General features: G+C 72.5%; 48 protein-coding genes and 2 pseudogenes (1 of these 50 running past the window's edge). 32 read left to right on the top strand and 18 right to left on the bottom strand.

Features of this window, described 5'->3' with window-relative positions:
• Positions 1-29: 29 nt before the first annotated feature.
• Positions 30-3,377: a hypothetical protein gene (locus tag ACIP82_RS01775; RefSeq protein ID WP_400649752.1), complete on the bottom strand. Its 3,348-nt coding sequence runs from the start codon at positions 3,375-3,377 to the stop codon at positions 30-32.
• Positions 3,378-3,850: 473 nt separating this feature from the next.
• On the opposite strand from ACIP82_RS01775, the gene ACIP82_RS01770 reads away from it, so the two are divergent.
• The 4 genes from ACIP82_RS01770 (at position 3,851) to ACIP82_RS01755 (ending at position 8,870) form a co-directional block, all read left to right on the top strand.
• Positions 3,851-4,693: a nitrilase-related carbon-nitrogen hydrolase gene (locus ACIP82_RS01770; RefSeq protein WP_363608653.1), complete on the top strand. Its 843-nt coding sequence runs from the start codon at positions 3,851-3,853 to the stop codon at positions 4,691-4,693.
• Between the two features lie 14 nt (positions 4,694-4,707).
• Entirely contained in the window at positions 4,708-6,123 is a 1,416-nt protein-coding gene (hydA, locus tag ACIP82_RS01765; protein WP_400649748.1) for a dihydropyrimidinase, read from the top strand.
• Positions 6,124-6,249: 126 nt separating this feature from the next.
• Entirely contained in the window at positions 6,250-7,326 is a 1,077-nt protein-coding gene (locus tag ACIP82_RS01760; RefSeq protein ID WP_400649745.1) for a TIGR03842 family LLM class F420-dependent oxidoreductase, read from the top strand.
• Complete coding sequence (locus tag ACIP82_RS01755; protein WP_400649742.1) at positions 7,323-8,870, top strand: NCS1 family nucleobase:cation symporter-1; 1,548 nt, start codon at positions 7,323-7,325, stop codon at positions 8,868-8,870. The genes ACIP82_RS01760 and ACIP82_RS01755 overlap by 4 nt, the downstream gene beginning before the upstream one ends.
• Before the next feature lie 40 nt (positions 8,871-8,910).
• Here ACIP82_RS01755 and cas2e read toward each other — a convergent pair whose 3' ends face one another.
• From cas2e to ACIP82_RS01740, 3 genes are all read right to left on the bottom strand, one after another.
• The gene (gene cas2e / locus ACIP82_RS01750) at positions 8,911-9,345 is read right to left on the bottom strand and encodes a type I-E CRISPR-associated endoribonuclease Cas2e (RefSeq protein WP_400649739.1); all 435 of its coding nucleotides are present in this window, start codon (positions 9,343-9,345) and stop codon (positions 8,911-8,913) included.
• Positions 9,303-10,115, bottom strand: coding sequence for an HD domain-containing protein (locus ACIP82_RS01745; protein ID WP_400650312.1), 813 nt, complete (start codon positions 10,113-10,115; stop codon positions 9,303-9,305). Before ACIP82_RS01745 ends, cas2e begins: the two co-directional genes overlap by 43 nt.
• A 190-nt stretch (positions 10,116-10,305) precedes the next feature.
• On the bottom strand, positions 10,306-10,446 hold the full coding sequence (locus tag ACIP82_RS01740; protein ID WP_400650310.1) for a nucleotide disphospho-sugar-binding domain-containing protein: 141 nt from the start codon (positions 10,444-10,446) through the stop codon (positions 10,306-10,308).
• A gap of 280 nt (positions 10,447-10,726) precedes the next feature.
• Here ACIP82_RS01740 and ACIP82_RS01735 point away from each other — a divergent pair, with 280 nt between their 5' ends.
• A complete protein-coding gene (locus ACIP82_RS01735) occupies positions 10,727-10,879 on the top strand; it encodes a hypothetical protein (protein WP_363608689.1) in 153 nt (50 codons plus the stop codon).
• Between the two features lie 318 nt (positions 10,880-11,197).
• On the opposite strand, the pseudogene ACIP82_RS01730 reads toward ACIP82_RS01735, so the two are convergent.
• Positions 11,198-11,332: pseudogene (locus ACIP82_RS01730) on the bottom strand (glycosyltransferase); the annotation flags it as partial.
• A 137-nt stretch (positions 11,333-11,469) separates the two neighbouring features.
• On the opposite strand from ACIP82_RS01730, the gene ACIP82_RS01725 reads away from it, so the two are divergent.
• On the top strand, positions 11,470-11,736 hold the full coding sequence (locus ACIP82_RS01725) for a GlsB/YeaQ/YmgE family stress response membrane protein (protein ID WP_363608645.1): 267 nt from the start codon (positions 11,470-11,472) through the stop codon (positions 11,734-11,736).
• Positions 11,737-11,798: 62 nt separating this feature from the next.
• Here ACIP82_RS01725 and ACIP82_RS01720 read toward each other — a convergent pair whose 3' ends face one another.
• The 4 genes from ACIP82_RS01720 to ACIP82_RS01705 all read right to left on the bottom strand — a co-directional run bounded on the left by ACIP82_RS01720 (position 11,799) and on the right by ACIP82_RS01705 (position 15,543).
• Positions 11,799-12,716: an ADP-ribosylglycohydrolase family protein gene (locus ACIP82_RS01720; RefSeq protein ID WP_400649736.1), complete on the bottom strand. Its 918-nt coding sequence runs from the start codon at positions 12,714-12,716 to the stop codon at positions 11,799-11,801.
• Between the two features lie 201 nt (positions 12,717-12,917).
• Positions 12,918-13,508 (bottom strand): TetR family transcriptional regulator, encoded by a 591-nt coding sequence (locus ACIP82_RS01715; protein WP_363608643.1) that lies wholly within the window; start codon positions 13,506-13,508, stop codon positions 12,918-12,920.
• 124 nt (positions 13,509-13,632) lie between these two features.
• Positions 13,633-14,646 (bottom strand): aldo/keto reductase, encoded by a 1,014-nt coding sequence (locus ACIP82_RS01710; protein WP_400649733.1) that lies wholly within the window; start codon positions 14,644-14,646, stop codon positions 13,633-13,635.
• A gap of 138 nt (positions 14,647-14,784) precedes the next feature.
• Positions 14,785-15,543: a methyltransferase domain-containing protein gene (locus ACIP82_RS01705; protein ID WP_363608639.1), complete on the bottom strand. Its 759-nt coding sequence runs from the start codon at positions 15,541-15,543 to the stop codon at positions 14,785-14,787.
• A 276-nt stretch (positions 15,544-15,819) separates the two neighbouring features.
• Here ACIP82_RS01705 and ACIP82_RS01700 point away from each other — a divergent pair, with 276 nt between their 5' ends.
• From ACIP82_RS01700 to ACIP82_RS01690, 3 genes are all read left to right on the top strand, one after another.
• A complete protein-coding gene (locus ACIP82_RS01700; RefSeq protein ID WP_400649730.1) occupies positions 15,820-17,304 on the top strand; it encodes a sensor histidine kinase in 1,485 nt (494 codons plus the stop codon).
• Entirely contained in the window at positions 17,301-17,960 is a 660-nt protein-coding gene (locus ACIP82_RS01695) for a response regulator transcription factor (protein ID WP_363608635.1), read from the top strand. Before ACIP82_RS01700 ends, ACIP82_RS01695 begins: the two co-directional genes overlap by 4 nt.
• Positions 17,961-18,704: 744 nt before the next feature.
• Positions 18,705-20,189 carry a M20 family metallopeptidase gene (locus ACIP82_RS01690; RefSeq protein ID WP_400649727.1) on the top strand — a complete coding sequence of 495 codons (1,485 nt, stop codon included), beginning with the start codon at positions 18,705-18,707 and terminating at the stop codon, positions 20,187-20,189.
• A 70-nt stretch (positions 20,190-20,259) separates the two neighbouring features.
• Here the strand turns inward: ACIP82_RS01690 and ACIP82_RS01685 are convergent, their stop codons facing one another.
• Entirely contained in the window at positions 20,260-20,601 is a 342-nt protein-coding gene (locus ACIP82_RS01685; RefSeq protein ID WP_400649724.1) for a hypothetical protein, read from the bottom strand.
• Positions 20,602-20,834: 233 nt separating this feature from the next.
• On the opposite strand from ACIP82_RS01685, the gene paaA reads away from it, so the two are divergent.
• Genes paaA through paaE form a run of 5 tightly spaced genes read left to right on the top strand, consistent with a single transcriptional unit; the run spans position 20,835 to position 24,840 of the window.
• The gene (paaA, locus tag ACIP82_RS01680) at positions 20,835-21,956 is read left to right on the top strand and encodes a 1,2-phenylacetyl-CoA epoxidase subunit PaaA (protein WP_400649723.1); all 1,122 of its coding nucleotides are present in this window, start codon (positions 20,835-20,837) and stop codon (positions 21,954-21,956) included.
• Positions 21,953-22,246: a 1,2-phenylacetyl-CoA epoxidase subunit PaaB gene (gene paaB / locus ACIP82_RS01675; protein WP_363608627.1), complete on the top strand. Its 294-nt coding sequence runs from the start codon at positions 21,953-21,955 to the stop codon at positions 22,244-22,246. The genes paaA and paaB overlap by 4 nt, the downstream gene beginning before the upstream one ends.
• 15 nt (positions 22,247-22,261) lie before the next feature.
• Positions 22,262-23,143, top strand: a complete 882-nt coding sequence (paaC, locus tag ACIP82_RS01670) for a 1,2-phenylacetyl-CoA epoxidase subunit PaaC (protein ID WP_363608625.1) — start codon at positions 22,262-22,264, stop codon at positions 23,141-23,143.
• Positions 23,137-23,760 carry a 1,2-phenylacetyl-CoA epoxidase subunit PaaD gene (paaD, locus tag ACIP82_RS01665; protein ID WP_400649718.1) on the top strand — a complete coding sequence of 208 codons (624 nt, stop codon included), beginning with the start codon at positions 23,137-23,139 and terminating at the stop codon, positions 23,758-23,760. The genes paaC and paaD overlap by 7 nt, the downstream gene beginning before the upstream one ends.
• The gene (gene paaE / locus ACIP82_RS01660) at positions 23,761-24,840 is read left to right on the top strand and encodes a 1,2-phenylacetyl-CoA epoxidase subunit PaaE (RefSeq protein WP_400649717.1); all 1,080 of its coding nucleotides are present in this window, start codon (positions 23,761-23,763) and stop codon (positions 24,838-24,840) included.
• Positions 24,841-24,981: 141 nt separating this feature from the next.
• Here paaE and ACIP82_RS01655 read toward each other — a convergent pair whose 3' ends face one another.
• Together ACIP82_RS01655 and ACIP82_RS01650 are read right to left on the bottom strand one after the other, a co-directional pair.
• Positions 24,982-26,073 (bottom strand): NAD(P)-binding domain-containing protein, encoded by a 1,092-nt coding sequence (locus ACIP82_RS01655; protein WP_400649714.1) that lies wholly within the window; start codon positions 26,071-26,073, stop codon positions 24,982-24,984.
• A 130-nt stretch (positions 26,074-26,203) separates the two neighbouring features.
• Entirely contained in the window at positions 26,204-26,575 is a 372-nt protein-coding gene (locus ACIP82_RS01650) for a YbjQ family protein (protein WP_363608619.1), read from the bottom strand.
• Between the two features lie 124 nt (positions 26,576-26,699).
• Here ACIP82_RS01650 and ACIP82_RS01645 point away from each other — a divergent pair, with 124 nt between their 5' ends.
• The 3 genes from ACIP82_RS01645 to ACIP82_RS01635 all read left to right on the top strand — a co-directional run bounded on the left by ACIP82_RS01645 (position 26,700) and on the right by ACIP82_RS01635 (position 30,158).
• Positions 26,700-27,632 carry a hypothetical protein gene (locus ACIP82_RS01645; protein WP_363608617.1) on the top strand — a complete coding sequence of 311 codons (933 nt, stop codon included), beginning with the start codon at positions 26,700-26,702 and terminating at the stop codon, positions 27,630-27,632.
• A 193-nt stretch (positions 27,633-27,825) separates the two neighbouring features.
• Positions 27,826-29,151: a peptide ligase PGM1-related protein gene (locus ACIP82_RS01640; protein WP_400649711.1), complete on the top strand. Its 1,326-nt coding sequence runs from the start codon at positions 27,826-27,828 to the stop codon at positions 29,149-29,151.
• The gene (locus tag ACIP82_RS01635) at positions 29,148-30,158 is read left to right on the top strand and encodes a zinc-binding alcohol dehydrogenase family protein (protein ID WP_400649709.1); all 1,011 of its coding nucleotides are present in this window, start codon (positions 29,148-29,150) and stop codon (positions 30,156-30,158) included. Before ACIP82_RS01640 ends, ACIP82_RS01635 begins: the two co-directional genes overlap by 4 nt.
• 94 nt (positions 30,159-30,252) lie before the next feature.
• Here ACIP82_RS01635 and ACIP82_RS01630 read toward each other — a convergent pair whose 3' ends face one another.
• From ACIP82_RS01630 to ACIP82_RS01620, 3 genes are all read right to left on the bottom strand, one after another.
• Complete coding sequence (locus ACIP82_RS01630; protein WP_363608611.1) at positions 30,253-30,813, bottom strand: MaoC family dehydratase; 561 nt, start codon at positions 30,811-30,813, stop codon at positions 30,253-30,255.
• Between the two features lie 97 nt (positions 30,814-30,910).
• A complete protein-coding gene (locus ACIP82_RS01625; protein WP_363608609.1) occupies positions 30,911-32,146 on the bottom strand; it encodes an aminotransferase class I/II-fold pyridoxal phosphate-dependent enzyme in 1,236 nt (411 codons plus the stop codon).
• A gap of 2 nt (positions 32,147-32,148) precedes the next feature.
• Positions 32,149-33,093 carry an HpcH/HpaI aldolase/citrate lyase family protein gene (locus ACIP82_RS01620; RefSeq protein WP_400649706.1) on the bottom strand — a complete coding sequence of 315 codons (945 nt, stop codon included), beginning with the start codon at positions 33,091-33,093 and terminating at the stop codon, positions 32,149-32,151.
• 363 nt (positions 33,094-33,456) lie between these two features.
• On the opposite strand from ACIP82_RS01620, the gene ACIP82_RS01615 reads away from it, so the two are divergent.
• From ACIP82_RS01615 to ACIP82_RS01575, 9 genes and pseudogenes are all read left to right on the top strand, one after another.
• Entirely contained in the window at positions 33,457-35,235 is a 1,779-nt protein-coding gene (locus tag ACIP82_RS01615; RefSeq protein WP_400649703.1) for a hypothetical protein, read from the top strand.
• A 321-nt stretch (positions 35,236-35,556) separates the two neighbouring features.
• Positions 35,557-36,696, top strand: a complete 1,140-nt coding sequence (locus ACIP82_RS01610; protein WP_400649701.1) for an inosamine-phosphate amidinotransferase 1 — start codon at positions 35,557-35,559, stop codon at positions 36,694-36,696.
• A 120-nt stretch (positions 36,697-36,816) separates the two neighbouring features.
• Positions 36,817-37,176, top strand: a pseudogene (locus ACIP82_RS01605) (peptidyl-tRNA hydrolase); the annotation flags it as partial.
• A gap of 17 nt (positions 37,177-37,193) precedes the next feature.
• Complete coding sequence (locus tag ACIP82_RS01600) at positions 37,194-38,957, top strand: recombinase family protein (RefSeq protein ID WP_400649698.1); 1,764 nt, start codon at positions 37,194-37,196, stop codon at positions 38,955-38,957.
• Positions 38,958-39,444: 487 nt separating this feature from the next.
• Positions 39,445-39,807, top strand: coding sequence for a helix-turn-helix domain-containing protein (locus ACIP82_RS01595; RefSeq protein WP_400649695.1), 363 nt, complete (start codon positions 39,445-39,447; stop codon positions 39,805-39,807).
• Complete coding sequence (locus tag ACIP82_RS01590; RefSeq protein WP_400649692.1) at positions 39,800-40,195, top strand: hypothetical protein; 396 nt, start codon at positions 39,800-39,802, stop codon at positions 40,193-40,195. The genes ACIP82_RS01595 and ACIP82_RS01590 overlap by 8 nt, the downstream gene beginning before the upstream one ends.
• Before the next feature lie 57 nt (positions 40,196-40,252).
• Positions 40,253-41,164, top strand: a complete 912-nt coding sequence (locus ACIP82_RS01585; RefSeq protein ID WP_400649690.1) for a P22 phage major capsid protein family protein — start codon at positions 40,253-40,255, stop codon at positions 41,162-41,164.
• A 261-nt stretch (positions 41,165-41,425) separates the two neighbouring features.
• The gene (locus ACIP82_RS01580) at positions 41,426-41,689 is read left to right on the top strand and encodes a hypothetical protein (protein WP_400649688.1); all 264 of its coding nucleotides are present in this window, start codon (positions 41,426-41,428) and stop codon (positions 41,687-41,689) included.
• A 204-nt stretch (positions 41,690-41,893) separates the two neighbouring features.
• The gene (locus ACIP82_RS01575) at positions 41,894-42,274 is read left to right on the top strand and encodes a P27 family phage terminase small subunit (protein ID WP_363608591.1); all 381 of its coding nucleotides are present in this window, start codon (positions 41,894-41,896) and stop codon (positions 42,272-42,274) included.
• Positions 42,275-42,564: 290 nt separating this feature from the next.
• On the opposite strand, the gene ACIP82_RS01570 is transcribed toward ACIP82_RS01575, so the two are convergent.
• The gene (locus ACIP82_RS01570; RefSeq protein ID WP_400649685.1) at positions 42,565-43,917 is read right to left on the bottom strand and encodes a transcriptional regulator; all 1,353 of its coding nucleotides are present in this window, start codon (positions 43,915-43,917) and stop codon (positions 42,565-42,567) included.
• A 376-nt stretch (positions 43,918-44,293) separates the two neighbouring features.
• On the opposite strand from ACIP82_RS01570, the gene ACIP82_RS01565 reads away from it, so the two are divergent.
• The 6 genes from ACIP82_RS01565 (at position 44,294) to ACIP82_RS01540 (ending at position 48,152) form a co-directional block, all read left to right on the top strand.
• Entirely contained in the window at positions 44,294-44,758 is a 465-nt protein-coding gene (locus tag ACIP82_RS01565) for a hypothetical protein (RefSeq protein WP_400649682.1), read from the top strand.
• Between the two features lie 289 nt (positions 44,759-45,047).
• Positions 45,048-45,458: a hypothetical protein gene (locus tag ACIP82_RS01560; protein WP_400649679.1), complete on the top strand. Its 411-nt coding sequence runs from the start codon at positions 45,048-45,050 to the stop codon at positions 45,456-45,458.
• Positions 45,455-45,718 carry a hypothetical protein gene (locus ACIP82_RS01555; protein ID WP_400649677.1) on the top strand — a complete coding sequence of 88 codons (264 nt, stop codon included), beginning with the start codon at positions 45,455-45,457 and terminating at the stop codon, positions 45,716-45,718. Before ACIP82_RS01560 ends, ACIP82_RS01555 begins: the two co-directional genes overlap by 4 nt.
• A 98-nt stretch (positions 45,719-45,816) precedes the next feature.
• Complete coding sequence (locus ACIP82_RS01550) at positions 45,817-46,596, top strand: peptidyl-tRNA hydrolase (protein WP_400649674.1); 780 nt, start codon at positions 45,817-45,819, stop codon at positions 46,594-46,596.
• A 249-nt stretch (positions 46,597-46,845) separates the two neighbouring features.
• On the top strand, positions 46,846-47,559 hold the full coding sequence (locus ACIP82_RS01545; protein ID WP_400649671.1) for a 2OG-Fe(II) oxygenase: 714 nt from the start codon (positions 46,846-46,848) through the stop codon (positions 47,557-47,559).
• An 11-nt stretch (positions 47,560-47,570) separates the two neighbouring features.
• A complete protein-coding gene (locus tag ACIP82_RS01540; RefSeq protein ID WP_400649669.1) occupies positions 47,571-48,152 on the top strand; it encodes a hypothetical protein in 582 nt (193 codons plus the stop codon).
• On the opposite strand, the gene ACIP82_RS01535 is transcribed toward ACIP82_RS01540, so the two are convergent.
• Entirely contained in the window at positions 48,140-48,901 is a 762-nt protein-coding gene (locus ACIP82_RS01535; RefSeq protein ID WP_400649666.1) for a hypothetical protein, read from the bottom strand. The two genes, ACIP82_RS01540 and ACIP82_RS01535, sit on opposite strands and share 13 nt — an antisense overlap.
• A gap of 134 nt (positions 48,902-49,035) precedes the next feature.
• Positions 49,036-49,139, bottom strand: partial view of an ABC transporter permease gene (locus ACIP82_RS01530; RefSeq protein ID WP_400649664.1) — the end only. Its footprint extends 706 nt past the window's final position; only the last 104 of its 810 coding nucleotides appear in the window; its start codon lies beyond the right edge, outside the window; it ends in the stop codon at positions 49,036-49,038.

Genomic DNA, 49,139 nt, shown 5'->3' with positions numbered 1-49,139 from the left:
CGGTCCCGGCGCGATTCTTGCGCGGACGTTCATGCGGGCGGGGCGCCCGGGGGGGGGGGGGGGCCGGGGGCCCCCGCGGGGGGGGCCCCGGCGGGCGGGCCCCCCGACGGGGCGGAGGGCGGGGGAGAAGGCCGGGCGGAGACCTGGCTGGAGGCGTGGGTGGAGGCCTGGGCGGACGACTGGGGGGACGGCTGGGCGGGCACCGGAGCCGGCTTGTGCCCGGCCAGCGCCGCCTTGACCGCAGGCACGGCCTGCTCACCCAGGTAGCGGCCGAGCGTCTGGTACGCGTCGAACTGCCGGTGGTCGAACCACTGGTCGCTGGTGCTGTCGTTCGGGAAGGCCGGGTTGGCCACCGCGTAGGAGTGCAGCTCGTACGGCATGCCTGGGGTGAGCACCGCCTGGGCGACGATCAGCGTGCCGTGGGATCCACCGCCGCCGTCCCCGAAGTCGAGCGGTGCCGGATAGCGGATGTCCCCGGTCACGACCGCCCGGGCGGAGAGCCGGTCGGCCAGCTGCGCCGCGAGGCCGCGCAACGGCGGCTGCCGGTCCGCGCCCTGTGTGCCGGACGGGTCGGCCGGGCGGTTCGGGTCGTCGGGGTCGGGGCTGCCGTCCGCCCGGTCCCCCCGGCGGGTGCCGGAGGGGGACGGGAGCCGGGCGGCGCTGCCGGGGATCAGCAGCTCCGGCTCGTGCAGGGTGATGACGATGCCCAGCTCCTCGCGGGCGAGGGTGATCGCCGCCGCCAGGGTGGCGGCGTAGGCGGTGTCCCCGCTGGCGTCGACGCAGACCGCGGTGCGGACGCCGTGTCGCAGCAGCTCGACCAGACCGAGGTTCTCGTAGTGGCCGCCGTCGGTGGTGAGCAGGAAGCGGTCGTCCATCGGGAAGCGTCCGGACAGCTCGCGCAGCTGGTACTGCAGCCGGCGGACGGCGGGCTGTGGCGCGCGGCGCCAGTCCGGGGCGGCCGTCCAGAGCGGACCGAGCGCGGCGGGGTTGGGCAGCCAGGTGCCGAGCCGGGCGTTGGTGACGGCGAACAGCCCCTGGTACACCCGGGACTGACGGCCCATCGCGGAGGAGAACGCGGCGCCGGAGACGGCCATCGCGGACTGCACGGTGAGGTCCCGGGCGATGTGCCGCCGGGTGCGCCGCTCCAGCAGGTCGGTCCGCGCGTAGCCGACGTCCGGGCCGCCCACGTAGTCGTGCGAGAAGGTGAACGAGACCGCCCGGCGCCCGGGCGGGGTGCGGGAGCTGCCGGACAGGTTGGCCGCCGCCGCGAAGATCACCTGGGGGAAGTCGGGGTGCCGGGCCCCGTAGTGGGTGAGCCGGGTCTGCTCCCGGAAGAAGTGGTACGGCCGGGCCAGCACCTCGCCGCCCTCGGTGGATCGGCGCACGGCGAAGGCGGAGGCGAGCCGGCGCCGGTAGAACGGGTGCAGGCTCATCCAGGTCTGGTCGAGGTTGAGCCCGACGGTGGCGAGGACGAGGGGCAGCAGCACCTGGGCGGCGGCGGGCCAGGCGTGGCCGGTGGCGACCGCCCAGCCGAGGGCGAGCAGCGCGCCCGTCGAGAGCGCGGCCAGGGCCGCCCAGACCACCAGGTACTGGGCGATTCCACCGGTGAGCCCGCCGCCGAGCCGGCGGGCCCCGTGCAGCAGGCCGCCGATCGCGGCCGCGCCGTGCTCGATCGCCCGGCGCCCGCGCCACAGTATGCCGAGCAGCAGCGCCAGATAGCTGAGCAGGACGGTGAGGCTGAGGCCCGCGCCGGTCTGCCGCGCGCCGATCGCCAGCTCGTCCTGCAGCCGGACCGCGCCCCAGGCGAGCCCCGGCACCGCCAGCACGCCGAGGACCAGCAGCGCGGCCAGGGCCAGCGCGGCGTAGGAAGTCCGGCGCAGCACGCGTGGCAGCAGGGTGTTCCAGCCGAGCAGCGAGAAGGCCAGCAGCCAGAGCAGCCAGCAGACGGCGGCGGCCACGAGCAGCCCGAGGAGCGCGTACAGGGCGGCCGGGCGGACGCCGAGGGCGCCGGGGTGGGCGCCGCCGGTCCGCAGGCCGACGGCGGCCAGGCCGTCCAGGTCGGTCAGCGGGACCAACTGGTAGAAGCGGCTGAGCCCGAGGCCGAGCACCAGGACGGCCGCCAGCAGCAGGGTGAGCGCCGCGACCAGGCCGCGCAGCAGCGTACCGAGGGCGACCAGCCACTGGCCGGCGCCGTCGGCGAGGTACCGGCCGTGGCGGCGGAGGTGGTCCTCCTCCGGGGAGCCGGGCTCCAGCACGTTGTCCGCCGTCAGACCGGAGACGGCGTGCACCGGGCAGCCGGGGGCGGAGTCGCTGAGCGCCAGTTGCAGCGCGCCGACGGTGTAGCCGCCGCCGGAGACGGAGACCAGGTAGCGGGCCTGCTTCAGCCAGGGCCGCAGGGCCTGGAGCGCGCCGAGGGTGACGCAGGCCGAGCGGATGCCGCCGCCGGAGACGCAGAAGCCGAGCCGGGCGTGCTCCCGCCCCGGCGGCACCTGGGTGCCGTTGCGCCAGCGGGCCTGGTGGTCCAGCGGTCCGTGCGCGCGGGGGCCGGACGGCCAGCGGCCGTCATGGGCGGTGGCGACCGGCCAGGGCGGGATCAGCTCGGGGCCGGCGGTGTCGCCGTGGGGTTCGGTGTCGCCGTCCGGCCGGCTGTCGCCGTCCGGTCGGGGGCCGGTGGCCCGGTCGGTGTCGTCGCCCCGTTCGGGTGGAACGCCGCCGCCCTTCGGGCGCGGGCGCCGCCGGAGGCCCGACAGGGTGGCGCGCAGGGCGCGGGAGAGGGTGACGGCGATGATGGTCAGGGCGATCGCCCCCGCGGGGAGCAGCAGCAGCCATTTGACGGTGGAGAGGGCCGTCGCGGCGGTGAACGGCGCGTCGGAGCCGGCCCGGCCGGGGCCCAGCCGCCCCAGCCCGGCGGCGAGCAGCACGTCCTCGGCGAGGTCGCAGGCGCCCGCGAGCAGCCCGGCGCCGCCGGCGGCGAGCGCGACCAGCCGCTGGCGCGGCCGGCCGAGGACGTACGCGCCGAGCAGGCCGACGGCGGCCAGGGTCAGGGAGTAGCCGCCGAGGAGCCAGTAGTCGGCCCGCAGTGCGGCGCGGTACTCCCCGATCCGCCCGGTGACCACGGCCTCGGCGGCCGCCCGGGAGCCGGCCAGCTGCAGGCGCACGTCCTGCACGGCGGGCGCCCAGCGGCCGAACAGCAGGCAGCCCAGCGCGAGTGGCAGCAGCGTGCCGAGACCGAGAAGCAGACCGGCCCAGGCCGGGATCGGCGTCGGCCGGTCGGCCTCCTCGGCCCGGCCGATCCAGGACGGCAGCCGGCCGAGGGTGTGCTCCGGCCGAGCGGGCGCGGCCACCCGGGAACCGGGCGTGTCGGGTGCGGCCGTCATCTCCACCTCCCCCGTGAACAGAGTCGGGACCGAGCCGTCAGGCCGGTCGGACGGACGGCCGAAGTCACTGTCCGCCGCCGCTCGGTGACGGATCGGAGCAGCATCATGGCGCGTCTTACCCCGACGCGCGAGACCCCGCACACCGCGCGCCTGGATTCACCCGAATGAGTAAGGAAGTTGGCTGCGGGGTAGATGAGCGTTTCATCCCATCCAGGGGTGCCCGCGTGTCCGCGCAACAGGATCACCCCGGCCGCGTTCCGTCCGACGTATTGTCAGGCCACCGAGGCCGGGCCTACGGTCTACGCACCACGTTCTACGCACGTAGACACCGTGTGGGCCCCTGTGGTCGTCCATTGCTAGGACCGGGACGGCGGCGGGGGGAACGACCGTGGACCCACAGGCAGATCCGCCCCGTCAACCCTCAGACCGCAGGCCCAACCCCGCAGTCGGGCCGCGAAGTTGCGGAGGTACCCATGTCGCAGATCGTCCGCGCCGCCCTCGTCCAGACCCGGTGGACCGGTGATCAGGAGACGATGATCGCCCTCCACGAGCGGTACGCCCGCGAGGCCGCCGCCCAAGGCGCAAAGATCATCGGATTTCAGGAAGTCTTCAACGCCCCGTACTTCTGTCAGGTCCAGGAACCCGAGCACTACCGCTGGGCCGAGCCCGTCCCCGACGGTCCCACCGTCGTCCGGATGCAGGCCCTCGCCCGCGAACTCGGGCTGGTCGTCGTCGTCCCGGTCTACGAGGAGGAGCAGCCCGGCGTCTACTACAACACCGCCGCCGTGATCGACGCCGACGGCAGCTACCTCGGCAAGTACCGCAAGCACCACATCCCCCAGGTCAAGGGATTCTGGGAGAAGTACTACTTCAAGCCCGGCAACCTCGGCTGGCCCGTCTTCGACACCGCCGTCGGCAGGGTCGGCGTCTACATCTGCTACGACCGCCACTTCCCCGAGGGCTGGCGCGCCCTCGGCCTGGCCGGCGCCCAGATCGTCTACAACCCCTCCGCCACCAGCCGCGGCCTCTCCGCCTACCTCTGGCAGCTCGAACAGCCCGCCGCCGCCGTCGCCAACGAGTACTTCGTCGCCGCCATCAACCGCGTCGGCACCGAGGAGTACGGCGACAACGACTTCTACGGCACCTCCTACTTCGTCGACCCGCGCGGCCAGTTCGTCGGTGACGTCGCCTCCGACAAGGAGGAGGAACTCGTCGTCCGCGACCTCGACCTCGACCTGATCGGCGAGGTCCGCCGGCAGTGGGCGTTCTACCGCGACCGCCGACCCGAGGCCTACGGACCGCTCACCGAGGCGTGAGGAGGACACCGGCCATGACCACCCGCACCGTCATCCGCGGCGGCCTCGTCATCACCGCCACCGACGAACTCCACGCCGACGTCCTGATCGAGGGCGAACGCATCGCCGCCCTCGCCACCACCGGCAGCGACACCGCCCAGGCCTGGACCGCCGACACCGTCATCGACGCCACCGGCCACTACGTCATCCCCGGCGGTGTCGACGCCCACACCCACATGGAACTCCCCTTCGGCGGCACCGCCGCCTCCGACACCTTCGAGACCGGCACCCGCGCCGCCGCCTGGGGCGGCACCACCACCATCGTCGACTTCGCCGTCCAGCCCGTCGGCGGCTCCCTGCGCGAAGGCCTCGACACCTGGCACGCCAAGGCCGACGGCAACTGCGCCATCGACTACGCCTTCCACACCATCGTCTCCGACGTCAACGAGGGCGTCCTCAAGGAGATGGACGCCCTCGTCGGCTCCGGCGAGTCCACCTCCTTCAAACTCTTCATGGCCTACCCCGGCGTCTTCTACAGCGACGACGGCCGCATCCTGCGCGCCATGCAGCGCGGCGCCGCCAACGGCGGACTGATCATGATGCACGCCGAGAACGGCATCGCCATCGACGTCCTCGTCGAACAGGCCGTCGCCGCCGGGAGAACCGGCCCCCGCCACCACGGGGAGGTCCGCCACGAACTCCTCGAAGCCGAGGCCACCCACCGGGCCATCAAGCTCGCCCAGGTCGCCGGCAGCCCCCTCTACGTCGTCCACGTCTCCGCCGCCTCGGCACTCCACGAAATCGCCCAGGCCCGCGACACCGGCCTCAACGTCTTCGGCGAGACCTGCCCCCAGTACCTCTTCCTCTCCACCGACAACCTCGCCGAGACCGGCACCGACGGCTTCGAGGGCGCCAAGTACGTGTGCAGCACGCCGCTGCGCCCGCGCGAGCACCAGGAAGCGCTCTGGCGCGGCCTGCGCACCAACGACCTCCAGGTGGTCTCCACCGACCACTGCCCGTTCTGCTACGTGGGCCAGAAGGAGCTCGGCCGCGGCGACTTCTCCAGGATCCCCAACGGCCTGCCCGGCGTGGAGAACCGCATGGACCTCCTCCACCAGGCCGTCGTCGACGGGCACCTCACCCGCCGCCGCTGGGTCGAGATCGCCTGCACCACCCCCGCCCGGATGTTCGGCCTGCACCCGCGCAAGGGCACCATCGCCCCCGGCGCCGACGCCGACCTGGTCGTCTACGACCCCACCGCCGTCCAGACCGTCTCCGCCGCCACCCACCACATGAACGTCGACTACTCCGCCTACGAGGGCCGCCGCCTCACCGGCCGTGCCCGCACGGTGCTCTCCCGCGGCACCGTCGTCCTCGACGACGGCGACTGGCTCGGCCGCACCGGCCACGGCACCTTCCTGCGCCGCGACACCTGCCAGTACCTGACCTGAGCCGCCAGTACCTGAGCTGTATCCGACCTGATCCGACCGGACTCTTCGGATCCGTCCGTCTCCCCTCACCACCGCCCGGGGCCGTGGCCCGGCCCCGGGCGGCCACACCCGTTTTCAGGAGCACCCATGGACATCGGCCTCGTCCTGCAGACCGACCCGCCCGCCCGCCTGCTCATCGACCGCATGATCCGCGCCGAACAGGCCGGCTTCAGCCACGGCTGGACCTTCGACTCCTGCGTGCTCTGGCAGGAGCCCTTCGTCATCTACAGCCGGATCCTCGCCGAGACCCGGCGGCTGACCGTCGGACCGATGGTCACCAACCCCTCCACCCGCACCTGGGAGGTCACCGCCTCCCTCTTCGCCACCCTCAACGACATGTACGGCAACCGCACCGTCTGCGGCATCGGCCGCGGCGACTCCGCGATGCGCGTCGCCGGCCGCCACCCCGCCACCCTCGCCCGGCTCTCCGAGGCCATGCACGCCATCAAGGAACTCGCCGAAGGCCGCACCGTCGAGGTCGACGGCACCGAGATGAACCTGCCCTGGGTCCGCGAAGGCGCCGCCCTCCCGGTCTGGATGGGCGCCTACGGACCCAAGGCCCTCGCCCTGACCGGCCGCCAGGCCGACGGCTTCATCCTCCAGCTCGCCGACCCCTACCTCACCGAGTACATGGTCAAGGCCGTCCGCAACGCCGCCGCCGAGGCCGGCCGCGACCCCGACACCCTCACCATCTGCGTCGCCGCCCCCGCCTACGTCACCGCCGACGACTCCCCGGCCGCCCTCGCCCACGCCCGCGAACAGTGCCGCTGGTTCGGCGGGATGGTCGGCAACCACGTCGCCGACCTCGTCACCCACTACGGCGAACACTCCGCCCTCGTCCCCGACGCCCTCACCGACTACATCAAGGGCCGCCAGGGCTACGACTACAGCCACCACGGCCGGGCCGGAAACCCCGACACCGCCTTCGTCCCCGACGAGATCGTCGACCGCTTCTGCCTCATCGGCCCGCCGGACGCCCAACTGGCCCGCCTCGAACAGCTCCGGGCCCTCGGCGTCGACCAGTTCGCCGTCTACGCCATGCACGATGCCGTCGAGGCGACCATCGACGCCTACGGCACCGACGTCATCCCGCACCTCGCCGGCGGACGGCCGACCGGTGAGCGACCGTCCGGCGGGCGACCCGGGCAGGAGACGAGCGGATGACCGCCACCCCCGCGACCGGAGAACCCGGGGACGGCGGATCCGTCACCGCCATATCCCCGGGCCAGACCGAACACCCCGACGGCCGGGTCGAACCCGACCCGGCCGTCCCGCTCCCCGACAACGCCTTCACCAACGACGACCTGCGGCCGGTCCCCGTCGCCCGGCGGACCTGGACCACCTACAACTTCCTCGCCCTCTGGGTCGGCATGGCCCACAACATCCCCTCCTGGACCCTCGCCTCCGGCCTCATCGCCTTCGGCATGGACTGGAAACAGGCCGTCCTCACCATCTCCCTCGCCAACCTCGTCGTGCTCGTCCCGATGCTGCTCACCGGCCACGCCGGGACCAAGTACGGCATCCCCTTCCCGGTCTTCGCCCGGGCCTCCTTCGGACTGCGCGGCGCCAACCTGCCCGCCCTCGTCCGGGCCGCCGTCGCCTGCGCCTGGTTCGGCATCCAGACCTGGATCGGCGGCGAGGGCATCTTCCTGCTCGCCGGCAAAATCCTCGGCGAATCCTGGCGCACCGCAGGGGAGTTCGGCGGCTACCCGTGGACGCAGTGGCTCTCCTTCCTGATCTTCTGGGCGGTCGAGATGGCCGTCATCGCCCGCGGCATGGACACCCTGCGCCGCTTCGAGAACTGGGCCGCGCCCTTCGTCCTCGTCGGCGCGTTCGCCCTGCTGGCGTGGATCACCGTCAAGGCCGGCGGCCTCGGACCGCTGCTCGACCGGCCGTCCGAACTCGGCTGGGGCGGCGAATTCTGGAAGGTCTTCTTCCCCTCCCTCATGGGCATGATCGGGTTCTGGTCCACCCTCTCGCTCAACATCCCCGACTTCACCCGCTTCGGCGGCAGCCAGCGCGCCCAGATCTGCGGACAGGCCCTCGGTCTGCCCACCACCATGACCCTCTTCGCGCTGCTGTCCGTCCTGGTCACCTCCGGCTCCCAGGCCGTCTACGGCGCGCCCGTCTGGGACCCGATCGAACTCGCGGCCAAGATGGAGAACCCGGTCGGCATCCTGTTCGCCCTGCTCACCGTCCTGGTCGCCACGCTCTCCGTCAACATCGCCGCCAACGTCGTCTCACCCGCCTACGACCTCGCCAACCTGCTGCCCCGCCTGGTCAACTTCCGCACCGGCGCGCTGATCACGGGCGTCATCGGGATCGCCATATTCCCCTGGAAGCTGATCTCCGACCCGCACGTCTACATCTTCAGCTGGCTCGGCTTCGTCGGCGGCCTGCTCGGCACCGTCGCCGGCGTCCTCATCGCCGACTACTGGCTCCTGCGGCGCACCCGGCTCCGCCTCGCCGACCTCTACCGCCCGCACGGCGCGTACTGGTACACCGGCGGCTGGAACTGGCGGGCCGTCACCGCCTTCCTGGTCGGCGGACTGCTCGCCGTCGGCGGCGCCTACGGCGGCCCGTTCCCGGTGGACGGCCTGGTGCCGCAGCTGAAGCCGCTCGCCGACTACGGCTGGGCGATCGGCTTCGCGGCCTCGCTGCTGCTGTACAGCGGGCTCAGCCTCGGCGCCCGGCGCCGGCTTCGATGACCCTGTCGGAGGGCCTTGTGGGGGCCGGGCCGGCGGCCGGCTACCGCGAGCCGAAGCGGCGGCGCTTGGAGGCCTTGCTCCAGCCTCTCGCGGACTGCTCGTCGGGGGCCTGGCCAGGGGTTGTCCGGCTGGATGCTGCCTGACCAGGTGCCGCCTGGCCGGGTGCCGCCTGGTCGGGTGCTGTCCGGCCGGGCGTCCGGACCGGGGTGCGGTCGGCCGGGCGATGGATCAGCGTCAGGCCCTCGTGATCGGCGGGGTGCCACTTGTGGTCGTGCGTCGCGAAGGCGTACCCCTGCTCGTTGTCGGTGGTGTACGCCAGCAGCGTACGGCCCTTGCCGGTGTACTTCCTGACCTCGTCCCAGAGCACCTCGCGGATCCGGGCCGACGGATTGCCGATGAAGACGCCGGGAGAGATCTCCAGCAGCCACCTGGTCAGCAGACCGCGCAGGCCGACCGGGCAGTCGGCGGCAGCCACTGGTGGGCGATCAGCCCGGCGTTCCGGCTCTGCGGGTGTCGGCCTCCGCCCGGTCGCTGCCGGGCGCGGCCGTCCTTGTCGCCGTCCCCGTTGCCGTCCTCGTGGCTGCCCTCGCGGCTGTGGTGGGGTCCGTCGACGTCCACCGCCTCGATCTGTCGCCGTCCGGCCCGCATGAGCCTGGCGTACTCGTCGTGGAGCGAGGCCTTGGCGTGGGCCAGGAACACCGCCCGCTCGCCGTTCCCGGGGAGGTGGTCGAGCCAGGTGGTCAGCCTGGAGAACATCACGTTGCTGGTGGCCCGGGTCGGCAGCGCCACGAAACACCCGCCCGCCCCACATCGGGCGGCGAAGATCTCGGCGACGGCCAGGGCCGCCTCGGTCTTCCCCTCACCCATCGGGGCCTCGATCACCATCAGCCCTGGGGAAGGCAGTTCGCGGGTGAGCGCGACCGCCTGCTCCTGGACCGGCCGGGGCCTTGCGGTGGGTGGGAGGTCGAACCGGGACAGCAGCAACCCGGCGGCGGTGCCCTGCGGTTCGGAGGGTTCCCAAAGGGGTGGCAGCTGGAGCCCACGCCAGGCGGCGGTGACCCGCTCCGCCTCGGAACGTGGACGCTCCTCGGGGAAGTAGGGGAACAGCTCGGGATTGCTGGCGATCCAGTCGGCCATGATGACGAGGCCGGTCAGCAGTACCTGGGCCGGCTGCGGCAGCCTGACCGTACGGAGAACGGCCAGGGCGCCGTCCATTCCGCACTCCGCCGTCCATACGTCGAGCAGTTCGAACTGAACCGAGCGCCAGAGGGCTGGTGCCGTCCTCCTTGGCCAGGGTGGTGGCGATGACCTGGGCGTGCTGGTGGTACTGCGGGGTGTCGAGGGTCCGGCGGATGGCGGCGGCGAGGCGGGCGGGGGTGAGGGTCTTCAGGGGGACGGGGCCGGGGGTGACGCCGAGGCGGGTGAGGCGGTCGGATCAGAAGGGGGCGTCGAGTTGGGCGGGGATGGGGATGGTGGGGGTACCGGCGCGGAGGGCGGCGGCGGTGGTGCCGGCGCCGGCGTGGTGGATGACGGCGGCCGTGCGGGGGAAGAGCCAGTGGTGCGGGGTGTCGTCGATGGTGAGGACGTCGTCGCTGTCGGGTGCGGTGAGGCCGCTCCAGCCGGACTGGACGACGGCCCGGACCCGGGCGGCACGCAGGGCGGCCAGGACGGTGGCGGTGAGGCGGTCGGGATCGGGGACGACCAGGCTGCCGAAGCCGACGAAGACCGGCGGCGAGGAAGTCGGCCAGGCGGGGCGGGGGTTGCCACGTGGGGTCGGGGTGGGGCCACCAGTAGCCGGCGACGTCGAGGCCGGGGTGCCAGTCGGCGGGCCGGGGAATGACGGTGGATGAGAAGCCGTGCAGGACGGGCTGGGTGTGCTGGGTGCGCGCGGTGCCGTGGCGGGGCAGGCCGAGCCGGCGGCGCAGATGGCGGACGGCGGGAGCGAAGAGGCGGTCGGTGGCGGCCTGGACGGCGTGGCCGGCGAGCAGGTTCCCGGTGCGGCCGAGTGAGCGGGTACCGGTGACGGATGGTGCGAACTCCCGGGTGGGGGAGAGGGGCTGGAGGCGGAGGGCGATGCAGGGAATGCCGGCGGCCTCGGCGGCGACCTGGCCGAGGGCGGCCGTGGTGCCGGTGGTGAGCAGGAGATCGGCGCCCTGGGTGGTGGCCTCGGCGATTCCCTCCCCGAGGGCTGGCATGAACGAGCGGCTCGGGCGCAGGAGTTGGATGAGTGCGCGGGGGCCCGCGCCGGCCTGGAGGAGGCGTCGGCCCCCGGCGGAGGCGAGGACGGCGCGCGGGTCGATCGGGAGGGGGCGGAACTCCAGGCCGGCCGCCCGTACGGAGTCGGCGAAGGCCGTGTGGGTGGCGACGGCCACCTGATGGCCGGCCGCGTGGAGGCGGGCGCCGAGCCCGGTGAAGGGGGCCACGTCGCCCCGGGAACCGGCGGTGGCGATCAGGATGTGCATGGCGGCAGTATGGCGGGGAAGGGTGGGGCGGCCCGGAGTGCCACGCCTCCGGGGGTGGAACCGGAGGGGTGGTCGGGGGCGTCCTTCGAGGCAGGGCGGCCCGGTTGGGGCCGCCGTACTGGAGGATGGGAGGACACATGGGCATCGTCGCGTGGATCGTGCTGGGCCTGGTGGCCGGGGCTCTGGCCAAGTTGCTGTTGCCGGGGAAGGACCCGGGCGGCCTGGTGGTGACCACCTTGATCGGCATCGCCGGGTCCTTCGTCGGGGGCTGGATCTCCTCGCGGTTCCTGCACCGGTCGGTGACCGCGCAGTTCTTCGACCTGGCCACCTGGGTCTCGGCGATCGGCGGCGCGCTGGTACTGCTGATCGCCTACCGCCTCATCTTCGGCAACTCCCGCCGCTGACCGGGAACGGGGCCGGCCGCGGGGCCTGTTCCCGCTTCCGGCTCCGCCGCCCGGGTCGCCGCTCAGGCTGTCGGCGAGGCCTCGGTGACCCACGCGGGCAGGTCCTCGCGGGTGGCCAGCCACTCGGCGGGGACCTCGGCGAGTCCGGTGCGGGCGGCGACCACCCCGGCGGCGATGGCGGAGGTGGTGTCCATGTCGCCCCAGCCCTCCAGCGTCCGCCAGATGGCGTCGGGCAGTGAGTCCAACTGCCCTGCGGCGGACCAGAGGGCGAACGGCACGGTGTCCGGGGCGGAGATGCGGAAGCCCGAGCCGAGGACGTTCGCCGCGTGCCGGACGGAGCTGTGCTCGGGGAGGCGGGCGGCGATCCGCAGGCCGGAGCGGATGTCGCTGTCGGGCAGTCGGCCGGCGACCTCCACCAGCAATTCGGCCCGGCCGGGCGGGTCCTGGCCGCGGCTGCGGGTGGCGAACGCCGCCGCCAGCGCGACGGCGACCGCGCCGGTCACCGCCTCCGGGTGGAAGTGTGTGGTGAGCGCCTGGAGTTCGGCCTGGTGCGCGACGGCGTCGAGGTCGTCGGCGAACCAGGCGCCGAGCGGGGCGACCCGCATCGCCGCGCCGTTCCCGTAAGACCCCTGGCCATCGAACTGCCGGGAGGTCACGGCCCGCCAGTCGCCGCCGAGGTCGATCTCGCGCAGCACACGGTGCATCGACGGGCCGTACTTGCGGTTGTAAGCGGTGACGTACTCCTCGGCGAACTCCCCTGCCAGAGCGTCCTGCTGGATCTCGCCGTACGCGATCAGGTGGCGGAGCACGACGAGTGCCATCGCGGTGTCGTCCGTCCAGTGCCAGGGGCCCGGGCGGGTCAGCCGGGCGGCCAGTGCGGCGGGCGCCTCGCTGACGGGCACGGAGAACCAGCGGTCACCGAAGGCATCGCCGAGCGCGAGCCCCTGCAGACTGTCCAGGGCGGGGCCGGTGGCACGCATGTCATCCTCCAGGTGAGATCGACCGAGTGCCGCAGTCTGCCGGGCCGCGGCGCGGACGGGCGAGCGAATTTCCTGGCCGGGGCCGACGGGGACGCCTCGCGCGTGCCGTCGAGGAGGTCGAATCGCGTGCGGGAGTGACGGGAGGGCGGTTGTGCGCCCGCGGTCGGGTATGGGCCCCCGTCGTGACGGGGGCCCATACGGTCAGCGCTTGGCGAGGAGGCCGGCGAGGAGCAGGGCCCAGAGGGCCTCGAAGCGCTCCTGGGCCTTCGGGTCGGACCACTCGGCGGCGTACGCGGGGTCGTGGAAGTGCGCGGTCGCATCGAAGACGGCCCGCGAGACCGACCCGACGTGGGTGAGCCTGAACTCCTTGGTCTCGATGCCGTCCTGGACGATCTGGGCGATCTGGCCGACCAGGGTCTCGATGTGGGCCTCGACGGTGTCGCTGGTCTCGGCGGACCGCTTCATGTAGGTGGCGAACAGCTCCGGGTCGTCGACCGCCTTCTTCCGCTTGGTGGCGAACAGCGTTGCCAGCCAGCGGTGCAGGCGCTCGGCGGCAGGGCCGGGCTCGATGGCGATGGACGAGAGGTTGTTGTGCGCCTGGTCGAGCCAGCGCTGGGTGACAGCCTCTCGCAGCGCCGCCTTGCTCGGGAAATGGCGGTAGACGCTGCTGTGGCTGACGCCGAGGGCACGGGCGACGTCCGAGACGGTGGCCTTGGCCGAGCCGAACCGCCTGAGGACGTCCTCCGTCGCGCTCAGGATCTGCTCGGGGGTGAGTGCGCTGTCCGTGGTCACGGGAGGTACGTCCTTACGGGTGGTGCGTCCGCCATCGGGGCGGCGGACGGTGCTGCTGGCTGGCGGGCAAAGGCGGTCGGACGGCCCGGGCTCGGCGGCGAACCGGTAGCGGCGGGGACGCCGGTCAGCGCTCGCTGTCGAGATGGGCCATCTGAGCGGCAGCGTACCTGTCCCCGGCGGCGGATCCGGCGGGCACCGCGGCCTCGATGGCGGCGAGGTCGGCGGCGGTGAGGGTGATGTCCAGTGCGCCGAGTGCCTCGGTGAGGCGGTCGCGGCTGCGGGCGCCGACCAGCGGGACGATGTCCTCGCCGCGCGAGGCGACCCACGCGATCGCGACCTGTGCCACGCCGGCGCCCTTCTCGGTGGCGACCGCCCGCAGGGCCTCGACCAGCGCGAGGTTGTGGGCGAGGTTGTCGCCCTGGAAGCGCGGGCTGTGGCCGCGGAAGTCGGTGCCGGCCAGGACGCGGTCGTTGTTCCAGTGGCCGCTGAGCAGGCCGCGCGAGAGCACACCGTACGCGGTGACGCCGATGCCCAACTCGCGGGCGGCGGGCAGGATCTCGGCCTCGATGGTGCGCGAGAGCAGCGAGTACTCGATCTGCAGATCGCTGATCGGGTGGACGGCGGCGGCGCGGCGCAGGGTGTCGGCGCCGACCTCGGAGAGCCCGATGTGGCGGACGTAGCCGGCCTTCACCAGGTCGGCGATCGCGCCGACGGTTTCCTCGACGGGAACGTTCGGGTCCAGTCGGGCCGGGCGGTAGACGTCGACGTAGTCGGTGCGCAGGCGGCGCAGGGTGTAGGCGAGGGCGGTCTTGGCGGCGGCCGGGCTGGCGTCGTAGCCGAGCCACTGGCCGTCGGGGCCGCGCTGGGCGCCGAACTTCACGCTGATCTGGACGCCCTCACGGTCGCGGCCGCGCAGCGCGTCGTGGATCAGCAGCTCGTTGTGGCCCATGCCGTAGAAGTCACCCGTGTCGAGCAGGGTGACGCCCGCGTCGAGTGCGGCGTGGATGGTGGCGACGCTTTCGCTCTCGTCGGCCGGGCCGTAGAGGCCTGACATGCCCATGCAGCCCAAGCCGATGGCGGACGTGCTGGGGCCGGTGGTGCCGAGGGTGCGCCGGGGGATTCGGGAAGTGGCGGACATCGGGTGCTCCTGCGGGTCGGTGGCGCGTAGGGCGGGGATGGCGGGCTGGGTTCAACTGTGGCACGACAGGTAACAGATTTCAATATCTGTTATCCGTTTTCTGTCATCTGTTACCCGCCGCCAGTGACCCGCCGCCCGTCACCTGTCGTCTGACATCCGCCGCTCGCCGCCCGGCGCCCGCAGCAGATGGGCCCGGGCCGGCGGCAGGTTGCGCCAGGCCGTCCGGTTCCCCAGTCCGTACACCTCCTCGAACCGCCGCAGCAGCCGCACCACCGCCCGGTGCCGCGCCCCGCGCCGAGGCCCGGAGGTCAGCGTCCGGGCCGTAGTGGTACCCAGATACCCGAAGTACGTCAGCTCGCCGCCGGGCACCAGCAGCCGCAGATAGAGGTCCAGCACGTGCCGCACCTGCGCCGGCTCGAAGTTGGTGAACGGCAGCCCCGAGACGATCACGTCGTACCGCTCACCCGCGGGCCCGCCCCCGTCCGGCGCCGGCGGCCGGCACTCCGGCAGTTCCTCCACCCGGCAGGCGGACAGCCGCAGGTCGATCCCCGGCCCCCGCCGGACCAGCTCCGGATCCTCCCGCAGCCGCTCGGCGAAGCGGGGGTTCGCCTCGACGACGTGCAGCCGGTCGCCCGGGCGCAGCACTTCGGCCAGCCGCCGGGTCACGACCCCCGTCCCGGCGCCGACCTCCAGCACCGAGAGCGGCCGATCGGGGCGGCTGGTCACCGGGACCACCAGGGCGTTCACCAGGTCCGCCCCGCTCGGCGCCAGCGCGCCCGTGCTGTGGAACGTGCGCAGCGCCTCGCGGAGGAAGAGCAGAAGGTCGCCGCCGGTCCGACCCGGGGCGGCGAACGAAGAGCGGGCGTACGGGGCGGGGCGGGGCTGATCTGTCGTCATACCATCGAAGCTAGAAGCGCCTGGCCCCACGCGAATCGGCCGACGAGTGGCGACGACCCCCGACGAAAGTCGAGGACACCGCTGGCCGAAGGTAGGGGGCGCCGCCTTGGGAACCGACCGTAGCATCGGGCCAGACCGAAGGGAGGAGACCGATTGAGCACAGGCCGAGCGGACCACCCGGACCACCCGGGCCAACCGCCGTATCAGCCGCAAACGCCGCGCCAGGCATACCCGGGCCACGTGCCCGTCCCGCGTGACCCGGATGAACGGTCGTTCGTGCGCCGCGCTCTGCTCGGCTGGTACGCACCCGGCCACCGTTGGTGGATCGAGACGCTGTTCCTGCTGGCCGTCCTCACCCTGACCGCCGAAGAAACCGTCGTCCACTGGACGAGCACCGAGGACTCCTACCGCTTCCTGCGTACCGTCGTAGCCGCCCTCGCCTCCCTCTCCCTCCTCCTCGTCCGCCGTTACCCAGTCGCCTCCGCGGTCCTCCCCATCCTCACCGCAGGTGTACTCAATCGCGCCCTCCCCGGCCTGTTCAGCGTCTACAACCTCGCCTCCACCGGCCGCTTGGGCCTCGCCATGGTGGGCGGCGTCGTCATCGCCCTGGTCAGCGCAGCCCGCGCCGACTCGGTCATCGACTGGGTGGGCACCACCGGCTCACAACTTCTCGTCGAGGCCGCCGCCCTCTCCCTCGGTCTCTGGCTGCACGGCCGCCGCGTCCTGATCCAGACCCTGCACGACCAGGTCGACGTGCTGCGCCGTGAACGCGAGCTCCGCGCCGAACAGGCCCGGTCCGCGGAACGATCCCGGATCGCACGGGAGATGCACGACGTACTGGCGCATCGCCTCAGTCTGCTCGTGCTGCATGCCGGGGTCCTCCGGGACCAGGCCCAGGCCGGGACGGTCGCCGACGACCCCGCCCGGCTCGCGCACCGGCTGGAACTCCTGCGGACGACGGCCGCCCGCTCGCTCGACGACCTGCGTGACGTCCTCGGCGCGCTCCGGGCCGAACCGCGGTCCCCGGCCGGCCCCGGAGACACCGAGTACCCCAAGTACGCCGGAGACGTCCACGACACCGGGGGCACCGGGGACGCGGGGGATCGTACGGGCGACTGGGTCTCGGCGGTCGTCGCCGTGCGCCCTGTGCCCCCTCGCCCGTCCCCGTCGCTCTCCGCGTCCCCGCCCGTGGGCCCTGGCGAGGCCGGGGGGCCACGACCCGTCCGCGTACCGGCACCGGCGCTGCGCGACCTCACCGAACTCGTCGGCGAGGCCAGGGAGGCCGGACAGACGGTCGAACTCGCCCTCGTCGGCGATCCCGAGAGCATCCCCACCACCCACCGCCTGGCCGTTCACCGAGTGGTGCAGGAGGCACTGACCAACGCCCGCAAGTACGCACACGCCGCACCAGTGACGGTCCGCGTCCGGTACGGTGCCCCGGCGACCAGCGTCGAGGTGCGCAACGGCCCGGGCGAACCGGCACCGTCGGGAGCCTGTACCGGCGGTGGATACGGGCTGGTCGGGCTCACCGAACGGGTCGGCGCGCTGGGCGGATACCTCGATGCGGGCCCCGACGGCCACGGTGGCTTCCGCCTCGCCGCCCAACTTCCGTCACCGAGGCGCCCGCCCGCATCCGTCCGGAAGCCGGCACCGCCCCCGTACCCGCAGCCCATGCCCTACCCGCAGCCCACGCCCTACCCGCAGCCCACGCCCTACCCGCACGTCACGTCGCACCCGCAGCCACCGAGGGAACCCGCATGATCCGCACCATGGTGGTCGACGACGACGCGCTGGTCCGGCTCGGCCTCGTCGACCTGCTTACCCAGGACCCGGTACTCACCGTGGTCGCCGAGGCCGCCGACGGGCTGCAGGCCGTCGAGTTGGCCCGCCGCCAACGCATCGACGTCGCGCTGATGGACATCCGGATGCCCAGACTCGACGGCATCGCCGCCACCCGCCGACTGCGCGAGCTGCCCGAGGGCCCGCGCGTCATCGCGCTCACCACCTTCGACCTCGACGAGTACGTGTACCAGGCGCTCGCCGCCGGTGCCGACGGCTTCCTGCTCAAGGACACCCCGCCCGCCGAGATCGTCCGGGCGGTCCACATCGTGGCCGACGGCCAGGGCATGCTGCACCCGGCCGCCGCTCGCCGCCTCATAGACCGCTACCACCGTGCCGGTGCGCCACGATCGGTCGCCGCCCGCGGCCGTGTCGCCGCGCTCACCCCGCGCGAGACCGAGGTGCTGGGCGAACTCGCCTGCGGGCTCTCCAACGCGGAGATCGCCTCCGTGCTCGGAATGCGCGAGAGCACCGTCAAAGCCCACATCAGCCGGATCCTCACCGCGCTCGGCGTCGGCAACCGTGTCCAGGCCGCACTGCTCGCCCGCGACGCCGGGCTCGTCGAGGGCGCCGACTGATCCGGCGCCGACTGACCCGACGGTGACCGCCCCGACGCCGCCCGCCCCCGACGGCGACCGGTGTGACGGTGGTGGGCCCGACCGTCCGCGCGCCACCCCTGGCACAGGCGCCGGAGGGACCACGAGCACGCCTCCCTCCGCCCCCGCCGAGGGGCTGGCGACGGACCGCCGCCTGGTACCGAATGCTGAGCGGCTGTCACCCATCCGGCGTGGAAAAGCCGTGCCTTGGCGATTTGTGCTGCCGAACCCGGGCGCCGGGTCCATGGTGGAGATGGGCGCGATCCGGCGACCGCGCTCGCGCGCCGATCCAGGCCCGCGCGCCGTGCGCCTGCCGCCGTTCTCCGACGGGCGCCCGAGGCGGGGCCAGGCCCCCCGGCGTGCTGGGAGCAGGGCCACCTCGCAGGAAGCCGAACGGTTCTTCTAGGCTCACATCTCGGCTTCCCTGTGGCGGTGCGGTCGCTGCGCCCGCCGCTTCGAAGCCGCCGTCCACGGGGGCTCCGGGCCAACCAGGGCCCCCGGATCGAGCGAGGAGGACGCAATGCCAAGCATGCCGCCCAGCCGTTCCACCGTACTTGGGCCAGACGGGCCGTCCTGGCGGACCGTGCGTCTGACCGGGGCCGTGCGACCGGGCTGGTCCGGGCACCCGGGCTGGTCCGGCCGGCCGGTTCGGCCACTGAATACCGGCGGCGGCCGCGGAGGCGAGCGTTGAGTCCCCAAGCCGTTCGGCCGCCCGGCGCGCCGACCGTGACCACCGACCCCGCACCCGCGTCCGCCCCCGGCACCATGGCCGCCGCCGCCGCTGTTACCGCCACCCTCACCGCAGTTGCCACGGAGGCCGTTCGTCCGGTCTCCCGTCCGGCAGTCGCACCATCGGCGGCGACGGCCACCGCACCGGCCACCGCGCCGGCCGTCGCACTACCCACCGCACCACCCACCGCGCCGCCATCAGCAGCACTGCTGACCGGAGCACCGTCCGCCACGGCGACCACCTCGGCTGTCACGTCGGCTGTCGCATCGGCGACCACCGACGGTGACACCCAACCCGCCCTCACCACCGCCCTCCCGGGCCTTCCGCAGGCCATCAGCTCACGCGCCCGCACGCTGGCCGGAGCCGTCCGCCGACGCTGCGCGGACCTCGCCCGGATCGAGTCCCCCAGTGGCGACGCGCCCCGACTCGACGCCCTCGCCGAAGAGTTGTCCGCAGGCTTCCGGTCCACCGGCGCCACCGCCCGCCGCGAGTCCGGCCCCGCCGGGGACCACCTGGTGCTGCAGTGGGACGGGCAGGACGAAAGCCTGCCGCACCTCCTCGTGGTCGGCCACCATGACACCGTCTGGCCGGCCGGCATCCTGGCCGACTGGCCCGTCACCGAGCAGGACGGCGTGCTCAGCGGCCCCGGCGTGGTCGACATGAAGGGCGGACTCGCCATTCTGGAAGGCGCGTTCGCCCTGCTCGCCGACCTCGGCCAGCGCCCGCACCGCACCGTCCGCCTGGTGGTGGTCTCCGACGAGGAGGTCGGCAGCCCGGACGGCAAGCGCCTGGTCGAACGCCAACTGCGTGGTGCGGCCGCCGTCCTGGGGCTCGAACCGCCCCACCCGGACGGTCGGCTCAAGACCGCCCGCCGGGGCAGCACCCGGGTGCGCCTCACCGTCACCGGTCGCGAGGCGCACGCCGGGAACGACGCGGCCGACGGCGTCTCCGCGGTGGACGAACTCGTGGACCAGCTCGTCGCGGTCCGCGGGCTCGTCTGTCAGCCCGGCACCGAGCTGAACGCCGGCCGGATCAGCGGCGGCACCCGGGCGAACGTCATCGCCGGCCGGGCCGAGGCCGAACTCGGCCTGCGCTTCGCCACCATGGAGGCGCAGCGCCGCACGCTCGACAACCTGGCCCGGCTGACCGCCCAGCGCCCGGGGGCCAAGGTCCGGACGGAGGTGCTGTCCAGCCGGCCGGCCTGGCCCGAACGCTCCGGCAATCCGCTGCTGCGGCACGTCCGTTCGCTCGCGGCGGTGCTCGGCCAGCAGCTCGACGGCGCTCCGGCGGGCGGGGCGGGCGACACCAACCTGCCCGGTTCGCGCGGTCTGCCGACGCTGGACGGGTTCGGTGCGGTCGGCGCGGGGGCGCATGCCCGGCACGAGCACATCCGGATCGATCAGCTGGCTCCCCGGATCGCGCTGCTGACGGCGCTCCTCGCGGTTCCGCTGCCGCGCCTGCGGGACCGCTCGGAGGGCTGAGCGGCTTCGTGCGGCGGGAGGGGGCCCGCCCCTCGGCTTCGGCCGGGCGGCGGGCCCCTTCGTCCGGGGCCTATCGGGGCCCGTCCTCGGCGGACCGCTCACCGTCCGCCGGGGCGTCGCCGTCGCGCCCAGCGCCGATTCGGTCGTCGCCTACCCGGTCGTCGCCTGCCTGGTCGTCGCCTGCCTGGTCGTCGCCGGTCCGGTCGTCGAGGAGCGGGAACAGTCGGGTGACGGCGGCCACCGGACGGGTGCCGGGCCGGGCGTCGCGCTGTCGGTGCGGGGCGAGCAGGGCGCGGACGGCGGCGCCGAGGCCGGCGGGTTCGTCGGGGGTGAGGTGGAGGACCGCAAGGAGAAGGTCTTCGCCAAGCGCGCCGCCCGCGCCGAGCGGCTGGAAGGCCTGCGCTAGCCGCACCGGGAGGGCCGGGGCGCGAGTGGTGACGCCGCCCGGTGCCGCCCCTGAGCAGCGCCGCGCGCCCCGGCGCGACCGTCGGCGTTCGCGCCCGTGAGGCGCGGACGGCCCGGCTCCCTTGTCAGGCCGCCGCCTCGCCGCGCACAATGGAACCGACCGAACGGTCAGTCGGTGGCCGGGCCCGGGAACCGTGAGGCCCCGCGACAGCCGACGTGTGCACGCGAGAGGGGACCGTGATGACAGCAGAGGTGGCCGAACCGGTCTCCGCGCGGACACAGGAGGACCGGTTCGAGGCGGTGATCGCCGCCGAGCAGCGGATCGAGCCCCGGGACTGGATGCCCGATGCCTACCGGGCGACCCTGATCCGCCAGATCGCCCAGCACGCGCACTCCGAGATCATCGGCATGCAGCCGGAGGGCAACTGGCTCACCCGTGCCCCGTCGCTGCGTCGCAAGGCCATCCTGCTGGCCAAGGCCCAGGACGAGGCCGGCCACGGCCTCTACCTCTACGCCGCCGCGGAGACCCTCGGCGTGGATCGGGCCGAGCTGACCGAGAAGCTGGTCTCGGGCCGCCAGAAGTACTCCTCGATCTTCAACTACCCGACCCTCACCTTCGCCGACGTCGGGGTGATCGGCTGGCTGGTCGACGGCGCCGCGATCTGCAACCAGGTGCCGCTCTGCCGTTGCAGCTACGGCCCGTACGCGCGGGCCATGGTCCGGGTCTGCAAGGAGGAGTCGTTCCACCAGCGCCAGGGTTACGAGCTGCTGATGACCCTGATGCGCGGTACCGACGCCCAGCGGCGGATGGTCCAGGACGCGGTGGACCGCTGGTGGTGGCCGTCGCTGATGATGTTCGGGCCCCCGGACGCGGACTCGCCGAACACCGCCCGCTCGATGGCCTGGCGGATCAAGCGGCACACCAACGACGAGTTGCGTCAGCGCTTCGTCGACATGACCGTCCCGCAGGCGCAGCACCTCGGCGTCACCCTCCCCGACCCCGCGCTGAGCTGGAACGAGCAGCGCGGCGGCTGGGACTTCGGTGAGCCGGACTGGTCGGAGCTGACCCGGGTCATCCAGGGCCAGGGCCCGTGCAACGCCCAGCGGATCGACCGCCGCCGGGCCGCCCACGAGGACGGCGCCTGGGTCCGGGAGGCGGCGGTCGCCTACGCGGAGAAGCGACGGGCGGAGCATCGATCGGCTGGGGACCGACCTGCCGAGGGCCGACCTGCGGAGGACCGGCCCGTGGGGCACCGATCCGCGGGGCACCCGAGATCCGCAGCCGACGGATCCGAAGGCCGTCGCCCCGAACAGCAGGCGAACCAGGCGCAAGCCGAAGCGGAACAGGAGAACGGAAAGTGACCGAGTCCAAGGCCGGCTGGCCCCTGTACGAGGTGTTCGTGCGCCCCCGGCGCGGCCTGAACCACGTCCACGTCGGCTCGCTGCACGCCTCCGACGAGCGGATGGCGCTGCTCGCCGCCCGCGACCTCTACACCCGCCGCAACGAGGGCGTCAGCCTCTGGGTGGTCCGCTCGGACGCGATCACCGCCTCCACCCCGGACGAGCGCGACGCCTTCTTCGACCCCAGCGGCGACAAGGTCTACCGCCACCCGACCTTCTACGACATCCCCGAGGATGTCCCGCACATCTGACGGGGAGCACGCACGATGACCGACGACCACGTCTACCTGAGCCTCGCCGAGGCGTCCCCCGAGCCCGAGGGCGAGGGCCGCTGGGCGTACGGGACGGGCTTCGCCGACCCGCTGCTCGGCGTGGACACCGCCGTACCGGCCGGCCTGGACGGTGCCGACCTCGCCGCCTACTGCCTGATGCTGGGCGACGACGCCCTGGTGCTCGCCCAGCGGCTGATCGAGTGGTGCACCCGGGCGCCCGAGCTGGAGGAGGAGGTGGCGCTCGCCAACCTCGGCCTCGATCTGCTCGGCCAGGCCCGCCAGCTGCTCACCCGGGCCGGCCAGGCCGACGGCACCGGGCGCACCGAGGACGACCTGGCGTACTGGCGCGAGGAGCACGAGTTCCGCAACGTCCGCCTGGTCGAGGCGCCGAACGGGGACTTCGCGTACTCGATCGCCCGGCTGCTGGTCTTCGCCACCGCGCGCGGCGCGCTGTACGAGGCGCTGGCCGGGCACGCCGATCCGGTACTGGCGGCGGTCGCCGCCCGGAGCGTCAAGGAGCTGGCCTACCACCGCGAGTACGCCACCGCCTGGACGCTGCGGCTCGGCGACGGCACGCCGTACTCGTCGGCCCGGATGCAGGCCGGTCTGGACGCCGTCTGGCCGCTGGTGGAGGAGCTGTTCACCGCCCACCCGGTGGAGCTGCGGGCCGGGGTGGACCCGGCGCTGCTGCGCGAGCCGGTGCTGGGCTCGCTCGCCGCCGTGCTCGCCGAGGCCGGGCTGACCGTGCCGGAGGTGCCGGCGCTGGCCACGGTCGGTGGCCGGGCCGGCCGGGACGGTGTGCACACCGAGGCGCTGGGCCCCCTGCTGGCCGAGTTCCAGGTGGTGGCCCGCGCGCACCCGGGGGCGACATGGTGACGACCGCGCGCACCGGCGCCTGGGAGGTCGCGGCGGCCGTCCCGGACCCGGAGCTGCCCATGCTCACCCTCGCCGACCTCGGTGTGCTGGCCGAGGTCGAGGTCGCCGAGGAGGGCGGCGCGGTGACCGCCTGGCTGACCCCGACCTACTCGGGCTGTCCGGCCGTTGCCGAAATGGCCGCCGACGTGGACCGGCGGCTGCGCGCGGCCGGCTATCCGGACGTCCGGGTCCGGCTCCGGCTGGACCCGCCGTGGTCCACCGACCTGATCACCGCCGAGGGCCGCCGCAAGCTGGCGGAGGCGGGCATCGCCCCGCCCGGCCCCGCCGCCCCGGGGCTGCTGGGCCTCGGCCCGACCCGGTTCCTGGACAGCGGTCCCGGCGCCCCCGTCGCATCCGGCGGCCATGGCGGCCGTGGCGGTCACGGGGATCGTGAGGATCACGGGGATCGCGGCGGTCACGAGGCCAGGCCGGCCGCCCCGCCCGTGCCCGCTGTCACCTGCCCGCTCTGCGGCTGCGCCGACACCGAGGAGCTGTCCCGCTTCGGTTCCACCGCCTGCAAGGCGCTCTGGCGCTGCCGCGGCTGCCGGGAGCCCTTCGAACGCGTCAAGGAGATCTGAATGGCCGCCCGTCCCGCCCGTCGCCCGACCTTCCACCGGCTGCGGATCGCCCTGGTGGAGCGGCTCTGCGAGGACGCCGTCGCCGTGACCTTCGCGGTGCCGCACGGGCTCGCCGAGGAGTTCGCGTTCCGGCCGGGGCAGACGCTGACGCTGCGCCGGGAGGTGGACGGCGTCGACGAGCGCCGCTCGTACTCGATCTGCGCCCCCGTCGGCGGCCCGCTGCGGATCGCCGTGCGCGAGGTGCCCGGCGGGCTGTTCTCCCAGTGGCTGGTGCGGGAGGCCCGGCCGGGCGAGGAGGTCGAGGTGCTGACGCCGACCGGGCTCTTCACCCCGGAGCTGGGCGTCCCCGCCGACCATGTCCTGCTGGCGGCCGGCTCCGGTATCACGCCGATGCTCTCCATCGCCGCCTCCGTGCTGGCCGCCGACCGCGTCTCCACCGTCACCCTGTTCTACGGAAACCGGCGCAGCGACACCGTGATGTTCGCCGACGAGCTGGCCGATCTGAAGGACCGCCACCTCGGCCGGTTCCAGCTGGTGCACGTGCTCTCCCGGGAGAGCAGGGACGCCGAGCTGCTCAGCGGCCGGCTGGACCCGGAGCGGGTCGAGGCGCTGCTGAAGGCGCTGGTGGACGTCGAGACGGTGGGCCACTGGTGGCTCTGCGGCCCGTTCGGGATGGTCGCCGGGGCGAAGGACCTGCTGGCCGGGCTGGGGGTGCCCACCGGGCAGGTGCACCAGGAGCTGTTCCACGCCGAGGACGAGCCGGTCGCCGAGCGCGTCGAGGAGGCACCGGCGGGCGGTGGCGCGCACAGCGAGGTCACCGTCGTGCTCGACGGGCGCGGCAGCACGCTCTCCCTCCCGCGGGACCGGTCCATCCTGGACGGCGCCCAGCGTACGCGCCCCGACCTGCCGTTCGCCTGCAAGGGCGGGGTCTGCGGCACCTGCCGGGCTCTGGTCACCGAGGGCGAGGTGGCGATGCGGCGCAACTTCGCGCTGGAGGAGAAGGAACTGGCGGCGGGCTATGTCCTGACCTGCCAGGCCCGCCCGCTGACCGACCGGGTGACGGTCGACTACGACCGGTAGGGGCGGCAGGGCGGGCAGGGCGGGCAGGGCGGGCAGGGCGGCGCGGACCGCGGGCTGGGCGCTGGGGGTGCTGCGAGGCCTCCGGTGGCGGGCGCGCTGATGCCGGCCGGTCGGCATCAGCGCGCGGCTGCCGCCGCCCCGTCAGACCAGGACGGCCGCCGGTTCGCCGAGCAGCCGGACGAGGTCGTTGACGGCGGAGCGCCCGGCCCGGTTGGCGCCGATGGTGCTCGCGGAGGGGCCGTAGCCGACGAGGTGGACGCGGGCGTCGGCGGTGGCGCGGGTCCCGGTGAGGGCGATCCCGCCGCCGGGGGAGCGCAGCCCGAGCGGGGCGAGGTGGCCGACCTCGGGGCGGAAACCGGTGGCCCAGATGACGGCGTCCACCGGGAGTTCCTCGTCGCCCCAGGCGACACCGTGCTCGGTGAGGCGGTCGAACATCGGGCGGCGGTGCAGCGCGCCCAGCGCCTCGGCACGGCGGTAGGCCACCGACGGGCCGAGGCCGGTCACGCTCACCACGCTGCGCACCGGCAGGCCCTGGCGGACCCGCTCCTCGACCTGGGCGACCACCGCCCGGCCGAACTCCGGGGTGAACGGGCCGTCGTGGTAGACCGGCGGGGTCCGGGTGACCCAGACCGTCTCGCCGACCGCTGCGACCTCCGACAGCACCTGGATCGCGGACGCGCCGCCGCCGACCACCAGGACGCGCCGGCCGGCGAGCTCCTCCGGGCCCCGGTACTCGGCGTAGTGCAGCTGGCGGCCGGCGAAGTGGCCCGGGTAGTGCGGCAGGAACGGACGGGTCCAGGTGCCGGTGGCGTTGATCAGAGCCCGGGTGGACCAGGTGCCGGAGTCGGTCTCGACGAGCAGCCGGGAGTCCGGCCGCTCGGACTCCGAGCGCACCGCCCGTACGGTGACCGGGCGCACCACGGGGAGCGCGTGCCTGGCCTCGTACGCCGCGAAGTACCCCGGCACCACCTCACGGGCGGGGGCGTCCGGATCGGCCGCGGGCAGTTCGAAGTCCGGGAGGTCGTGGAAACCGTGCACGGTGGCCATCCGCAGGGACGGGGAGCGGTGCGCCCAGGCCCCGCCGGGTGCGGCGTCGGCGTCGAGCACGACGAAGCCGCCGTCGGCGTCCGCCCGGTAGGGGGCGAAGCCGCGGCGGCCCAGGTGGTAGGCGGCGGACAGGCCCGCCTGCCCGGCGCCCACCACCACGACGTCCACCCGCAGGTCGGTGCCCACCTCTCGGTCGACGGCCGTGAGCCGCTCCGGGTGTTCACCGTCAGCGGCCCGAGATGTTGCACCGTAAACAGTCACGCCGGTGAAACATCGACGGTGCGGCAGGTGTTCCCGGCGGGGTTCCGCGCCCGGCTCAGGCGGCGGGCGAGATCACCACGGCGGTGCCGTACGCGCAGATCTCGGTACCGATGTCCGCGGCCTCGGTGACGTCGAATCGCATCATCAGCACCGCGTTGCCGCCGCGCGCCTTGGTCTGCTCGACCAGTCGCTGCATCGCCTCGTTGCGGCTCTCCACCAGGGTTTTGGTCAGACCCTTCAGCTCGCCGCCGACCAGCGACTTCAGCGAGGCGCCGATCTGGCTGCCGATGTGCCGGCTGCGCACGGTCAGTCCGAAGACCTCGCCGATCACATGATCGACCCGGTATCCGGGAATGTCATTGGTGGTCACTACCAGGACCTGGGCGTTCGGGCCCTGCCCGCCGCCGTATTCGTCGATGTTTGCCATGGGCCCATCCTGCCGGTCCGCACACGGCCGGACGACAGAGGCCCGGCCCGAATCCGGCGGAGAAGGCGTCGAGAAGCTGGGACGGACCGGTGATCGGGCGGCCGAAAGGCCGTACCGTAGCCCCATGGGCGAGCGAAGCGATCATCCACAGGGGCCGGGCGCGGCGGAGGACTCCGGCGCGCCGGAGATCGAGGCGACGGTGGTGCTGGGCCTGCGGATCACCGACTGGCCGGCGCTGCGCGCGGCCGCGATCGCGGCCGTGGAGGAGCTGGACTTCGACGGCATCGACCCGGCCGGCCAGCGCCGCGAACTGCTGCGCGAGGTGGCCGAGGACGCCAACGCGGCGCTCGGCGCGCTGCTGCACCCGGACCGGCTGGTGGCCGCGATCCCGGGCGTCGAGGCGCTCGGCGGCACGCTGGAGATCAGCGTCACCGAGGACTTCGCGCCGGACTTCGCCGAACTGTTCCCGCTGGACGGCGACGAGGAGGACGGTGGCGGCGGGGCGGGGGACTGGACGCTCACCCCTCGGACGGCCTGCCTGCTCCACGCCCAACTGCTGGGACTGGCGGACGCCGCCTACGACGACCTCGACGAGCACGAGGACGAACCGGTCACCGATGGCGACGAGGCCGACTGGACGGTCTTCGGCCGTCTGCCGCAGCGCACCTGGCGCCTCCACCGGGGCTGGCGCCGGGCGATGGCCCGGGCCTTCGACGACCTCGCCGACGACCTCGCGCTCGGCGAGTGGCCGCTGCCGCGCTGCCTGGCCGAGGAGATCGCGCTGCGGATGGCCCTGGTGGACGCCCGCGCGCTGCTCGGCGCACAGCCCGAGTCGGTCGCCGACATGATGGGCGACCTGCCGGCCGACCTGTACGACTACGACTGGGAGGGCTGCCACGACGAGCTGTTCGGTGTCTTCGGCCCGGACGACGGCGATCCGGAGCTGAACGCCGAGCAGCGCACCGAGCTGCTGCTGGCGGCGACGCATCCGGAGGGCTGGTTCCTGTCGTACGAGGACGCGGAGGAGCGGGATCCGCAGCGCGGCTACCGGCGCTGAGGGGGCGGTGACGGGTGAGTGCCCCCACCGGGTTGTTCAGCGTTTTTGTTCAATGACCGAGCGCCGAACCCGAACAACCCCGGTGCGCTACATCTGAAGCGCACGCCTCACCAGTTCCGCCTCACGGGTTCCGTGCCACCGGTGTCGCGTCATCGGTGCCGCGGTTCCGTCGAACGCCGGGAGAGTTCAGCAGATGACGACGCTCTGTATCGGAAACAACCGCACCGAGGAGATGGTCGGGGACCTCACCGGGATGACGCCGCTGGAGCGGCTGTTCGCCGGCTGCGGGGCCCAGCGCATGCTCTGGTTCGCCGAGGACGGCGACGTCCTGGTGCTGCCCTGGGGGCCCGACCCGGTCTACCTCGGGTATGTCACCGGGCTGACCGGTACCCGGGCCGAGAGCCTGACCTTCGTGGTACCGCCGCCGGGCGTGGAGGGCGCGGACATCATCACCCCGGACCGGCTGGCCGAGCCGGGCTTCCGCGAGGAGCTGCGCCGGGCGCTGGCCGGCCGGCCGGTGGAGCGGGTGCTGGCGATCTCGCCCAACGCGGCCGTGGTGGACCTGGCGGCCGCGCTCGGGGCCGAGCACGCCGTCCCGGGCCACGCCTTCGCCGCGCAGGGCGGCAACGCGCTGGTCAACAGCAAGGCGGTGTTCCGGGCGCTGGCCGCCGGGGCCGGGGTGCCGATCCCGCCGGGGACGGTCGCCACCTCGCCGCAGCAGGTGGAGGCGGCGGTCAACGGCCTGCTGGAGCAGGGCCACAGCGTGATGATGAAGGTCGAGTACCAGGCCGGCGGGTTCGGCAATGAGGTCCTCGCCCGGGACGAGGACGTCACCCCGCTGGGCGCCCAGCGGGTCGTGTCGCTGGCGGACCGCGCCGCCGTCGCCGGGTACGTCGCCGAGCGCTGGACCTGGCTGACCGGCGGGCGTGGCCAACGGGTCGTGGTGGAGCGGTACTTCACGGACGCGGTGCCGGTGTACGCGGAGTTCGTGATCGGGGACCACGGGTCGGTGCTGTCCGGGTGCGGCGAGATGGTGATGGACCCGGTGGTGGTCGGCGAGATCACCCCGCCGGTCACCCCTGACGCCGGGGTGCGGGCCGAACTCGTCCACCAGGCCTCCCGGTTGTGCGAGTCGCTGCGGGTGCTCGGCTACCGGGGCACGGTCAGTGCGGACGCGATCCTGACCCCCAAGGGCGAGTTGTACTTCAGCGAGACCAATGGGCGTCTCACCGGTTCGACGCATCTGCACGACGCGTTGTTCGCCCGCCTGGTCGGCGCCGATCACCGCTCCGCCCGGGTGATCCTGGAGCTCGCGGGCCTGCGGGTGCCGTCGTTCCCGGAGGCGGTCGAGGCGCTGGAGCGGGCCGGGCTGGCCTTCGATCCGCAGACCCGGACCGGCGTGGTGTTCAGCTGCGACTTCGCCCCGGCCGACGGCTCGGTGATGTACTGCGTGATCGCCGAGGACGCCGAGGCGGCCCGGGCCGCGGAACGCCGGCTGACCGAACTCTTCCCGCGGTGACGGAGGCCCCGGACGGGCTTTTGGGCGCCGGGCCTTCGGGCCTCGGGCCGTCGGGCATCCGGGCGGCGGTGATCCGGAGGTACGGCGGGCCGGAGGAGTTCCGTGCCGAGACCGTACCCGAACCGGCGGCCGGGCCCGGCCAGGTGCTGATCGACGTCGCCCTGGCCGGGGTCAACTACGCGGACCTGCACTGCCGTACGGGCGGGTACGCGAGGTTCCCGTTGCCCGCGGTGCTCGGCGCGGACGTGATCGGGCGCCGCCGCGGCGACGGACGGCGGGTCGCCGCACTGCTCCGGACCGGCGGCGGCTATGCCCAGGTGGCGTGCGCGGAGCGGTCGTTCACCGTGGAGGTGCCGGACGAGGTCGGCGACGAGCAGGCGCTGGCGCTGCTGGAGCAGGGCGCGACGGCGTACGCCGCCCTGGCCCTGCTCGGGCGGCTGCGGCCGGGTGAGTGTGTCGCGGTGACGGCGGCGGCGGGCGGTGTCGGGCACCTGGCGGTGCAGCTGGCCCGGGAGCTGGGGGCCGGACGCGTGCTGGGGCTGGCCTCGACACCGGCCAAGCGGGAGTTCGTCCGCTCGCTGGGAGCGGACGCGGTGTTCGACCCCGCCGCACCCGAACTGGCCGAGCTGCTGGCCGAGTCGGGCGGAGTCGACCTGTTCGTGGACTCGGCGGGCGGCCGGGGGCTGCGGGACGGGCTGGCGGCGCTGGCGCCGTTCGGCCGGCTGCTCTGCGTCGGCGCCCGAGGCGGACCGGAGGAGGCCTTCGCGGTGGACGAGCTGGCGGAGCGCTCGGCGGGCGTGCTCGGCTTCTGGCTGCAGCATGTGCTGGACGACCGGGTGCTCTTCTCGGGCGTCGTCGAGCAGCTGTTCCGGCTGGCCGGGCGGGGCCGGCTGACGGCGCGGATCGACCGGATCGTCCCGCTCTCCGGCGTGGGGGGCGCGCACCGGGCCCTGGCCGCACGGCAGACGATGGGAAAGGTGCTGATCGACGTCCACCGGGAGGGCTGAGGCATCGGCCCCGAGCGCAGCAGCGCCCGGGGCCCGATGGCTGATGTCCGACGTCCGGTTTCCGTTGCTCGGCAACCGGGTTCGGCAAGCGGGTTCAGTACCCGGCGGCGTCGTCCAGCCCGTGGCCGCGCAGCGGGACGAGGAAGCTGCGCTCGAAGACCACCACGACCTCGCCGGTGGACTTCGTCCCGGTGGTTCGGCACGTGACGATGCCCTGTCCGGTACGGCTCTTGGAGAGCCGCTTGGCGAGCGTCTCGGTCTGTGCGTACAGGGTGTCGCCCGTGAACACCGGGTGGGTCATCCGGATGTTCTCCCAGCCGAGGTTGGCGATGGTCCGCCCGCTGGTGGAGCGGGCCGTCATCCCGCCGACGATGCTGAGCGTCACCAGGCTGGAGACGATCGGCCGCCCCCAGGGGGTGTGTTGGCTGTACGCGGCGTCGATGTGCAGCGGGGCGTCGTTCATGCTCAGCATGCTCATCAGCACGTTGTCCAGCTCGGTGACGGTCCGCCCCGGGCGGTGCTCGATGACATCGCCGACGGTGAACTCCTCGTAGTAGCGGCCGACCACCTCGCGGTAGTGCCGCTCGCCGATCCGCCGGTAGCCGGCGGGTTCGGGGTCGGGCGTGAGCGCGGACGCGGATTCGGCTTCGGGCATGGCGCGTTGCTCCCCAGGGGTCGGAGTCCGGCGGTGGGCGATCAGGTGTCTGGCGTCAGGTGCCTGGCGTCTGGCGTCTGGTGTCAGGAGGCAGGGATCAGAGGTCGGAGGTGAGCTCCCTGACGTGGCCGGCGAACTCGGTGATCAGCCGCTCGTCCATGTCGGCGCGCATCATCAGCCGCAGACCCGCCTCGCCCTTGGGAACGATCGGGAAGAACACCGCCGAGCTGTAGAAGCCGCGTTCGAAGAGCTGGGCGGAGAGCTTGACCGCACGCTCGGCGTCCCCGACATCCACCCGCCGAACCGGCAGGCCGTTGCCCGCGAAGGTGGTCGGCAGCAGCTTGTCGAAGAGGTCGATGTTGCGGTTCAGCTTCGCCTGGAGTTCGGTGAGTTCGGCGGACCGGTGGACGGCCGCGCTGCCCAGCGAGGCGCCGACCAGCGGCAGTGCCACGTTCTGCGACCAGCCGACCGGACCGGCGTGCCGGTGCAGGAACTCGAACTGCTCGCGGTTGCCGAGCATGGCGATGCCGCCGCCGGTGCCGAAGCCCTTGCCGAGGCTGGCGACGATGACCGTCAACGGGTTCATCTCCAGCCGCGAGCGGACGAAGCCCTCGCCGCGCTCGCCCATGATGGACAGCGAGTGGGAGTCGTCGATGTAGAGGAACAGCCCGTAGCGGTCCTGGAGTTCGAGCAGCCCGTCGAGGGCCGCCGCGCCGCCCATCGAGTACGCTCCGTCGGCGACGTAGGCGACCCGCGGGTACTTGCGGCAGATGTCCTCCAGATAGTTCAGGTCGTTGTGCGGGCAGTTGAGCACCAGCGACTCGTCCGCGCAGATCGGCTTCACATACGCCATGCAGAAGTGGCAGAACCGGTCGAAGACCATCACGCGGGGCCCGCCGCCGCGCTCGCAGGTGCCGTCGAGGTGACCGGAGGCGACCAGCGGCAGGATGCCGGCGGTGAGCGCGGTGCAGGACGCGCCGGGCAGGATGTGCGCGCCGAACAGTTCGCCCAGTTCCTCCTCCAGCCGCACCAGCAGGTTGTGCCGGATCCGGGTGGTGGAGGTGACCAGCCAGGTGCTCTTGGACTCCGTGAGCGCGTCCACCGCTCCGGCCGCGACCTGCGGGTGGTTGTTCAGCCCGAGGTAGGCGCAGGAGACCATGTTGGCGAACTCGTGGCCGGTCTCGCGGACGATCAGCCGGTTGTTGGACTCCGAGTCCACCTTGATGCCGATCAGCCCGTTGGCGCCGGCCGCCTGCCAGACCGGGTCGGCGGTGGCGAGCATGGCCTCGGCGTTGCGGTAGCGGCGCGGGCCCTGGATGGATTCTTCGGTCATCGTCACTTCTCCTCCGTGTCGTTCCGGGGGGCTGCGGGCCGTACGGGGGGTACGGGCCGTGCGGGCGGTACCGGCGGTACGGGCCGCGTGGGCTGGTCGGCCTGGCCCGGCGGGCCGAACTGCTCGATCAGACGCTGCGAGGCCTCGAAGAAGGGCATGCCGACCATCACCCCGTCCACGACGGTGACCGAGCGGCCGTTCTCCCGGCCCGCCTCGACCACTCGCAGGGCCTGTTCCAGCAGATGCTCGTCGGGGCTGAACGCCTCGTTGATCAGGGGAAGTTGGCGGGGGTGCACGGCGATCTTGCCACTGAACCCGAAGTCCCGGGCGAGCGCGGCCTCCCGGCACAGCCCGTCCAGATCGGTGACTTCGAAGAACGGCGCGTCCATCGCCTCCACCCCCGCGGCCCGGGCGCTGTTGACCACTCGGCCCCGGGCGTGTGCCAGGGCTTCCCAGGAGAGCCGGGCGCCGACCGCGAACGCGTAGTCGGCGGAGCCGAAGACCAGTCCGCGCAGGCGGTGCCCGGCGGCCGCGATGGCGGGTGCGTGCTCGATGCCCAGGGGCGTCTCCACGACGGCGAGGAACTCCGTCTCCGGGCAGTCCGGTCCGAGCGCTCCGGCGGCGATCTCGATGTCCCGGGGGGACTGCGCCATCGGGATCAGCACGATGTCGGGCTTGACGCGGTACCGGGTGATGGCGATCAGATCGCGCAACCCGTCGGGCCCGGCAAGGGTGTTGATGCGCACCGCGCTGCGGGCGAGCTTGGTGGACGGCAGGTCGAAGAACTCCTCGGCGAGGTGGCGGGCCTCCTCCTTTCGAGCGGGTGGGACCGAGTCCTCCAGGTCGACCATGGCGATATCGGCCCCGGACTGGTGGCTCTTGGCGTACCGCTCCACCGCCATCGCGGGTGTGGACAGCAGGGAACGGCAGTACCGCGTGAACTTCATGGAAATCTCCGAAGTCAGCGAAGTCTGCGGCTCCTGGTTCTATCCCACCGGCATTGTTCGGCGCCGTGCGGCTGGACATTGAACATCAACTCGGAACAACCGCCCCGTGCGACCCATTGTTTGACGCCAACTGTCCTGTGCATGATGAATCTCGAAGGATGGACACCGCCCAGGCGTCAGGACCTCCGGCCGTCAGGACCGCCAGCCGTCAGGTTCTCCTGGCGTCGGCCCCCTGCTGTCGGGTTATCCGCGCTCGGGCCTTCCGCCCTTGGGTTTTCCGTCCACGGGAGACCGCGTCGACGGGGCCTCGGATCATCGGGCTCCGGATCACCGGGCACCGCTTCAACGAAGAAGGGGGCTACTGTGCCGCGTCGGGAGAGTCCACTGGACCAGGGCGACGGGCCGCTGCTGCGGTTCGCGGGCGACTTACGGGCGCTCAGGGAGCGGGCGGGCACCCCGCCGTACCGGCAGCTCGCCCTCCGGGCACACTGCTCGGCCGCCAGCCTCTCGGTGGCGGCGGGCGGCCGGCAGCTGCCGAGCCTCGCCGTCACCCTCGCCTATGTACAGGCGTGCGGAGGGGACGTGCGGGAGTGGCAGCACCGCTGGCAGTTGCTCGCCGCGGAACTGGCCGCGGACACCGCCGCCCGCCGGCGCGCCCAGGACGCCGGGCGGGCCCCGTACCCGGGTGTGGCGGCCTTCGAGGCGGTGGACGCCGAGCGCTTCTTCGGACGGGAGGCGCTGCTGGACCAGTTGGTGGGGCTGCTCGCCGAACGGCGCCTGGTGGTGGTCACCGGGCCCTCCGGGGTGGGGAAGTCCTCGCTGGTCAGGGCCGGTCTGCTGGCGCGGCTCGGCGGGCCGGTGGCGCTGCTCACCCCGGGGGAGCGGCCGATGGAGGCGTACACGCTGGCCCTGGCCCGGCTCGGGCAGCGGGCCGGGGATGGACGGGCCACGCGAGCCCAGGCCGGGAGCGCGCGGGCCGCAGAGGCGCAGGTCGGGCCCGCGCGGGTCGGGTCCGCGCGGACCCGGGGCGGGGGGAGTGGCGAGGCGCGGGCCGGGCGTGGCAACCGGACGGCCGAGGGGGAGTGGGCGGCCGATCCGGTGCTGGTGGTGGACCAGGGCGAGGAACTGGGCACCCGCTGCCGTGACGCCGCCGAGCGCACCCGGTTCCTGGACTCGTTGGTGGCGTGCGCCGAGGACGCGGTCTCCGAGCGGGCGGCCGCCATGGGCGGGAGCGGCGCCGGAACCGCTCGGTGCCGGGTGGTTCTGGTGCTGCGGTCCGACCAGTGTGCCGCGCTGCTCGCCGAACATCCCGCGCTGGCCGCGGCCTGCCAGGACGCCGTGCTGACGGTCGGCCGCCCGGCGCCCGACGAACTGCGCCGCGCGATCACCGAACCCGCGCTGCGGGCCGGTTGCACCGTCGAGGGTGCGCTGCTCGCCGTCCTGATCTCCACCGCCGCCCAGCAGCCGGGCGCCCTGCCGCTGGTGTCGGCGGCCCTGTTGGAGACCTGGCGGCGGCGCAGCGGCAACGCGCTCACCCTGGCCGGGTTCCAGGCCACCGGCGGCTTCGAGGGGGCGCTGGCCCGGACCGCCGAGGTGTTGTTCGACGGGCTGGGCGCGCTGGACCGCGAGCTGGCCCGGGCGGTTTTCCTGCGGCTCGGCGGTGAGAGCGTGCGGATCCCCGTCGGGATCGGCGAGTTCGACGGCCCCGGGGTGCCGGCCGTGCTGGAACGGCTGGTCCGGGCCCGGCTGGTGGTGCTGGACCGGGACACCGTCGAACTCGCCCACGGCGCGCTGCCGCAGGTCTGGCCCCGGCTGCGGGACTGGCTGGCCGAGAGCCGGGACACGCTCGGCGACCATCGGCGGCTCACCGAGGTCGCCCGCAGCTGGGCCGCCGCCGACCGGGACCCTGAACTGCTCTACCGGGGAGCCCGGCTGGAACTCGTTCGGCGGCGGGTGGCGGCCGGAGAGCTGACCCCGGCCGGAGTCGAGCGGGCGTTCCTGGCGGCGGCAGTGCGCGCGGCCGCCGCAGACCGGCGCCGGTCCCGTCGGCAGAGCCTCGCCGTGGCCGGGCTCGCGGCGGCCGGCGGCGCGCTGATCACCCTGGCCGGGGGGAGCCGGATTCTGCGGGCGCGGCGGGATTGATCAGCCCCGGGGCCAGGGAGTTGAACATCGCCCTGTTCAATCAACGGGCGATCGGGGCGCGCCTCGGAATGTCGATCACGTCCTTGCGCGGCCGTCGGCGGGCCGGGTAGCTTGGCGGTCGATCCCGGCTCCCGCAGTTCGTTGATTCACCTTCCAGGATCGGGATTTCCCCTCCGTCGTGGCCGGCCCGGAGCCGGCCGACGGATTTCTCGCGAGCTGATTCCGGTGCCGTCCCGGCCGGTTCGGTATCCGGTTCACCTCGATCCGACTTTTCCCAGCCTCCGGCCCAGCCATTTCCCGAATTCGCGTCAAGGGGGAGTCATGTCCAATTCGGCCCGTCCGGTCCACCCGGTCCACCCGGTCCACCCGGCCCGTCCGGTTCAAGCGGCCAGTCCGGTGCACAGCTGGGACGAGTTCACCACGCTGCGCGAGGTGGTGGTCGGTACCGCCGTCGGCGCCCGGCTGCCCGGGCAGTCCGACCCTTCGTCCTGGCTGTCCTGCTTTCCGAAGACCAGGGCCGCCGACCTCGGCTCGATCCCGGTCGGCGCCTACTCGCAGCAGGTCGTCGAGGAGACCGAGGAGGACCTGGACGCCCTGGTCGCCACCCTGCGCGGCCTCGGCGTCACCGTCCACCAGCCCGAAGTGGTCGACCACGCCGCCGAGTTCGCCGCCCCGCACTGGAAGGCCGACGGCGGCTTCCACTCCTACTGCCCGCGGGACCTCACCCTGGTGGTCGGTGAGACCGTGATCGAGGTGGCGAGCCCGATGCGCGCCCGCTACTTCGAGGTGTTCGGCCTGCGCGGCCTCTTCCAGGAGTATCTGCGCGGCGGCGCCCGATGGTTGGCCGCACCCCGCCCGCAACTGAACGACGAGCTCTTCGAGTTCGACGCCGACGGGCTGCCGCTGCTCGGCGAGGCCGAGCCGGTCTTCGACGCCGCCAACGTGCTGCGGCTCGGCCGCGACGTCTTCTACCAGGTCTCCCGCAGTGGCAACGAACTCGGGCTGCGGTGGCTGGAGTCCACCCTTGGCCTGCTCGGTGACCTGCGCCTGCACCCGCTGCGCGACATCTACGGATACACCCACATCGACAGCACCATCGCGCTGCTGAGGCCGGGCCTGGTGCTGCTCAACCCCGAGCGGATCAGCCCCGAGACGGTGCCCGAGCCGCTGCGGGGCTGGGACATCCTGTGGTGCCCGCCGGCCGAGCCGTCCGCCGACTCGACCGAGCCCGAGCCCGAGCACTCGCTGAGCGAGAGCTGGATCAGCATGAATCTGCTGATGGTCAGCCCCGACACGGCGATCGTCGAGTCGGACCAGCGGAGCCTGATCAAGCAGCTGGAACACGCCGGCATCACCGTCCTGCCGCACCGGCTGCGCCACTCGCGGGTGCTCGGCGGCGGTTTCCACTGCGTGACCCTGGACATCCGGCGGGACGGCGGGCTGGAGGACTACCTGTCGTGATCGCGGCGAGGTGGGGGCTGGCATGCTAGACGGGTGACTTCTCCGTTCGACGCCGCCGTCCCCGCCCCTGCCGCCGCTTCCGTTCCCGCCGTTTCCGTTCCGTCCTCCGCTCCGGAGTCCGTGCCGGCCGCCGAGGACCGGGACGCCCGGCCGCAGTACGTCCTGCCGCTCCTCGTCCGGATGGAGCGGGCCACCCCGCCCGGGCGGACCGACGCGCTGGAGACCTCGGCGCGGGCCGTGCTGACGCTGCTCGCGGACTCGCGCGTCACCGAGCCGGACGGGGAGTGGGCGGAACGGGTCGCCGCCTGGGAGGACGCCCGGATCCGCAAGGTGGTCCGGCGGGCCCGGGGCGGGGAGTGGCGCCGGGCCGGCGAACTGCCGGGGATCACGGTCACCGGGCGGGAGGCGGAGGTGCGAGTGTTCCCGCCCGTTCCGCTGGACGGCTGGCCGAAGGAGCTCGCCAAGCTCCAAGGAAACGGTCTGCATACACTCTGGGGATGAACACCCCCCTGAACAGGCACGTTGCGATGCGGGCCGCCCACAGCTCGCCCCGAGCCATCACGTACGCGCGGCAGAGCAACAGGCGTGATGACGACAGCTTGGCGTCCCCGGTTATGCAGCAGCGCAAGGGGCAGAGCCTCGCCGACGCGCGCGACTACGAGTACGACCCCGACACAGACCACTACGAAGACGTGGGCAAGTCGGGGTGGAACCCCCACATCTACCGGCATGGCTTCGAGGCCATGATGGAGCGCGTCCGCTCCGGCACCGTGGACGTGGTGATCATCTACAACCTGGCCCGTCTGACCCGCAAGGGTGCGCTGGATGCAATCCAGATCGAGGCCGAGATGCGGAAGCACGGCGTCACGCTGTTGAGCGTCCTGGAACCGTGGCTCGACACGTCTACGCCGGTCGGCCTGGGCATCTTCGCCATCATCGCGGGCCTGGCCGAACAGGAGTCGTCGAGCAAGTCTGAGTTCATCACGGATGCCAAGGAACAGGCGCGCCTACTCGGCGGCCACACCGCCGGTACCGCCCCCTACGGCTTCGAAATGGAGAAGGTGACCGGCCCCGAGGGCGTCAAGGTTGTCTACCTCCGTGAGCGGGTGTCAGAAGCCCTCATATGCCGGTGGATCATCCGGCGAGTGGCGGCGGGCCGGACGCCGGCTTGGGTGGCGAAGGTGCTCAACCGTGCGCGTGTCCCGTCTCCCGGTTCCCGCACGCCGGGCCGGGTCAAGGCACTTCGCGCGCGCACGGGGGCCAAGCTCGACGTGGACCAGTGGACGGCACACGCCATCCGGCGAATCGTCCGTGACCCGCGTATGGCTGGCTTCGCCACCGACACGTCCGGCGAGAAGTACGAGATCCGGCGGGACGAGGACGGCGCCCCCATGCGTGTCCATGACGCCCTGGTGCCCGAGCAGCTGTGGTACCGGGCAACCGGCATGCTCACAGCGGCCGGGAAGAAGTACCACAACCCCCACACGGGAGTTGCTTGGCTCATGTCCGGGTGGGATTTCCTGTACTGCGACTGCGACGCCACCATGGGCGCTGCGAACGTCTCGGCGGACCGGACTGTCTACCGATGCAACCGGGGCCCCGAGGCGCTGCGTGCCATGGGCAAGCGAAAGACCACGATTGAGACAGACGTAGTCGAGTACCACGTGCCCGCCGAGGTGTTCGCACGTCTCTCCGCGCTGGACCTGGACGACGAAGACGACGTGGCCCTGTGGACGGCAGCAGGGAAGGCGTACGCGGAGCGCCAGGGGGCATCCGAGAGGGAGGTCGAGCTGGCCGCCGCAAGGACGTCTGAGGAGCACACAGAGGCTTCCCTGAGGCAGACCTATCGGGAGCGGGACGAAGAGCTGTACCAGGGGCCTGTGGGGGCCGAGATGTTCGGCGAGCGCGTCATGAAACTGACTATGGCTCTGGATCGCGCCAGGAAGCACAGGGAGGCCCTGGAGGCCGAGGAGGCCGCCGTGGGCATCCTGCCCATCGAGGAGTGGTTGGGCGAGGAGGGGGCCTACGAGGACCCGATTGAGGAGGGCCCTTGGGCAAAGTGGTCGATGACGGAGCGGCGGGAGTTCCTGGGCCTCCTGATTGACCGCGTGGTAGTGCGCGAGGGCAAGCGCGGAGGCCACTACAAGCACCGGGAGGACCCGCGCGAGCGTATCCAGATCCTATGGAAGCACCAGGCCCCCAAGAAGGACCCCAAGGGGGACGCCAGGGAGGCGGCCAAGGCCCCGGCGGGGGTCGCCTGACGAATCGTCATATAGCGCTACAGGGCGCGCGTGCGGCAGGCTCCGGCCCGCCGGGCGCGCGCTCTCGGTGTGCATGGGTCTGGGCACGGCAGAAAAGTTGCCGTCTCCCTAAACTCCCTGCACGCGTATAGGGGTTTGGGTGGACGGCAACTTTTCTGCCGTTCACGGTCGCCCGATCCGTTTCGGGAGGCCGCCGCCGGGCCGGTCCGGCCCGGCACGACGGGCGGCTGTTAACCACCGCTCTTCAATAGGTATGTGACGCTTCGCCTGTCGCTCTCGGCGACGCTGCGAAGCTCTCGCGATCTACGGTCTGTCGGTCGAGCCATGCCCGGTGTCTCGGGTGCTCCCAATAGGCCGCGCCTGCGTTGCTGGCCGACTCTCTCCCGGCTTGCAGCGCACTGGGTCACCCGTCGCACCTTTGGCGGGTGGCCCTCTCTCATTTCTCAACTCACTTGCACTGAATGCAAGTTGAATGAAAGGAGCAGAGGTGTTCAATCCCGAACGGATGAGGTCTCGCCGCGTGGCACTCGATCTCACCTGCGCCCAGCTCGCCGACCGCATGGGCGTTCACGAGACGACCGCATGGCGCTGGGAGAACGGCGAGGCCGTTCCGTCGATCGCCCGTGTCGCCGAGCTGGCGGCTGCACTTCGAGTGCCGTTCCCGGCACTGCTGCGCCGTGCCAAGTCCGACGACGAGTATGCGGTGCTGTTCGGTGCCGAGACTGTTCGGCGTCGCCAGCCTGGCGCGCCGGTGTTCGACACCTGGGCCGACGCCCGGGAAGTCGCCGACATGGACGGGCTAGTTGCGGGTGTCCGAGCGGCCCAGCGCGAGGCCGGTAAGCGTGTCTGAGGGCCCCGACCGCGCGGTCATGGCCCGCGTGGCCGCCAGGGTGGCCGAACGGGCCGAGGAGGCCGCCCGGAGGGCCCGGGAGGCGGCCGAGGCGGTCGCCCTGCCCTCGCAGCCTCCGGTGGGCCCTGACCGGCAGGTATGGCAGCTCCGCGCCGCTCTGCGGCACGGCATCCCCGAAGACCACGCCGGACGGCTCAACGGCACCACGGCCGAGGAGGTCGAGGCCGACGCGGCGGCCTTCGCCGAGATGATCGGCCGGGCCGGGGTGGCCGCGCCGAAGCTGCGGAGCCGACCGGCACCCATCGCTGGTAGCGGTGGAGGCGTCCCGGAGCCGGCCGACCGGCGGGCCTCTCTCGTGGCGCACATGCGCGGCGCTCGCCGAATCTGACCAACAACCAATTGCCCGACGAGGGCCGTATCTGGAGGTAACGCTATGGCTGCTGCCATGACCAATGATGTCAAGACTCACGATCTGATCGCCGAGACCGCCGTCTCCTACCTCGCTCAGACCGGGGTGGCCTCCGCGCTGGTCTTCCGCAACGCCGAGAAGACGTTCGGCGGTGGCTCTGGCAAGACTGTTCGCATTGCCGTCCCGAACCGCATCGAGGCCAAGAACTTCAATGGTACCGACGAGCTTTCGGCCGCCTCGGAACGAGAGGTCGAGGTCAAGATCACTGAGGCCCCGTACAGCTCTGTTCCGGTTCGGCAGGACGAGGCCACGTTCGACATTCGCGACTTCGCAACTCAGGTGCTCGCGCCACAAGTTGACGGCGTCGCGCGGGCGCTGGAGGCTGCTGCCTGCGCGCCCATGAACAAGGCCATCGCGGCCGTGAAGGACACTGACACCGTCCACATCATCCGGCGCGGAGACGGCTTCGACCTGGACTGGATCGTGGACGCTGGCACCGAGATGGACGCCAACGACGTTCCTGAGGAGGGGCGTTGGCTTCTCGTGGGAACCGAACTCAAGGGCTTGATCCTCAAGCACCCTGACATGAAGCATGCGGACAAGTCCGGTTCCTCGGACGTGCTGCGCCGGGGCGAGATCGGTGATCTCCGAGGCTTCAAGGTGTACCACTCCAACGCCCTCAAGGGTGGCGCCATCGCCGGTGTTCGTGAAGCATTCGCCCTCGCGGTGTGCCCTCCGGTGATGGGCGTACTGGGTGGCGGGTCGCTGCCGCTGCTGAGTGGCAAGACGATTAGCGAGGACGGTTACGCGATCGCGGTTTGGACCGCTTGGGATCAGAGTGGGCACAGCGCCGTGCACACGGTGAAGTCGTTTGCTGGTGGCGCCGAGATCGACCCGAACCGCTATGTGGCCTTCAAGTTGGAGGCCGCGAGCGGCGCGGCAAAGTGACGAGAGGTCATCTCAATGTCTCCCGTCTGGCATCTGGAGTCCCACCAATCCCTCACGTGAGGGATTGGTGGGGCATTCATGCCGGTCTCGCTATCGCAGGGAACCCCTTTCAGGGGGGTGTCCTTACCGGGGGGCCGGGGTTAACGTAAAGGGTGGTCATCTAGGGCGCCTGATCTGACTATCCATCAGTTCCGTATGAGGGCTCTACCGAATGGCGCGCCTCGCCCCCTACCTCCGGGCTGGAAGCGCATCCGCCTCGCTGTGCTGCGACGTGACGAGTTCCAGTGCACCTGGCTGCGCGAGGACACCGAACAGCGATGCGCCGAGCGCAAGCGCCTTGAGGTCGACCACGCGGGCGACCGCGACGACCATGCGCTAGCCAATCTGCGCACGCTGTGCCACTACCACCATGCCAAGCTGACGCACGCTCAGAGCGTGAATGCTCGCACCTTCGCTGTGAAGCAACGCGAAGCCGAGCCAAGCGCCTACGCGCAGCGCCTCGCGCGCCGCTTGAGCGAGCGCTGAGCCGCCACCTTGGCCCGGCGCGCGCTGGCCCGAACCGGCCGCTCGCTGGGGCCCTCTCGCGTCCTCTCTCTGACCATGGCTGCCAATCCGAAGGGGTGGGGGGTGACCCCCCTCCGCTTCCTTCCCGCAGCACCATGTCAAAGCGATCCAAAAAATGCTTAGCGCTAAAGGTCCTTTTTTCGGGCCCAGAAAGGGAGTTGAACGATGACCTCCGACACATCGTCGGATCTGCCTCCGGCGCCCGGCGGCCTCGGCCAAGCCGGGACGGACCTTTGGGAAGCACTCCGCGCAGAGGGCTGGGAGCTGTCGGCGGGGGAACGGGCCGTCCTCGCCGACGCGTGCGCCCTCCGGGACGAGGTCGAGGCCGTACGGGCTGCTCTGACGGCCTCCGGGCCTGTCGTGACCGGCTCCGCCGGCCAACCGGCTGCGCACCCGCTATTCGGCGTGCTGGACCGCCAGCGTGCCCAGTTCGCCCGACTGGTCGGGCAACTCGGGGTCACACTCGATGGCGAGGCGCAGGACGGGCCTCTGTCGGTCAGTCAGGCTGGCCGGGCAGGTGCTCGGGCACGCTGGGGGGTGCGTTGATGGCGAGGATGCGGACCCGCCCGGCGGGGGTCACCGGCAAGTCGTGTTTCTGGTGCGCGCGGGCGGGTCATGCCGCTTGCAGCGAAGACGTCCACGCTCCGAAGCGCGCCGAGGACTGGAGGCTCTATCGGCAGCTTGCGGGGGAGATCGAGGCGGAGAGCTGACGCATGAACAGCAGATAGACCAGGCCCCGGTCTGCCCTGTGAGGGCGGGCCGGGGCCTTCTGTCGTTTCTGGGCTACTGGCTCCCTGGCCGGTTGGAAGTGAACCGCGCCTGAGGTTGGCGGGGCGTCAGGCGGCGAGCAGCATGCGGGTTCGCTCGCGGAAGTCAGCGACCAGCGGGTGAGCGCCGAAGGGAACCATGCGCCGCTGCACGTCCTGAACGGCTTCGACGCTTCGGGAGGACTTCACTCGGCGTGACAGATCGATGGCTCGGACGCCAGCAGCGTGGGCCGCGTCGAGGTCGCCCCTCTGGATGTGGGAGACAGCAAGGGCAGCTTGAGACATCGCCCCGCGCCGGGCCCGGCCCTGTGCGCGGGCGTAGTCGATCGACCGGTGCGCGTGCTCGGCAGCATGGTCCGGCTGGTCGAGGTCCCGGAAGACGTTGGCGATCTCGCCGTGCAGGTATGCGCCGTCGATGAACTTCGCCCACTCCGCCTCTCGGTCCGGCAGGACATTGGCAAAGGCATGTTCGGCCTCGGTGACCGCGTGGGCGGCTGCCTTGGCATCCCCGGCGGCTGCAAGGGCCCGCGCTTCGAGCGCCCACAGGTCGGCGAGGCAGGCAGGGGAGTCGGCGCGGCGGAGCCCCTGACGGCCCGCCTGGGCGAGCCTGCGGCCTTCCTGGGGGTTTCCGAGTAGCGTCGCCTGGTCGGCCATTCCTGCCAGGACGTGGGCCCCCAGAGCGGCATCCTGGGACTCCTCCGCGAGACGGAGCGCCTGGATCAGGTACCGCTGCGCGGTGCCGTGCTCGCCGTCGTCGTAGGCCATCCACCCGAGCAGGTAGGTCTGCTCCGCCGTGGCAGCACAAAGAGCCTGCCGGACGTCGTCGGCGAAGGTACGTCGGAGCAGCGGGTAGACGTGTTCGTTCATGTAGGCGGTGAGGACCAGACGGCCGGAGCCGCCCCCCTGCATCACGTCCATGTCCTGGAAGCTCGCGAACATGTTGCGGACACTGACGACGTCTTCGAGCCGAACGCGGGGCCCGGGTTCGGGCTGTTGGTCAAGAGTGTTGAGAAGCCAATCCCGGGAAGGTCCGACTCCTGCTGTTGCCGCGAACGGCACCGCTGCCAGAAACGCGCGTCGATCCATGTCAGCCCTTCCAAGCTCGGTGACCGCTTCTACCGTCTCCCCGAACGATGCGCTGTAAGCGAGTGGCCGGTCAAGGTCTGGCGAATCACCGAAGCCAAGGTCATATGCGGTGACCCGGTAGCCGAAGTGGGCTGAGAAGACATCAGCGATGATGCGGGGGAGGGGGTGGCGTGGCTGCTCGCCGAGACACCAGCGGCGCACTCCCGTCGTATCCGGGTTGATGTGCGGGTTCCCGTACTCCAGCGATCGTCTGTGCACTCGCCGGGCTACCTCGCCACGGCTCAGACCGGACCGCTCGATCATGCCTGCGAACTTGCCGTTTGCTTGCTTCCCCATGGCTCCCCGCTTCGCAGCTGCCTGAAAACCGACAGGGTTCAACACCCCTTCGCACGCTACCGGAGGGCGTCCCTCCGAGGTTGGCTGAATCAGTCAACTTCACCATGGCGAAGGGTGGCGAAGCGGTGTGACGACGACAAGGCGCGGTGTCGACGCTGACGTGATGCGGCCTGAGGTCGGGATCGAATCGGACGCCGGCTGCGAGGTGAATTGCCAGCAACGACGCGAGAGGCGAGGGGGGTTGGAGGCGGCGAGTCAAGTTGATTCGTCGGAGCCCGCCGAGTCTCCGACCATGCAACTCCTCCGGGAACGCACCCGAGAGCTGACCGAGTGTGCGTCGAACTGGCGCGCCTTCTTCGAGATGTAGGGAGCCCCCATGACCACCCCTCAGCGGGCGCGAGTCGGTGCGGACGATCCGGAGGAAGTCGGCTCGCCGGTGATGCCCCCGATGTTCGAGCTGGCACACCGGAACTGCTACCCGCCGACAGCGCCGCCCGAGGACGCTGCACTGTCGGTGCCGGTGCGACAGCAGGCGGACGACCTCCCGGCTCCCGTCGAAGAGGCGGCGTCAGAACCGCAGGTCGTCACCGTGTTCCACGACCCGGACGTGACCGTGTGCGGCCTCGCGCAGTGCCTCGGCGAGGCGCGGGAGGCTGAGGACGGCGAGCACCAGGACGACGCCCCCTCGCCTCGGACGTGTCCGTGGGAGAGCGAGGAGCCGGTTCCCCTTGAGCTGCTCCACCAGGACATGGGCGAGCACACGGTGTTGACGGGACACACCCGGTTCGTGCGGTACGTCGCCGACCACGTCACCGTGACTGTGAAGGGGGAGGCGCTGTGACCTACGTGGGGTTGGGCTTGTTCCTCCTGGTGTTCCTCGGAGGGGTCGATTGGGACCCGAAGGAGCACGTCCCCGGCCGCCTGTGGTGGGTGCGGGTCGGCCCCCGGCGGACGGTGGAAGTCTGGCGCCGAGGGCTGGGCATTCACGTGATCATCACGTCCCGCTAGCCGGGGCATCCCCGGCCGTGGTCGAACACGCCCGGGGAGCTGAGCCCCGTCCTGCCTCGGCAGGAGGGGGCAGCGATCCGCCGCCGACGGCGGGCGCCGCCAACCAGGGGAGGAGCAGAGGCATGACGCAGACCGAAACCCTTTCGCGTGGGGCCGAGTTGATGTTGAAGGGCCCGTTCTACGCGTACGCGGACCACATCACCACGCGCGTAATGGAGGCCAACCCCTCCTTCACGCGGGAGTACGTCGACAAGCTGGTCAAGGCGTGGGCGGACGTGGCCACGCTGACGGTCGAGGACGGAGAGAGCGAAGACCCGAAGTACGTCGTTACGCCGCACATGGCCGAAGTGACCGCCGCCGCCCTCTCGTTGGCGCGCATGTTCGTGTCGTTCATGAGTGCCATCGGGGGCGGGCGCTTCGTTCAGTGGGAGGCACCCCGGGAGTACGCCAGCATTGAGGACTTGGTGCGGACTCGCATTGCTCTGGTAACCAGCGGGTTCGGGGCCGATATCGACGTGTGGGGCGTCGCGTGAACTGGGCTACCACCGAGCGGGACCGGCAGTACATGCTGCGGCGGCTGGTCGTCGCCGCGCTGCCCGCCGTTGCCCAGCGCCACGCGTCCGGCGTGAGCGTGGCCACTCTGGGGATCATGTACGGCTGCGACTCGGACTGGCTCCACCAGCAGCTGGTCCAGGCCGGGCACGTCGACCCTGAGGTCACTCCCGCGCCGCCTCGGCAGATGCCAGGCCCGCTGGAAGGTATCCCCATGCCCGGCCGCAAAGCCTGGCCGTAGCCCCGAACCGGTCCCGCCCGTGCCTGTCCCTCAGCGACGTACGGGCGGGGCTTCAAGCCGTCCAAGGCTCGAATGGAACTCGCAGGTAGCCTGTCCCGGTGACCTCACTTTCCGAGCCCTTCGACGCCCCGAGCCCAGCCGACGCCCCTACCGACCGCGATGCCAATCCGCAGTACGTGCTGCCGTTGGTGTTGCACCTGGAGAAGGCGGACCCGCCGGAGCGGACGGACGCGCTGGAGACCTCGGCGCGGGCGGTGCTGACCCTGCTCTCAGACCCCCGGGTGACCGAGCCGGACGGCGAGTGGGCGGAGCGGGTCACCGCCTGGGAGGACGCCCGAATCCGCAAGGTGGTGCGCCGGGCCCGGGGCGGGGAGTGGCGCAAGGCGGCCGAGCTGCCCGGCGTCACGGTGACGGGGAAGCGGGCCGAGGTGCGGGTGTACCCGCCGGTGCCGCTGGACGGCTGGCCAAAAGAGCTGGTCAAGCTACAGGTGTCGGGGCTTGAGCTGACCGACGATCCCCAAGGTGCACCCCGCCCGAATCTCCAGGTCTCCGGCACCGATCTGGAGGAGACCGGCCCGGTCGCCGCCGCCGAGCCCGGCCTGCCGGTGCTGTGGCTCAATCCGGAGCTGGAGATGAGCGCGGGCAAGACGATGGCGCAGACCGGCCATGCCGCCCAGGTCGCCTGGTGGCGGCTGGACGAGACGCAGCGCAAGGAGTGGGCCGAGGCCGGTTTCGCCCTCGCCGTCCGCACGGCGACGCCGGAGGCCTGGGCGGAGCTGCTGGTGAGCGGCCTGCCGCTGGTCCAGGACGCGGGCTTCACCGAGATCGCGCCGGGGAGCTGCACGGTGGTCGCGGAGCACCCGGCGCTGCGCGGGTGACGGGTGACGGGCGGCGGCGAGTGACAGGGAACAGCGGACGGATAACAGCTTTCGGATAACAGAATCTGAAAGCTGTTATCTGTTATCCGTCCCCTGAAAACTGTCATCCGTTCCAGGTCTCCCGTCGCCGTGTCCGAATGCCGCCAGCATCCAGGGCGGCGGGTCGGTGAGTATCGGTGACGAAGGGGTTGGCCCCCGTGCCGTCCGCAGCCGGGCCCGACCCGCCCGAGACTCCGGAAGGACACCCCCGTGACCACCGAGCCCGCCGCCCGGGTGGCGGCCGCCGACTGGGCCGCCGTCGCCGACGAACTGGACGCCCACGGCTGCGCGCTCACGCCCCGGCTCCTCTCCCCGGCCGAGTGCCGGGAGCTGGCGGCCCGGTACGACCGGGCGGAGCTGTTCCGCACCACGGTGGACATGGCCCGCCACCGCTTCGGCTCCGGCCAGTACCGCTACTTCACGCACGACGGCCTCCCCGGGCCCGTCCGGGACCTGCGGGCCGCGCTCTACCCGCACCTGCTCGCGATCGCCCGCACCTGGGCCGGGCGGCTCGGCCGGCCAGCCCCCTGGCCGGACACGCTGGACGAGTGGCTGGAGCTGTGCCACCGGGCCGGCCAGTCGAAGTCCGCCCAGATCCTGCTGCGCTACGGACAGGGCGACTGGAACGCGCTGCACCGCGACGTGTTCGGCGAGATGGTCTTCCCCCTCCAGGTCGTCATCGGCCTCGACGAGCCGGGCAGGGACTACACGGGCGGCGAGTTCCTGCTCGTCGAGCAGCGGCCCCGCGCGCAGTCCCGGGGCACCAGCACCGTCCTCGCCCAGGGCCACGGCCTGGTGTTCACCACCCGGGAGCGCCCGGTGAAGTCGGCCCGGGGGTGGTCCGCCGGCCCCGTCCGGCATGGCGTGAGCACGGTCCGTTCCGGCCACCGCCACGCGCTCGGCCTCGTCTTCCACGAGGCCTGAACGGTTCCGTGATGACCTCCGCCACCCCCGCCCGCTCGCCGCTGATCGGCCCCGCCGCGATCGCCGCCTACGGTCGCCTGCCCGCGCCCGGCCCGCACACCGCGGCCGAACTCGCCGCACTGCTCCGTCTGCTCACCGGCGGCCGGGCCCGCCTCCACACCGTGACCGTCGGCCACAGCCGCGACGACGCCTCCCGCGCCGCCGCCGAGGCCTTCACCGAAGCCTGGCTGGACCTGCCGGGACGGTCGGTGCTCGCCGTCGTCGACTGGCCGGAGCAGGCCGCCTCCTGGCTGCGGCCCGCCCGCCGACTGACCGCCCCGGCGCCGGACGCCTGGGTCCTCGCCGCCGCACCACTCGGCTGGGCGCAACTGGCCCGCCGCCTCGGCCGGGAGCCGGGCTGGCGGGCGTGGCGCACCTTCGGCTTCGCCTCGCTCGCCTCGCTCGCCTCGCCCGCCGAACCGCGTGCCGTCGCCCTCGCCGGTCAGGGGGCGCTGGACGGCCTGCGCGGCGCGAGCGCCGACGGCGGCACCTGGGAGATCGCCGACGGCCGGCTCACCACCTGCCCGCCGGGCCGGGCGCCTCAGACGGTGTAGCGGCGCATCGCGCGCAGGCCGCCGTACGCCGCCGCGGCCGCCCAGAGGGCCATGATCAGCAGGCCGGACCAGTGGCCGTAATGGATCCCCGGGTCCGGCTGGGTGCGCGTGGCGTACAGCCCGGCCCGGTCGGGCAGGAACTGGCCGGCCTCGCGCACACCGGGGATCGCCGCCAGCCAGGTGGTGCCGAGGAAGACCATCGGGACGAGCAGGCCGAGCGCGGCGCTGAAGTTGCGCAGCATGGCCGTCAGGCCGAGGCAGAGCACCACCAGCAGCGGGTGGTAGAGCACCCCGGCCGTGAAGGCCCGGGCCAGACCAGGGGTGGAGAAGTCCAGGCCGGTGGTGGCGGCGACGACGAGGAACGAGCCGGCCGTGGAGGCCAGCCCCATCAGCAGCCCCAGTCCGATGCCGAGGGCGAGCTTGCCGCCGTAGAGCAGGCCTCGGCGGGGGACGGCGGTGAGTGAGACCGAGATCATGCGGGTGTTGAACTCCTGGCCGATCAGCAGGACGCCATGGCAGGCCACGGCGACATGGCCGAACAGCAGGCCGTAGAAGATCCCGTTGCTCGGGTCCTCGCCCGGGGTGTGGTCCGCCTCCCCGTACGCGGCGTTGACGGCGGCGGCGACACCGACGGTCAGAACGACGGCGACGAGCGGGGCGAGCCACTGGGAGGGAAGGGTGGTGAACTTGACGCGCTCGGAGCGCAGGACGTTCAGGGCGGTCGGAGCGCCGGTCATGGACGTGGTCATCGAGGTGTCGTTCCCAACGGTCTCGGAAGAGGCTGACAGGGAAGTGGGCGAGGTGCGGGCGGAGCGGCTCGCGGTGGAGGCACCCCGCCGCCGGTCGCGGAGGCAGGCGCAGGCCCCGGGCCTCGGCGCAGGACTCAGAACTCGGCTCGCCGCAGGGCGCGCAGGCCGCCGTACGCCGCGGCTGCCGCCCAGCCGGCCATGATCAGCAGACCGGTCCAGTGCCCGTACACGACCTGCG

Origin of the sequence: Kitasatospora sp. NPDC088548, assembly GCF_044753005.1 — a bacterium.
Taxonomy (GTDB): Bacteria; Actinomycetota; Actinomycetes; order Streptomycetales; family Streptomycetaceae; genus Kitasatospora.
Note: the sequence above shows the minus strand (reverse complement) of the source record. Positions and strands in the feature narration are given on the sequence as shown.

Bases quoted from the DNA above. Each gene is read 5' to 3' on its own strand.
- ACIP82_RS01775 (WP_400649752.1), bottom strand. From the start codon at position 3,377: ATGACGGCCGCACCCGACACGCCCGGTTCCCGGGTGGCCGCGCCCGCT.
- ACIP82_RS01620 (WP_400649706.1), bottom strand. From the start codon at position 33,093: ATGAAGTTCACGCGGTACTGCCGTTCCCTGCTGTCCACACCCGCGATG.
- ACIP82_RS01540 (WP_400649669.1), top strand. From the start codon at position 47,571: ATGACCTCCGCCACCCCCGCCCGCTCGCCGCTGATCGGCCCCGCCGCG.
- ACIP82_RS01570 (WP_400649685.1), bottom strand. From the start codon at position 43,917: ATGGGGAAGCAAGCAAACGGCAAGTTCGCAGGCATGATCGAGCGGTCC.
- ACIP82_RS01705 (WP_363608639.1), bottom strand. From the start codon at position 15,543: ATGACGACAGATCAGCCCCGCCCCGCCCCGTACGCCCGCTCTTCGTTC.
- ACIP82_RS01535 (WP_400649666.1), bottom strand. From the start codon at position 48,901: ATGACCACGTCCATGACCGGCGCTCCGACCGCCCTGAACGTCCTGCGC.
- ACIP82_RS01650 (WP_363608619.1), bottom strand. From the start codon at position 26,575: ATGGCAAACATCGACGAATACGGCGGCGGGCAGGGCCCGAACGCCCAG.
- paaD (WP_400649718.1), top strand. From the start codon at position 23,137: ATGGTGACGACCGCGCGCACCGGCGCCTGGGAGGTCGCGGCGGCCGTC.
- paaC (WP_363608625.1), top strand. From the start codon at position 22,262: ATGACCGACGACCACGTCTACCTGAGCCTCGCCGAGGCGTCCCCCGAG.
- ACIP82_RS01770 (WP_363608653.1), top strand. From the start codon at position 3,851: ATGTCGCAGATCGTCCGCGCCGCCCTCGTCCAGACCCGGTGGACCGGT.
- ACIP82_RS01755 (WP_400649742.1), top strand. From the start codon at position 7,323: ATGACCGCCACCCCCGCGACCGGAGAACCCGGGGACGGCGGATCCGTC.
- ACIP82_RS01640 (WP_400649711.1), top strand. From the start codon at position 27,826: ATGACGACGCTCTGTATCGGAAACAACCGCACCGAGGAGATGGTCGGG.
- ACIP82_RS01720 (WP_400649736.1), bottom strand. From the start codon at position 12,716: ATGCGTGCCACCGGCCCCGCCCTGGACAGTCTGCAGGGGCTCGCGCTC.
- ACIP82_RS01725 (WP_363608645.1), top strand. From the start codon at position 11,470: ATGGGCATCGTCGCGTGGATCGTGCTGGGCCTGGTGGCCGGGGCTCTG.
- ACIP82_RS01575 (WP_363608591.1), top strand. From the start codon at position 41,894: ATGACCTCCGACACATCGTCGGATCTGCCTCCGGCGCCCGGCGGCCTC.
- hydA (WP_400649748.1), top strand. From the start codon at position 4,708: ATGACCACCCGCACCGTCATCCGCGGCGGCCTCGTCATCACCGCCACC.
- ACIP82_RS01645 (WP_363608617.1), top strand. From the start codon at position 26,700: ATGGGCGAGCGAAGCGATCATCCACAGGGGCCGGGCGCGGCGGAGGAC.
- ACIP82_RS01695 (WP_363608635.1), top strand. From the start codon at position 17,301: ATGATCCGCACCATGGTGGTCGACGACGACGCGCTGGTCCGGCTCGGC.
- ACIP82_RS01610 (WP_400649701.1), top strand. From the start codon at position 35,557: ATGTCCAATTCGGCCCGTCCGGTCCACCCGGTCCACCCGGTCCACCCG.
- ACIP82_RS01760 (WP_400649745.1), top strand. From the start codon at position 6,250: ATGGACATCGGCCTCGTCCTGCAGACCGACCCGCCCGCCCGCCTGCTC.
- paaE (WP_400649717.1), top strand. From the start codon at position 23,761: ATGGCCGCCCGTCCCGCCCGTCGCCCGACCTTCCACCGGCTGCGGATC.
- ACIP82_RS01600 (WP_400649698.1), top strand. From the start codon at position 37,194: ATGAACACCCCCCTGAACAGGCACGTTGCGATGCGGGCCGCCCACAGC.
- ACIP82_RS01560 (WP_400649679.1), top strand. From the start codon at position 45,048: ATGACGCAGACCGAAACCCTTTCGCGTGGGGCCGAGTTGATGTTGAAG.
- paaA (WP_400649723.1), top strand. From the start codon at position 20,835: ATGACAGCAGAGGTGGCCGAACCGGTCTCCGCGCGGACACAGGAGGAC.
- ACIP82_RS01710 (WP_400649733.1), bottom strand. From the start codon at position 14,646: ATGTCCGCCACTTCCCGAATCCCCCGGCGCACCCTCGGCACCACCGGC.
- ACIP82_RS01625 (WP_363608609.1), bottom strand. From the start codon at position 32,146: ATGACCGAAGAATCCATCCAGGGCCCGCGCCGCTACCGCAACGCCGAG.
- ACIP82_RS01565 (WP_400649682.1), top strand. From the start codon at position 44,294: ATGACCACCCCTCAGCGGGCGCGAGTCGGTGCGGACGATCCGGAGGAA.
- ACIP82_RS01630 (WP_363608611.1), bottom strand. From the start codon at position 30,813: ATGCCCGAAGCCGAATCCGCGTCCGCGCTCACGCCCGACCCCGAACCC.
- ACIP82_RS01585 (WP_400649690.1), top strand. From the start codon at position 40,253: ATGACCAATGATGTCAAGACTCACGATCTGATCGCCGAGACCGCCGTC.